The sequence below is a fragment of the Mesorhizobium sp. LNHC229A00 genome (assembly GCF_000502415.1).
Taxonomy (GTDB): Bacteria; Pseudomonadota; Alphaproteobacteria; order Rhizobiales; family Rhizobiaceae; genus Mesorhizobium.
On sequence record NZ_AYWQ01000018.1, the window covers coordinates 1 to 53,688 of the forward strand.

A 53,688-nucleotide genomic window follows, 5' to 3' on the forward strand; every position below is an offset into this window, starting at 1 on the left:
CAGGCGCCGGAAACGGTCGAGGCGATTGGCGGGCTGGGCGACCTGTTGTTCGAGGCCGGCGACACCGAGGGTGCCGAGGCGCTCCTGGCAACGGCGCCGGAGGCCAAGAAGGATGCACCGCCGCTGGCCGCCCTGCGCGCCAAGATCGCGCTGGCCGCGCAGGCGGCGGCGCTGGGCAATCCGGCCGAGTTCGAGCGGCGGCTTGCGGAAAACCCCAAGGACCATCAGGCCCGTTTCGACCTGGCCATGATCCAGAACGCCATGGGCGATCGCACGGCAGCCGCCGACAATCTGCTGGCCATCATCAAGGCCGACCGGAGCTGGAACGAGGATGGCGCCAGGACGCAGTTGCTGCAGCTGTTCGAGGCCTGGGGCATGACCGACGAGGCGACGCTTGCGGCGCGCCGCAAATTGTCGGCATTGCTGTTTTCCTGAGCCGCTCATGGTTGTTTTGTCGCAAGGGCTTGCGGCGCAAGGCCTGAGCCCCAGATAGGACAGGGCAGGATTGACGCTTCGCGAGGGAAGCGATCGGAGGAACGAGGTGCAAGCGGGAAACGCGCATTATCGGCTCGCCAAGGATCTGCCGTCGACGATCCCACTCTTTCCGCTCGAAGGCGCGCTGCTGCTGCCGGGCGGCCGCATGCCGCTCAACATCTTCGAGCCGCGCTACCTGCAGCTGGTGGACGAGGCGGTCGGCGGCTCGCGGCTCGTCGGCGTCATCCAGCCCGGCCTCAATGGCGCATTGCGCGAGGATGGCGAGCCGGAGCTTTGCAGCGTCGGCTGCATCGGTCGCATCATCGCCTTTTCCGAGACCGGCGACGGTCGCTACCTGATCTCGTTGCAAGGCGTGTGCCGGTTCCGCGTCGCCCACGAGCTGACGGTCAAGACGCCCTTCCGCCAGGCGAAGCCGGCGCCCTTCCTCGCTGATCTCGACGAGGAGCAGGCGGCTAATGAAATCGACCGGCCGGCGCTGCTCAGAGCCTTTCGCGCCTATCTGCAGGCCAATGATCTGGAAGCCGACTGGCAAAGCGTCAGCCGCGCGGAAAACGCCATGCTGGTCAACGCGCTGTCGATGATGGCGCCCTACGGACCGGCCGAGAAGCAGGCATTGCTCGAGGCCGCGGACCTGAAAACCAGGGCCGAAACGCTGATCGCCATCACCGAGATGACGCTGGCGCGCGAGAATGAGGATTTTGGCTCGAGCCTGCAGTAGGGATGCGTCGATATCCAGCCGCCCTGCAAATGACGGCCTGATTGATTTCCTGACATGCTGGGCGTGAAACCGGAAGGGGACCCAATGGCGGATGGGCGCGACGGAAAGAAGACCAATGTTGACCCCAAGCTGCTGGAACTCCTGGCCTGCCCGCTGACCAAGGGGCCGCTGGCCTGGGATCCCGAGCGCGGCGAGCTGGTCTCGCGGGTCGCCAAGCTCGCTTATCCGGTGCGCGACGGCATCCCGATCATGCTGCCCTCGGAAGCGAGGGTGCTCTCGGCCGAGGATGTGCTGTCGCCGCCACGATCAGGTGGGCCGAATTGAGGTGGCGCGGAGCGGTCCGCTCCGCTTCAACCATAAACGTATACAAACCAAGGGATATCCTGGGGTTTTCGCGCCATCGCCTCAGTTCGGCATGGCCAGCGCCTTGTCGATCTGCGGCAGGAGAAGCTCCCTGGTGGACTCTGGCGTCAGCGGGCCGACATGCTTGTAGGCTATCTTGCCATCCTTGCCGATGACGAAGGTTTCCGGCACGCCATAGACACCCCAGTCGATCGCCGTGCGGCCGGCTTCGTCGACGCCGATCGCCTGGAACGGATTGCCGAGGTCGCCGAGGAAGCGGCGGGCGTTTTCCGGCCGGTCCTTGTAGTTTAGCGCCGCCATCGCGAACCTTTTGTCCTGCGCCAGCGCGAGAAGCACCGGGTGCTCTTCCCGGCACGGCGCGCACCAGGACGCAAAGACGTTGACCAGCGTGACCTTGCCGGCGAAGGCTTTCGAATCGAGCCCGGGCAAATTGCTGCCCTCCAGGGGCGGCAGGTTGGTCCGCGGCGCCGGCAGGCCGATGAGCGCCGACGGCACTTCCGAGGCATCGCGTCCCGACAAAAGCTGCGACAGGAACAGTCCGGCCAGTCCGAGGAAGACCAGCAGCGGCAAATATACGAAAAGGCGGCGACGGGCCGGCGTCGGCGTTTCCGTCCCTGTGCTCATGGCTTGGCTGCCTTGTCGGAACGGCGGCGCACGCCGGCCGCCTCGAGTTCGGCGAGTTCGCGCTTGCGCGCCCGCTGGTCGATGAGTATCCAGCCGATCAGCCCGGCCAGTGCCACGGCGGTGATCGCGTAGGCCGCCGCGACGTAGAGCGCATGCGCGCTCATGCGCGCCGCTCCATCGCCAGTTCCAGCCGGGTCTTTCCGCCTCGTTCGATCATGTCTTCCCTTAGCCGCGCGCCGGCGGCTCCGCAATCGGCCGCCACGCCGCAGCCTTCAGAGCTCTTGCGCCTCAATCCGTGCCGTGGCGCAGCGCCAGCGCCGCGGCGGTCGGCCCCAGGACGCCAAGAAACAGCGTCAGCGCGGCAAGAATGAGGAAGGGCTGCAGGAACGGATCGGGATTGGCCGTCGCGCCATAGCTCGCCGAAACGCCGAAGATCAGCACCGGTATGGTCAGCGGCAGCACCAGCACCGAGATCAAGAGGCCGCCACGCGGCAGCGCCACCGCCACCGCGGCGCCCACGGCACCGATGAAGGTGATGGCCGGCGTGCCGACCAGCAGCGTCAGCGCCGTGGCGCCTATGGCCAACGGTTCCATGTTCATGAACAGGCCGAGCAGTGGGGCCGCGACCACCAGCGGCAGGACGCTGCCCGCCCAATGCGCGACGCACTTCACCAGCACCGTCAGCGCCAGCATGTGCCGGTCGTTGCCGAGCACCAGGAGATCGAGCGAACCGTCCTCGCGGTCGGCCTGGAACAGCCGGTCGAGGCCGAGCAGGCAGGCAAGCAGCGCGCCGATCCACAGGATCGCCGGACCGATGCGGGCCAAAAGCTTGAGATCCGGCCCAACGCCGAAAGGGATGGTGGCGATGACGGCGAGGAAGAAAATTACGCCGGTCAGCGCGCCGCCGCCGGCACGGATCGAGAGGCGGATGTCGCGTAGGAAGAGCGACCACATTACGATGTGGTCCCTTGTTGAAGAAGGGGGGCGCCGTAGGGGGCAGTCATCAAAAGGCCTCCCCCATCACCAACTCTTTCGCCGCCGCCAATCCCAGCGGCAGATGCGTCGCCGCCACGATCATCCCGCCTTCCTCGCAATGCTCGCGCATCAGCCTTGCAAATCGCGCCTCCGAAGCCTTGTCCAGCCCTGCCGTCGGCTCGTCGAGCAGCCACAGCGGCCGATGGCTGACCAAGAGTTTCGCGATCGTCGCGCGGCGTCTTTGCCCGGTCGAAAGATAGCCGAACGGCAAATGGCCGATGCCGCTGAGCCCGACCGTTGCCAGAGCCTCCTCCACATCGAGCCGGCCTTTGCCATGGAACTCCCGCCAGAAGCGCAAATTCTCGGTCACGCTCAGCGCCGCCTTCATCGCGTTCTGGTGGCCGAGATAGTGGCAGGCCGAGCCGATCGAGGGGAACTCGTCGCCGCCGCCCTCGAGCAGCAGACGGCCTTCGGTTTTCGGCAGCAGGCCGGCGACCACCATGAGCAAGGTCGATTTGCCCGAGCCGTTCGGCCCGGTGACGACCAGGGCCTGGCCCTGATCGAGCACAATGCCGATGCCGGAGAAAACCGGCTCGCCGCCGCGTTCGCCGCCCAGATTTTCGGCGATAAGCCGCATCCCTCGCCTGCCCTGAAATCAATGTTTCGCGAACGCTGCCGCATCGCACAAATTTGCTCTGCAACTGTCTAGAACTATTCCACAAAATTCTCTATATGCGGGGCATCCGTGCCAGCGGTCGGCGCGGGAACAGAATTAGCGCCGAACCAGCGCACGCGCCGCCTTGAACGGCTCGGGTTGCTTGGGAACGGACAGCGGAAATGGCCGTACCCGCACCTTTGCGCGTGATTGCATGCCATCGGCGTCCGTTCCCTTTCAGGCTGAACAGACAGGACGGATCGCACGTGTCAAAATCCCTCGACAGTTTCAATTGCCGCCGCACGCTGAAAGCGGGCGACGCCGAGTATGTCTATTTCGACCTCGTCGAAGCCGAGAAGAACGGCCTCACCGGCATTGCCCAGTTGCCCTATTCGATGAAGGTGCTGCTGGAAAACCTGCTGCGCAACGAGGACGGCCGCTCCGTCACCAAGGAGAGCATCCAGGCGGTGGCCGGCTGGCTGACCGACAAGGGCACCGCCGGCGTCGAGATCGCCTACCGCCCGGCCCGCGTGCTGATGCAGGATTTCACCGGCGTCCCGGCCGTGGTCGATCTCGCCGCAATGCGCGACGCCATGGCTTCGCTTGGCGGCGATCCGCAGAAGATCAACCCGCTGGTGCCGGTCGACCTCGTCATCGACCATTCCGTCATCGTCGACGAGTTCGGCACGCCGATGGCCTTCGCCCGCAATGTCGAGCTCGAATATGAGCGCAACGAAGAGCGCTACAAGTTCCTGAAATGGGGCCAGCAGGCATTCCGCAACTTCCGCGTCGTGCCGCCCGGCACCGGCATCTGCCACCAGGTCAATCTAGAATATCTCGGCCAGGTGGTGTGGACCAACACCGAGGACGGCGAAACCACCGCCTATCCCGACACCTGCGTCGGCACCGATTCGCACACCACCATGATCAACGGCCTTGGCGTGCTCGGCTGGGGCGTCGGCGGCATCGAGGCCGAGGCGGCCATGCTCGGCCAGCCGGTTTCCATGCTGCTGCCGGAAGTCATCGGCTTCCGCCTCACCGGCAAGCTCAAGGAGGGCGTCACCGCCACCGACCTCGTGCTCACCGTCACCCAGATGCTGCGCAAGAAGGGCGTCGTCGGCAAGTTCGTCGAGTTCTTCGGGCCTGGCCTGTCCAACATGACGCTGGCCGACCGCGCCACCATCGGCAACATGGCGCCCGAATATGGCGCCACCTGCGGTTTCTTCCCGGTCGACCAGGAAACCATCCGCTATCTCACAATGTCGGGCCGCAGCGAGGACCGCATCGCCCTGGTCGAGGCCTATTCCAAGGCGCAAGGCATGTGGCGCGAGTCCGGCTCCGCCGATCCGGTCTTCACCGACCTGCTGGAACTGGAACTGGACAGCGTCGTGCCATCGATGGCCGGTCCCAAGCGCCCCGAGGGCCGTGTCGCGCTGGAAGGCATTCCGGCCGGTTTCGCCAAGGCGATGGACACCGAATACAAGAAGGCGGCGGAAATCTCCAAGCGCTACGCCGTCGAAGGCACCGACCATGACCTTGGCCATGGCGACGTCGTCATCGCCGCCATCACCTCGTGCACCAACACCTCGAACCCATCAGTGCTGATCGGTGCGGGCTTGCTTGCCCGCAACGCCAACCGCCTCGGTTTGAAGCAGAAGCCGTGGGTAAAAACCTCGCTGGCCCCTGGCAGCCAGGTGGTGGCGGAATATCTGGAAAAGTCGGGCCTGCAGAAGGAGCTCGACCAGATCGGCTTCAACCTGGTCGGCTTCGGCTGCACCACCTGCATTGGCAATTCCGGCCCGCTGCCGGCGCCGATCTCCAAAACCATCAACGACAAGGGTCTGATCGCTGCCGCGGTGCTCTCCGGCAACCGCAACTTCGAAGGCCGCGTCTCGCCCGACGTGCAGGCGAACTACCTGGCGTCGCCGCCGCTGGTCGTCGCCCACGCCTTGGCTGGAACAGTCACCAGGGACCTGACCACGGAGCCGCTCGGCGACGACAGGAACGGCAATCCGGTCTATCTCAAGGATATCTGGCCGAGCTCGGCGGAGATCCAGGAGTTCATCGAGAAGAACGTCACCCGCGAGCTGTTCGCCCGCAAATATGCCGACGTCTTCAAGGGCGACGAGTACTGGCAGAACGTCAAGGCGCCGGAAGGTCAGACCTATGCCTGGGACAACAATTCGACCTATGTGCAGAACCCGCCCTACTTCGCCGGCATGACCACGGGTTTCGGCAAGATCGGCGACATCAAGGGCGCCCGCGTGCTCGGCCTGTTCGGCGACAAGATCACCACCGACCACATCTCGCCGGCGGGTTCGATCAAGGCCGCCTCGCCGGCCGGCAAATACCTGACCGACCATGGCGTCGGCGTTGCCGATTTCAACCAGTACGGCACGCGGCGCGGCAACCATGAGGTGATGATGCGCGGCACCTTCGCCAACATCCGCATCCGCAACCACATGCTGGGCGAGAACGGCCGCGAGGGCGGCTACACCATCCACTATCCCAGCAAGGAAGAGGAATCGATCTACGACGCGGCGATGGAATACAAGAAGGAAGGGGTGCCGCTGGTCATCTTCGCCGGCGTCGAATACGGCAACGGCTCGTCGCGCGACTGGGCGGCAAAGGGCACCAACCTGCTTGGTGTCCGCGCCGTCATCGCCCAGTCCTTCGAGCGCATCCATCGTTCGAACCTGGTCGGCATGGGCGTCATCCCCTTCGTCTTCGAGGAAGGCACCTCATGGGCTTCCCTCAACCTCAAGGGCGACGAGCTGGTCGAGATCGACGGATTGAGCGCCATCAAGCCGCGCCAGACGATGACCGCCAAGATCACCTATGGCGACGGCACGGTGAAGAACGTGCCGATCATCTGCCGCATCGATACGCTGGATGAGCTCGACTACTTCAAGAACGGCGGCATCCTGCAGTACGTGCTGCGCGATCTGGCGGCCTAGAAAACAGTGAGTGGTGAGTAGGACGCAGGGACGCTCCTACTCACTACTCACTACTCACTACTCACTACTCGCTACTCGCAATACCCCTGCCGCGGCCGCGGACCAGCATGCCGCACAGTCCTGCCGGGATGAAGGCAAGGTCGTCAAAGCATTGACCGGCCAGGACCAAAGTCCAGGGCCGGTGCGTTGGCAATAGAGATAGATGGCGGTGAGGAGAACTTGCCGCATGGCGATGATGCCGCCGCTCAATCGAACCACGCCTTGAAATGCAGCGGCTGCTCCTATTGCGGCCTTACCTCCCGATTGCAGCGGTAAATTTCACCGCAACGTGACTTCCCGTTGACTTCCCGTTCTGCCACATATTTCGGCAAAGCAGAACAAAGCCGGCATCACCGGTGGGAATTGGAATGGTCATGGCCTCGCGACGATCATTGTGGCTGGCAGCCTTTGCGCTGGCCTTCTCGGTTTATGCCGGCGCTGGCCGTGCCAGCGAGCCCGAAACGGCCCAGGCCGAGAAACCCGACAGGCCGCTCGGCGTGGTCGAACTGTTCACCAGCCAGGGCTGCAGTTCCTGCCCCCCGGCGGACGCGTTCTTCGCCGAACTCGCCACGAGGCAAGACCTTGTCGCGCTCGCCTATCACGTCGACTACTGGGACTATCTCGGCTGGAAGGACACGCTGAGCCACAAGGAAAACACCGAGCGGCAATATGACTATATGCGCTATTTCAGCAGCCGTTCGGTCTATACGCCGCAGGCCGTCCTGAACGGCCGCATGCATGTCAACGGCGCCAATCGCGGTGAGGTCGACGGCGCGCTTGCCCGCATGGCCCGTGTCGGCGAAGGCATGCGTGTGCCCATCAAGGTCAGCCGCACCGGCGACCGGGTGATCATCGACGCAGGTGACGCCGGCGCCGGCCCGAACGACGCCCATGTCGTCATCGTCTATTTCGACGCGCCGCAGACTGTCAAGATCGGCCAGGGCGAGAACTCCGGCCGTAAGATGACCTATTGGAACGCGGTCACCGGGATCCAGACCGCCGGCATGTGGCATGGCATGGCGCAGCGATACGAATTGCCGCTGAGCGAGATCACCAAGAAAGGCGGCTGCGCCGTGCTTTTGCAGTCGGTCGGCAAGGATGGCCTGCCAGGCCCCATCCTGGGTGCGGCTTTCATCCACAAACCCGGATCCGAGACCTCCCTCGATCGTAAGCTGTAACGTCACGCGGTTCGGCGCAATGCCGGGGACCTGTGACGCAGTTCGCCCGGATGCTCAGTGTCCGGTCAGGCGATCGGCGAAAGCCGCAAGGCGTGAGGTCCGGTCCAAGCCGTTTGCTTCACGCCGGTCGGCGATGCGATAGAGCTGGTACATTGTATGCACGCCGAGCCAGCGCAGTGGTTCCGGTTCCCATTTCTTGACCGTGCGGTTGACCCAGGGCAGCCGGGTCAGCTCGGTGTCGTGGCCGAGCACGAGGTCGCGCAAGGTGCGGCCTGACAGGTTGGAACTGGAAACCCCGAGCCCGACATAGCCGCCGGCCCAGCCAATGCCGCTTTCCCGGTCGAAGCCTGAAGTGGTGCACCAGTCGCGCGGTACGCCAAGCGTCCCGCACCAGGCATGGTCGAGGCGCACGCCCTTGGTCCGCGGCAGCAACCTGGTCAGCACCTCGTGCAACTGGTCGATGGTCGCTTGCTGGGTCCGGCCGCGCACATCGGTGCGCGAACCGAAGCGGTAGGGCACGCCACGGCCGCCCATGGCTATGCGGCCTTCGCGCGTGCGCTGCGCGTAGCAATAAGTGTGGGCGGCATCGCCCAGCACCTCGTAACCGTTCCAGCCGATCTGATCCCACAGTTCTTGCGGCAGCTTCTCGGTCACCACGATGGCGCTGTTCAGCGGCAGCCAGAGACGCTCGTAGCCGGGGATGCCAGCCGTGAAGCCTTCGGTGGCGCGGACGATCTTCCCTGCCCGCACGATGCCTCTGCTGGTGGTGACCTTGCCCTTCTCGATCGCCAGCACCTGCGTCTGCTCGTAAATCGGCACGCCAAGCCGCGCGACGGCCGCCGCCAGGCCTTGCACCAGCTTGGCCGGCTGGACACGCGCGACGTTGCGTACGACGAAGGCGCCCAGCACCTTGTCTATGGCGATCCGCTGGCGCGCCTCCCGCGCATCGAGGAAGGCCAGCCGCTCCGGCGGCATCTCCCAGCCCAGCAGCTCCTCGTATTCGGCCTTGGCGCGCTGCAATTGTGCTGTGTTGGTGGCGACGGTGATGTTGTCGACACGGCGGATATCTGCGTCGATGCCTTCGGCTTCCGTCACCGCGATCACCTCATCGACCGTTCCGGACATGGCGCGCTGCATGTCGATCACCGCGCCGCGCGAGGAGGTCTTTGCGTATTTCTCACGCGACCAGCTGAAGCCGCCCGACAGCCAGCCACCATTGCGGCCCGACGCGCCGTAGCCGGCGAACTCCTTCTCGACGATGGCGATGCGCAGCGCAGGCCGCGCCTTCTTCAAATAATAGGCTGTCCACAGGCCGGTGTAACCGGCGCCGACGATGCAGACATCGGCCTCGATGTCGCCGGGCAAGGCCGGCCGATAGGCCGGCACCGCGCCGATATCGGCATACCAGAACGACACGTCGCCATTGTGCTTGGCTTGCATTTTCTTGAAATCCGTTCCGAAATCAGGTGAGCGTCAGGTCAGCCTTGTCGTCGTCGGGGAGCAGCTTCACGTCGGCGCCGGCGAACAGCACCTCGACCTCGTCCCCGATGACGAAACTGTCTGCTTCCAGCGTCGAGCGCACGATGGCTTTCGAGCCGTCGGCCAGATCGACTTCGTATTTTGAGCCGGAGCCGAGATAGATGGCTTCGCCGATGCGCCCCGTGAGCCGGTTGCGGCCATCGCCGCCTGCGCCAGGGCGGGCGAGCGCCAGCTTTTCGGGACGCAGCAGCATGACCGGCCTGCCGCCATTGGGGAGACGCTTGGCGGTCGTCACCGTCTGGCCTGATATCTCGATCGCCGTCTCCTGGCCCGAGGTGGCGGCGGCCCCGCGCAAGACGGTGGAATCGCCGATGAACTTGCCGACGAACAGTGTCGCCGGCTCGTCATACAGCTCGCGCCCGGTACCGATCTGTTCGATCCGGCCCCGGTTGAACACGGCGATGCGATCCGACAGCACCAGCGCCTCTTCCTGGTCGTGCGTCACATAGACGAAGGTGGTGCCGAGTTCGCGGTGAATGCGCTTGATCTCGAGCTGCAGCCATTCGCGCAGCTTCTTGTCGAGCGCGCCGAGCGGCTCGTCCATCAACAGCAGCGGCGGGTCGAAGACGATGGCGCGGGCCAGCGCCACGCGCTGCTGCTGGCCGCCCGAAAGCTCGCTGGGGAAGCGATGGCCGAAATCCGCCATCTTGACCATGTCGAGCGCTTGGCGCACCCGTCGTTCGCGCTCGGCTCCCGCCACGCCGCGCAAGGCGAGCGGATAGGCGACGTTGCGGCTCACCGTCATATGGGGAAACAGCGCGTAATGCTGGAAGACCACGCCGATGTTGCGCTTGTGCGCCGGCACGCCGACGACGCTCTTGCCCCCCACTTCCAGCGCGCCGGCACTGGCCTCGGTGAAGCCGGCGACGACGTTGAGTGTCGTCGTCTTGCCGGAGCCGCTTGGTCCCAGCAGCGTCATGAACTCGCCGGCCTCGATGTGCAGCGACACGCCGTCCAGCGCCTTGAAGCTGCCATAGGCCTTGCTGATCGTCCTGAGATCGATCGCCGCGCCCCTGCTCTCTTGCCCCAAGGTCATTGGCGTCCTTTCCGCTCGCGGCCAAGAAGAAGCATGCCGCCGCCGATCAGGATCGTGGTGGCAAACAACAGGATCGTGCCGACGGCCGCGACCGTCGGGTCGGCGTCGCGCGTGATGGAAGCGAAGATCTGCACCGGCAATGTCTTGAGGTAGGGATTGGTGATGAACAGCGACACGACGATCTCATCGAAGGAGGTGGCGAAGGCGAACAGCAGGCCCGACAGCATGCCGGGTGCAATCAGCGGCAGCGTCACCGTGCGGAAGGCGGTGAGCGCGCTGGCGCCGAGGCTCGCCGCGGCTGTCTCGAGCCGCCTGTCGAACACTTCGAGATTGGCCGAGACGGCAATCAGCACAAAGGGCAGCGCAAGGATGGTGTGCGCGAGCACGAAGCCGAGCAGCGTGCCGACAAGCCGTGTATCGAGATAGACCGCGTAGATGCCGATGGCCAGCACCACGCCCGGCACCACCATAGGCGTCAACATCAGCATGCGCAGCAGGTTTGCCGGCCGTGCCTTCATGCGGTCGAGGCCGAAGGCGGCAAGCGTGCCGAGCACCGTTGCCAGCACGGCAACGATCGAGGCGACCTTCAGCGAATTGAGGAAGCTGTTCGACCAGTCCGGGTTCGTGGCGAAATTCTGGTACCATTGCCAGGAAAAGCCCTGCGGCGGAAACGCCAGCGACTTGTTCTCGTTGAACGACATCGGCACCACGACCAGCGTGGGGGCCACCAGCCATATGGCCACCAACAGGCAGACAAGGCCGAGGATGACGCGGGTGAGCGGCTTCATCTCCATCAGCGCCGCTCCGCTTCCCGGTACCGGGATCGCATCACGGGCGCGGCGAGCGCCAGCAACACGAAGGTCGTGACCAGCAGCACCACGCCCATGGCGCCGCCACGGCCCCATTGCAGCAGGCTGAGCACCTGTGTCTGCACCAGGGTGGACAGCATGGTCGAACGCGGACCGCCGAGCAAAGCCGGCGTGATGTAGAAGCCGAGCGCCAGGATGAAGACGATGATCGCCCCGGCATAGACGCCCGGCAGCGACAGCGGCAGGTAGATGGTGAAGAAGGCGCGGGACGGCCGCGCGCCAAGGCTTTGCGCCGCGCGCATCAGCCTGAGATCGATACCTTTCATGACCGAATAGAGCGGCAGGATCATGAACGGCAAAAGCACCTGCGCCATGCCGATGACCACGCCCGTCTGGGTGCGGATCAGCCTGATACCACCGAGCCCGAGCGACCTGAGGATCGAGTTGATGACGCCTGAATCCTGGAGCAGGATCACCCAGGACAAGGTGCGAACCACGCCGCTCACCCAAAACGGGATCAGCACACACAAGAGCAGCACCAGCCGGACGCGAGGACCGACCGCGGTCATCAGATAGGCGTAGGGATAAGCGCAAACCACGCACACCAGCGTGACCCAAGCCGAAATGACGAAGGTCCGCTGGAGCACGACAAGGTTGATCGGCGCACTGAAGAACCAGACATAGTTCTGCGCTCCCCACTCCGGTTCCGACAGGCTGCGCAGCACGATGGTCAGTAGCGGATAGCCGATCACCCCGAAAAGCAGGACCAGGGCCGGCAACGCGAGCGCGAACGGCCGCCATGCCCAGCGCCTTTCGGCGGCCGGAATGGTTGGCTCGGACGCGCTCACGGCCTTGCTTCCCGTCAGCCGGTCAGTTCCCGGCCATCAGCGCCGCCCACTTCTCCTGCGCCACCGCGAAGTTCGGAACCCAGAACTTGAAGTTCTGCTTGTAGCCCTGCTTCTGGCGTTCAGGCGTATTGGTCAGGTAGGCGGCGACGGAAGCGTCGACCTTGGGCTGCGCGTCGTTGTTGATCGGCGTGTAGGAGGTCTTCTCCGCCAATATCTCCTGGGCATGCTTGCCGAGATAGGCATTGAGCAACGCATAGGATGCATCCGTATCCTTGACGCCGACGGGGATTGTCATCTGGTCCATCACCACCAGCCAGTCCTGCCAGGCGGGCGCGTACTTGGCGCCGTTCTTGACCGCCGTCATGGCGCGGCCCGTCCACATCATCAGCATGTCGGCCTCGCCGGATTCGGCGAGTTGCTGCGATTCTGCACCCGTCTTCCAGAAGATCGTGTCGGGGCCGAGCTTGCGGACCACATCTATCGCCTTGTCGATATCGGCCACCGTCATCGCCTTCGGGTCGCCGCCGGCAACCTTGAAAGCCTGTTCCAGCAGGCCACCGGTCGGGCTGCCGGAGCCGTCGATGCCACGCACGCCGGGGAATTTTTGAGTATCGAAGAAGTCGGCCCAGCTCTTGGGCGGATTATCCCCGTACTTTTCCTTGTTATACATCAGCACGACACCGTAGTTCATCGCCGGCACCGAGCATTCGCCGACCTGGCCTTCCGGGATTTTCGAGACGTCGAGCTTCGTCAGATCGAGCTTCTGGAACAGCTTGCCGCAATAGACATAGGGCGGCAGGTCGTCGGTATCGACGACGTCCCAGGTCACATTGCCGGACTCGACCTGCGCCTGCAGTTTGGCGATCTCCGTCGGGCCGTCATTGAGGAGCTTGACGCCGGACTTGTCGACGAACTCCTTGAGCGCGGCCGCCTGGCCGTCCTGGTAGATGCCGCCATAGGAAACCAGGGTCAGCGTCTTGCCCTTCAGCGAGCCTTCAGCGACCTCTCCCGCCACCGGCTTGGATTGCGCGAGCGCGGCGGTGGCCGCCAGAAGCAAGGCGACGGCCGCCGCATGTCCAAATCTCAGTTTCATGATCATCTCTCCCATTTGCAGAACTCGCATTGTTTTCATTCACCCGGATGCGAGCGGTTTCCGGGCCTGTATCGATCGAGTTCGAGCGCGCCGGCGGTCGGCGGCGCGATGATCCAGAGCACCTCGGCCGGCGTGTCGCCGACATTGACGGTCCGGTGCGGCACCGAGGTTGCGTATTCGACGCTGTCGCCTTCGCGCATCAGATGGCGCTCGTCGGCAAGCGTCAGTTCGACGGTGCCCCTGAGCACCATGAACATTTCGTGCTCGCCGCCATGCACATAGGTCTCGTCGCCGGTCGAGCCGCCAACCTCGAAATGGCCGGCATAGACTTCGAATTGATGGATCGGCCGCCGCGACAGGAGCATCTTGCGGCCTTGGAGGCCGACCGGAACGACCGGCCGCTCCTCGCGCCTCAAAACCTTGTGCAGGGGACGGGCATTGTCCTCGAACAGATCGTTGATGCCGAGATCGAGAGCGGCGGCGATCTTGAGCAGCGTGCCCGTGTTGGCGCCGCACAGATTGCGCTCGAGCTGGCTGATGAAGCTCGCCGTGGTGCCCGTCATGTCGGCAAGCTGGCGTAGCGAGACGCGCCGGGCCGTGCGCAATGCCTTGATACGAGGGCCGACGCCGCCGGCCTCCGACACGGCCGCCCGGCCATTCAACTGTTTCACTGGGGAGTCCGATGCGTGTGGCATTGTCGTCTCCGTTCCACTTAACACCCTATTAAGTGATACGGAAAATGGCAAGCATGGTCGGCAGAATTGAATAGCGACGTGGGGCTGGCGACCTCGGCCCTACACCGATGCTCGGCGCGCGCAGTCCCGGGTGCAAGGCTCAAAAACGAAAAAACCGACGTCAGCTTGCTTCTGACGTCGGTCATTTAGGTTTTGGGATCGTCGCACCCGGCTTTTCCGAGGAAAAGGCCGAGGTTGGTTCGATCCGACGCAGACCCGTGGGCGGGGGGCTTGGGGTTTACGAGCCGGTGCCGGACCGAACCGTCTCAGGCAACGCCGGTAAATTCGTCGGACATTGGGGCATGAGCGCGGATAAAAAAAGGCAGAAATGTGGCGAACCATCACCAATTCCAACACGCGTTTCACAAACGTGACTGGACGCGGCGGAAACGGCGCGCCGCTGCTTCGGTTCTCCGGCTCTTGCAATTGCGATGCGAAGGGGCCAACTTTGGTTGGCAAAGATTCATTTTTGAGGATCGAGGCAGGCATGACCGATGACGGCGGCGGGATGGGGGATGGAGACGCATCCGCGATATTGATCCCGCTACACGAGGCGCGCAGCGCACGCCTCGACCAGCCGGTCCGCTTCGACCGGCGCGAACTGGACCAGATCCTCAGACTTTACGGACGCATGGTCGCGGCCAATGAATGGCGCGACTACGCCATCGATCACCTCACCGACCGCGCTGTCTTTTCCGTCTTCCGCCGTGCCAGCGAAGTGCCGCTGTTCCAGATCGTCAAGGACCCGAAACTGGCGCGCAAGCAAGGCGCCTTCGCCGTCATCGCGGCGGGCGGGCGCATCCTCAAACGCGGCCAGGAGCTTGGCCGCGTGCTCGGCGTCTTCGACAGCAAGCTGAAGCTGGTATAGGGGTGAATGGCGAATTGAAGAATTGAGGAGCGAAGGAAAAGAGCCGCTTACGTCAGGCGCCGAGTGTCTTATTCCTCAATTCTTCAGTTCTCCCTTCCGGAACTTCCGCTCCGGCAGCGAATCCGAATCAGGTGGCAGCGATGCCCCGCCGTTGAGCGATAGCTGCATGAATAACGTGTCCAACCAGCGCCCGTGTTTGTAACCGGAGCCCTCGAGGCGGCCGGAATGACGGAAGCCGAGCTTTTCGTGCAGCCTCACCGAGGCGCTGTCGGCGCGGCCATCGCCGATCACCGCGACGATCTGGCGGAAGCCTGCCGCCTCGACCGCCGCGACCAGGCTTTGCATTAGTGTAAGGCCGACACCCTGGCCCTTCGCGTCAGGCGCGACATAGACCGAATCCTCGACGATGAAGCGATAGGCCGGGCGCGGCCGGAACGCGCCGGCATAGGCATAGCCAAGCACGGCGCCTGCCTTTTGAGCCACCAGATAGGGAAAGCCGCCGGCCGCGAGTGCGGCGAATCGCGTCCCCATCTCGGTGCGGCTGGGGGGCTCCAGTTCATAGCTCGCCGTGCCGTTGGCAACCGCGTCGGCGTAGATTTCGGTTATGGCGTCGAGGTCGGCGGGGGTCGCAGGCCTGATCACGATATTGCTCATTCTTTATGCAAGCCTCTCCTGTGCTTTCGATAACAGCAGAGGCCCGCGCAAAAGAAAAGGGCGGCCGTTGGGCCGCCCTTCCAGGAGTCGATGGTCCAATGCCGCTTAGCGGCGGTCGCCCATGAACTGGAGCAGGAACATGAACAGGTTGATGAAATCGAGGTAGAGCGACAGCGCGCCCATGATGGCCTTGCGGCCCGCGACATCGGAAGTGTCGCCCTCGAAATACATCTCCTTGATCTTCTGCGTGTCATAGGCGGTGAGGCCGGCGAAGACCAACACGCCTATCGCCGAGACGGCGAAGGTCAGTGCCGACGACTGCAGGAAGATGTTGATCACCGACGCGATAATGATGCCGAACACGCCCATGATCAGGAACGAGCCCATCGCCGACAGGTCGCGCTTGGTGGTGTAGCCGAACAGCGACAGCGCGCCGAAGGCCGCGGCGGTGGCGAAGAAGGTCTGCGAGATGCTGGCCGTGGTGTAGACCAGGAAGATCGACGACAGCGACAGGCCGACCAGACCGGCATAGACCCAGAAGGTGGTCTGCGCGGCGGCGACGCTCATCGACTGGATCCTGAACGACAGGAAGAACACGGCGGCCAGCGGCGCCAGCATGACAACCCAGCGCAGCGGCGAACCGAAGATCGCGTAGCCGAAGGAGGTCAGCATCTCGCCGCTCGGCAGCGTCGCGACGGCCGAAGCCGGATCGGTGGTGGTGGCCAGCATGATCGTGCCGATGGCGGCAAGGCCTGTGATGAGCAGCCCAAGCCCCATCAGATTGTAGACCTTGATCATGTAGGCGCGCAAACCCTGGTCGATGTCGGCGCGGACGCCGGGCACCGCCGACGTCTGATAGTTGCGAATGGGATCAGCCATTGGAATCCTCGTTGCTTCTGCCCCGTCCGGTGTCGGGCCTCTTGCGGACCCAGGCGCCGCTGGGGGGCTCCAGCATGCCTGCGCGGAATATGATGGTTATTCGCCTCGAGAACAAGACCGTAACCGGGTGTAACGGTTCGTGACGGGTCAAAATGCGGCTTCGCCGGCCGTTTCGGACGGCATTCTTACCAAGATTTAACCCGGGCAGGCGGGCGCCGGCCGGCGAATCAGAGGTTTCGCAGCACGGGTGCGGCCTTGTGGCCGAGCACCCGCCAGGTGCCGGCAAGGCCGATGCCGACCGTGATCACCAGCGAAAAGGCAATCGTCGCCACCGCCACCTCGGGCATGAAATGCGATGGCAGTGTCATGATGCGTGCGACCACGAACCAGGCGGCGGCGCTGCCGGCGGCGAGCGCGAAAATCGCGGTGGCCAGTCCGATCAGCATGTATTCCAAAGAGAATGCCGTGATCAGCGTTCGCCTGGTGGCGCCCAGCGTCTTCAGCACCACCGCGTCATGGATGCGCGCCCGGTTGCCGGCGGCAAGCGCGCCGGCAAGCACGAGAACCGAGGCGATCAGCGCCACGCCGGCCGCCGCCCGGATCGCCGTGCCGAGCTGGCCGACCAGCCGGTTGACGATGTCGAGTGCGTCCTTGACCCGCACCGTCGTCACGGCGGGGAAGGCGCGGGTGACGGCGTTGAGGACGCGCGCGTCGTCGGCCGTCGAGGCGTTCTTTTCGGTGAGCGTGGCTATCCAGCCATGCGGGGCGCCGGCGAATGTGTTGGGCGAGAACACCATGACGAAATTGATGCCCATCGTTTCCCATTCGACCTGGCGGAAATTGGCGATGCGGGCGGTGACATTGCGGCCGAGCACATTGACGGTGATCGTGTCCCCGAGCTTCAGCCCGATTTCCTTGCCTTCCTTGTCTGAAAACGAAACCAGCGGCTCGCCGGTATAGGTGTCGGGCCACCACTTGCCTTCGGTCAGCGTCGCGTTTTCCGGCTGCTTGGTGTCGTAAGTCAGGCCGCGATCTCCCTTCAGCACCCAGGCGCCCTCGGCCGGCACCTTAACCTTGTCGACGGCGACGCCGTTGAGCGCCATGACCCGGCCGCGCAGCATCGGCACCTTGGCCAGCGTTCCCCGCGGCGCCTCGTCCGCGATCAGCGAGGAGAACGCATCGACTTCGCTGCCCTGGATGTCGACGAAGAAGAAGTTCGGCGCCCGCTCCGGCAGGCTGCCGGAGATCTGGCGCCTGAGATTCCCGTCGATCAGCGCCAGTGTCACCAAGAGCGTCAGCCCAAGCCCCAGCGAGAGCACCACCGAGGGCGTCAGCGCCCCGGGCCGGTGGATGTTGCCGATGGCAAGTCTCAGCGCGACAAAGCGCACGCGCGGGCTTTTCCTGGCTGCCCATTGCACCAGACCGCCGACGAGACGCAGCACCAGGAAAGCAAAAACGGTGGCGCCGACGAAGATCGAGGCGATGCGCTGGTCGCCCGAAAACAGGATCGCCAGCGCTGCCAGGAAAAGCGCGATCCCGAGCGCGCTAACGACATAGACGGGGCGCGGGAGACCCCGGCCTTCCAGCCCCATCTCCCGAAACAGCGCGGTTGCCGCGCACGTCACGGGCGCGGCCGAGCGGCAGCAGCGCGAAGGCCAGCGTCACCAGCAGGCCGAACAGCGCCGCCATGGCGAGCGCGCCGGGATAGAAGCCGCCTTGCGCCGGCACGGGAATGACCGACCGAAGCGCGGCACTCGCCGCGAACGGCATCAGCGCCGCGAGCACGAGGCCGAGCACGATGCCAAGCGCGGCGATGATCAGGATCTGCACGAGGTAGACGGCAAAGACGAAGCCGCCGGATGCCCCCAGGCTCTTGAAGGTGGCGATGACGCCGCGCTTGCCGTCGAGATAGGCGCGCACCGCGTTGGCGACGCCGACGCCGCCGACCACCAGCGCGGTGAGCCCGACCAGCGTTAGGAACTGCGAGAAGCGTTCGATGTTGGAGGAAAGCGCCGGTGCGGCGTTGCTGCGCGTGCGGATCGACCAGCCGGCCTCCGGAAAATCCTTGGCCGCCTGGTCCTGGATGGCCTTGAGCCGAGCCTCGTCGGCACCGGCGGGCAGCCGGACCTTGTAGGCGTTCTCGACCAGGCTGCCCGGTTGGATCAGCCCGGTGGCGGCCAGGCCCTCGGTCGAGATCATCAGCCTTGGCGCGAAGCCGAACCCGTCGGAGACCGCGTCAGGCTCGGCCACCAGCCTGGCGCGCAGTTCGAACGTGGCGGTGCCGAGCTTAAGCCGGTCGCCGATCTTGAGATGCAGCCGTTCGAACAAGAGGTCGGGTGCCGCGGCGCCGAAAACGCCGAACTGCCCGCCGAACAGTTCTTGCTTCGTCAGCACCGGTTCGGTTTCCAGCGCGCCATAGAGCGGATAGGCCTCGTCGACAGCCTTGGCCTCGACCAGCGCCTGGTCGGACCCGTCAGCCAGGCGCGCCATCGAGCGCATGCCGGCGGTATGCGAAACCACGCCCAGCCCGTCGAGAAAGCCGAGTTCTGCCTGGCTGGCGTCGCGCTGGTTGATCTGGAAGCGAAGATCGCCGCCGAGCAGCGTCTGGCCCTGATCGGCGACACCGGCGGTGATGGAGCGGGCCACCGAATTGACGCCGCCGATAGCCGCCACGCCGAGCGCGATGCAGGCGAGGAAGATGAGGAAGCCGGACAGGCCGCCGCGCATCTCGCGCAGCGAGAAGCGGATGGCAAGCTTCAAGGTCCGCGCCAGCGGCATCAGGCGCTGACCCTGACCGGCGGCGGCGCCTCGATCCGGCCGGAGCGCATCGAAACCTGGCGCGAGCAGCGCGCCGCGAGCGCCGGATCATGGGTCACCAGCACCAGCGTCATGCCGCGTTCGGCGGCCTTGGCGAACAGCAGATCGGCGACCTGCCGCCCCGTCGCCTGATCGAGGTTGCCGGTCGGCTCGTCGGCGATCAGGATGCGCGGCGATGGTGCCAGCGCCCGGGCGATCGCCACGCGCTGCTGCTCGCCGCCGGAGAGCTCGCCGGGATAATGGGTGACGCGGTCGCTGAGGCCGACGGCCGCCAGTTCCCGCTCCGCCACCGAGAAGGGATCGGCACGGCCGGCCAGTTCCAGCGGCACCGCGACATTTTCGAGCGCCGTCATATTGGGGATGAGGTGGAAGGACTGGAACACGATGCCAATGTTTCGGCCGCGAAACGAAGCGATCTGGTCCTCGCTTTTACCGTTGAGGATTTCGCCGGCAATGCGCACCGTACCGGAATCGACCCGCTCCAGCCCTGCCAGCACCATCAGTAATGTCGACTTGCCGGACCCCGACGGGCCGACGATGCCAGTCGCCTCGCCGCGCGCGACGTCGAGGCTGACACCCTTCAATACATGAACCGACGAAGCGCCTTCGCCGAGTGTCAGGGATACGTCTTTCAGCGCGATGACGGCTTCTGTCAAAATGAAAGCGTCCTATATGAAGGGAGGCTCTGCCTGTCGGAAGCCATCGCCGGAAGAATTCTCTGTCATATGGGACCTGCCGCATGTCTTTCAAACGCCGCTTTGCCGCAGGCCTGATCGTTTTCCTCGCCATCTGCGGCGGCATCTCGTCGGTGCGCGCCGAGCCTTTCAAGATCGTCGGCTTCGGTGACAGCCTGATGGCGGGGTACGGCCTTGGCCCGGGCGAGGGCTTTACCGATAAATTGCAGGCAGCACTTCGTGCGAAGGGCCATGACGTCATCGTCGCCAATGCCGGCGTCTCCGGCGACACCTCCAGCGGCGGCCTGGCGCGGCTCGACTGGTCGGTGCCTGACGGCACGCAGCTGGTGATCCTCGAACTCGGCGCCAACGACATGCTGCGGGGTGTCGCGCCCGACATCACGAAAAGGAATCTGGACGAGATGCTGGGCAAGCTCAAAGAGCGAAAGATTGCCGTGCTGCTGGCCGGCATGCGGGCGGCGCCCAATCTCGGCGCCGACTACCAGAGCGCCTTCGACGCAATTTTTGCTGACCTGGCCGGCAAATACGATGTTCCGCTCTATCCGTTCTTCCTCGACGGCGTCGCCGGCCAGCCCGGCCTGCAACTCGAGGACGGCCTGCATCCGAGTGCTCGCGGCGTCGACCTGATGGTCGAACGCATCCTGCCCACCGTCGAGAAGGCCATGCCAGGCGGATCGTGACGTCGGATGGAACCGGTTCCGTTGCGGAAGCTTTAGATTGCATCCGCGACCAACAAACCACTTGCTCCATTTGATTATCGATGATTCGCTAGGGATGACAGTTTCGATTCGAGGAAGGGAGGCTCTTCATGCCGCGTCTTTTCACCGCCCTCGAAATTCCGCGTGATGCCGCCCTTTCGCTGTCCCTGCTCCGGGGCGGTCTGCCCGGGGCCCGCTGGATCGACGTCGAAAACTACCATCTGACGCTACGCTTCATCGGCGACGTCCAGGGCCATGTCGCCGACGAGATCGCCAACGCGCTCGACCGGGTGCATCGCCCGTCCTTTTCGCTGACGCTGTCGGGTGTCGGCGCGTTCGGCCAGAAGAAGCCGCATGCGGTGTGGGCCGGCGCTTCGCCCTCGCCCGATCTGGCGGCTCTCCAGGCCGAAATCGAGCGCATCTGCCAACGGCTCGGCATCCCCGCCGATCCGCGCAGGTTCATGCCGCACGTGACGCTGGCGCGGCTGCGCAATTCGAGCCCGCNCACCTCCGACGCCTCCCGGATCATGCGATAGACCTCGGCAAACGCTTGCTGGTCCTCATAGTAGGGATCCGGTACATCGCGCGGCCTTCCCTCGGCGAATTCCAGGAACAGGTGGATACGGTCGCGCACCGCCGCCGGCGCCAGCGCCTTCAGGTCGGCGACGTTGGACCGGTCCATGCCGAAGATCAGGTCGAAGCGGTGAAAATCCTCCGCCATGATCTTGCGCGCCCGCTGCCGCGAGATGTCGATGCCGTGGTGAGACGCGATGGCGATCGAGCGTGGGTCGGGAGCGGAGCCGACCTCCCAGCCGCCGGTCGCGGCCGAATCGAGCACGATATCGCCGCCATATCCGCGCTCCGCCAGCACGGCGCGAAGGACGCCTTCGGCCAGCGGCGACCGGCAGATGTTGCCGAGGCAGACGAAAAGAATGGAATTTATGGGCTTCGCGATCATGGATCCGGCGCTATGGTGACGACTTCAGCGCATTAGCACGGGAAGCGGACATGACGAGAGAGAAACTGGGCAGGGAGGCCGCCGAAGCGGCGCTCACAGGGCTTGAGGGCTGGACACTGGCACAGGATGGCGCCTCGATCGGCCGCACCTTCACCTTCGTCAATTTCTCCGAAGCCTTCGCCTTCATGACCAGGGTGGCGCTGGCCGCCGAGAAGATGGACCACCATCCCGATTGGTCGAATGTCTACAAGACAGTCAATGTGACCTTGAACACGCATGACGCCGGCGGCGTGACGGCGCTCGACATAGACCTCGCCAAGAAGATGAACCGCTATTTCGGCGGCTGAACGCGGGCTGTCCAGCGTCCAGGCCGGGCGCGGGCCCGCAAATCGGCGCCGGCATCTTGCAGCCCGGTTCGGCTTTCACCACATTTTGATCGGCGGCATGCGCCGGTATGCGCATGGGATCCGCAAGGAGAGAGATAGATGGCGCGAGAATCCGGTTTTGATTTTTTCGGCTTTGGCGACAAGCTGGCCGGCGAGGGCGAAGTGCGCGAAAAGTTCTGGCGCACGGCCAGGAAGGCCGCTCGGCAGATTCCGTTCATGGAAGATGTCGTCGCCGCCTATTACTGCGCCATGGACAAGAAGACGCCGCTGCGCGCCAAGGGCATATTGGTGGCAGCGCTCGCCTATTTCGTCCTGCCGGTCGACCTCATCCCCGACTTCATCCTCGGTCTCGGCTTCACCGACGACATCGCCGTGCTGACCGCCGCGATCACCGCCGTCAGCGCCCATATCACGCCCGCGCACCGGCAAGCCGCCAAGGACGCCATCGCCGACAAGGGCTGAAGTCCCGCCGGCCGAATTCCGCCGCGACGGCTCGACCTCTGGACAGGGGCGTTCAGCGGCGGGTTAAAAGTCAAACTCTTGCCGTTTTCGTGGCCTCCAAGTCGCCAAAGGGACACCGAGCCGGCCGCTGACAAGGCGGCGGCGCGGAAATGGCGGCGGTTTCCTGGGGTGAAGGTCCTTTTCTCTTGGGGAATTCACCGTTTGGTAACCCAGATTAAATCAAAATGAAGCGACGGCAGGACGCCACGCGGCCCGCCTCCGCACCATTTGGAATACGGGAAAAACGATGCGCGGATTGATTGCACTAGTTTCGAGCCTGGTCCTGGCGGCCTCGGCGGCGCCGGCGCTGGCGCAGCAGGCGACCAAGATCGGCCAGCACAATGCCTGGGGAACCTACAGCTACCAGGCTTCGGGCGGCAAGGTCTGCTACGTGCTGACAGTGCCGACCGACAAGCAGCCGCCGACGCTCGACCATGGCGACATGTTCTTCTTCGTCAGCCAGCGACCCGGCCAGCAGGTGTCCTATGAACCGCAGTTCATCGCCGGCTACAATTTCCAGGAAGGTTCCAAGGCCACCGTCACCATCGACAAGAAGAGCTTCTCGATGTTCACGCGCGGCAAATCGGCCTGGGTCGAGAACGCGGCGGAAGAGCCAGTGCTGATCGCGGCGATGAAGACCGGAACCGACATGAAGGTGTCGGCGAAGTCGGGCCGCGGCAATCCCACGAACTATGTCTTCTCGCTTAAGGGCATTTCGGCGGCGTTGTCCTCGATCGCCAAGTGCAAATAGCTATCTTCGTTTTTGAACCGAAGGCCGGGCCGTAACGCCCGGCCTTTGCTTTTTCAGCCCAGCCCTGATTCCGGTGCTGCCTCCGCCCGCCGCCGCCGGATCGCCTCGGCGATGAACACCCGCGACAGGGCGTGATAAAGCGGCTCGTGCGAGATCAGCCGCGCCGTGCCGTAGCCCAGCATCGAAGCAAGCATCAGGCCGATGACATTGTCGTGATTGCCGGTCATTTCCAGGATGATGACGAAAGCCGTCATCGGCGCCTGCACGACGCCGGCGAAATAGCCTGCCATGCCGAGCAGGGCCGCGACGCCGGCGCTGCTCCCGAACATCAGGCCGAGCGAGCTGCCGATGCCGGCGCCGACCGCCAGCGAGGGCGCGAAGATGCCGCCGGGAATGCCTGAGATCATCGACAGCAGGCCAGCCCCGAATTTCTCGGCAAAGAAGAACCAGGGCAGCGGCGTGCCTTCGACCGCGCTGCGCGCCTGCGCGTAGCCGGTGCCGAAGGTCAGCCCGCCCGAGGCGATGCCGATCACCGCGACCCCCAGTCCGCAGATCGCGGCCACCAGCAGCGCGCGCCACAGCGGCTGCAGCGCGTTCCAGCGTCGGATACGCCGCGTCGCCTTGAGGGCCAGCAACGAGAACAAGGCGCCCAAGCCGCCACCGATGACGCCGCAGGCGATTACAAGCGGCCAGTCGACGGCAAACGAGATCGTCTCCTTGGACACGCCGAAATAGGTGTAGTTGCCGAGCACGCCGAGGGAGGCGAGGCCGGCCAGGATGACCGCCGTCAGCACCAGCCCGTTGGTGCGCGCCTCATAGGTGCGGCCCATCTCCTCGATGGCGAAGACGATGCCGGCGAGCGGCGTGTTGAAGGCAGCGGCGATGCCGGCGGCCGACCCCGCCAGGATCAGGCCGCGCGCCTGCGCCATGCCGCCCCAGCGCGCCGCCCGCAGCATCAGCGATGCGCCGACCTGCACGGTCGGTCCCTCGCGGCCGATCGAAGCGCCGCAGAACAGGCCGACAAGGGTGAGCGCGATCTTGCCCACCACCAGCCTGAGCGACAGGATATGGCTGCGGTCGTCGTCGTCGCGAAGGTGGCGGGCGGCGATCGCCTGCGGAATGCCGCTGCCTTGCGAGCCCGGGAAGACGGCGTGCGCCAGCCAGGCGCACAGCACAAAGCCGAGCGGCGTGATCGCCAGCGGCAGATAGAAGCGCCAGCCGCCGTCATTGCCGATCACGACATGAAACAGAGCCTGCGCCTTGTCGGCCAGCACGGCGAACAGCACACTGATCAGGCCGATGGAGATGGCTCCCGCCCAGAACACCAGACGCGGCTGCCAGACGCGGCGCGAGGCCCACATGGCGCGCGAACGCCGCAGCATGGGGTGTTTTCGCGATTGGCCGGCCATGTCTGTCCTCGGGGGAAAACCCAGCCCTAACACAGGCATGACGCCGATCAAGCGCGAGTCTGCCGGTCGGACGGGATCAAAAGGCCACAGTCGCGGTGCCTTTGAGCAAGGAGCCCGCGGTCATGCGCTATGTTAGATTCGCCGCGATGATCCTGGTTTCCACGGTCCTCATGTAGGGGCTCATGTACCTGAACACCTATGCGCTGGATCATGTTTTCTTCAGCCAGACCCGGGTGTGGATGGCCATCGTGATGGGCGCCGCCATGGCCATCGTCATGATCGGCTTCATGTGGGGGATGTACGAGAGCGTGGCCGCGAATGTCGGCATCGTCATCGGTGGCATGCTCGTATTCGCTGGTGCCTTGTGGCTGGTCAGAAGCCAGGAAACCGTGAGCGACGTCTCTTACATGAAGGCCATGATCCCGCACCACTCGATCGCGATCATGACCAGCGAACGCGCCCATATCCACGATCCGGAGGTGCGAAAGCTCGCGGACGGCATCATCGACGCACAGGTGCCCGAGATCACGCAAATGAAGCGTCTGATCGCGCGGCTCGAAGCCAATCCCGTAGCGGCCGGCGCTCCCGACCTGCCGTCCTACCGAGCCCGCGAGGCCGCGCCGCCACCGCCGGAAACCGACCAGAGCACCGGGATCGATACGCTGTCCATCGACCGGTAGGCGCGGGGATGGACGCGCGGACAATATGAAAGCTGCCCGTCCCGCCGGCCTCAAAGCCGGCGGGCAAGTCCTTGCGAGATGGTCACATGGCCATTTTTTCACATTCGGCCTGGGCCTTCTTGGTCGAGGTGTCGATCATGTAGGCTTTGCCCTTGGCGTCGGTCATCATCATCATGCAGTGCTTGATCGGCTTGGCCATCTTCATCATGTCGGCGCCCATCTTCGCGTCCGGCGTCATGGTGCCCATATGCCCGTCGGGCATGATCGCCGTCACTTGTCCGCCTTTCATCATGCTCATGGTGCCCATCGTGTCCTCGGCAAACGCCTGCGAGGCGCAAAGCGCGGCGAGGCCGGCAATGACGGCGAGCTTGATCGATTTCATCCTGCATTCTCCCATTCTGTAGGGGCACAGTTGCCCCGTTCAGGGTTCGAAGCCGCGAGGGGGATCGTTACGCCAACACGACTAAGTGATCGCCGCCAACGACATTCCCTCGGCCGGCCTCGATCGTCCTTCACGGGGACGGTCGCGATCGGGACACCGACGGCAGACCCGGTTTGGCGTGCACCGCATGACTTCGCGCTCAACCTGTGCTATGCGCCGCCCTTCATATCGGGCCGATGGATGAAATCGGCCGCAAACCGCTTATATCTGTGCAACCATGACCCTTTCACTCGATCTTACCGCCGACGGCGCCCGTGACGCCTTGCGCGGCCGTGCCGCGCGGACCGAAAAGCCATCGCTGATCGGCCTCACGCGGACGGAACTCGCCGCCGCTCTTGTCGAATCCGGCACCGTGCCGGAGCGTCAGGCAAAGATGCGCGCCCAGCAACTCTGGCACTGGATGTATGTGCGCGGCGTTTCCGACTTCGCCGGCATGTTCAACATCTCCAAGGATCTGCGCGCCGAACTCGACAAGCATTTCACCGTTGCCCGGCCCGAGATCGTCGAGGAGCAGATTTCCGCCGACGGCACGCGAAAGTGGCTATTCCGCTTTCCGCCGCGCGGCGCCGGCCGGCCGGTGGAGATCGAGACGGTCTATATCCCCGAGGAAGGCCGCGGCACGCTCTGCATCTCCTCGCAGGTCGGTTGCACGCTGACCTGTTCGTTCTGCCACACCGGCACGCAGAAGCTGGTGCGCAACCTGACCGCCGAAGAAATCCTGGCGCAGTTGCTCACCGCGCGCGACCGGCTCGGCGACTTCCCCGATCGCGACACGCCGGATGGCGCCATCGTGCCGGCCGAGGGCCGGAAAGTGTCCAACGTCGTCATGATGGGCATGGGCGAGCCGCTCTATAATTTCGAGGCGGTGAAGAAGGCGCTGCTGATCGCCTCCGACGGCGACGGCCTGTCCCTGTCCAAGCGTCGCATCACGCTGTCGACCTCGGGCGTCGTGCCCGAGATTTTCCGCACCGGCGAGGAGATCGGCGTCATGCTGGCGATCTCGCTGCACGCGACCAACGACGATCTGCGCGACCTTCTGGTGCCGATCAACAAGAAATATCCGCTGAAGGAACTGATCGCCGCCTGCCGCGCCTATCCCGGCCTCTCCAACGCCAAGCGCATCACCTTCGAATATGTGATGCTGAAGGACGTCAACGATTCCATCGAGGACGCCAAGGGGCTGATCAAGCTGCTCAAGGGGATTCCGGCCAAGATAAACCTGATCCCGTTCAACCCGTGGCCGGGTACCAACTACCAATGCTCGGACTGGGAGACGATCGAGAAGTTCGCCGACTACATCAACAATGCCGGCTATGCCTCGCCGATCCGCACGCCCCGCGGCCGCGACATCCTGGCCGCCTGCGGCCAGCTGAAGTCGGAATCGGAACGCATGCGCAAGGTCGACCGGCTGGCGCTGGAAGCCATGATGATCGCGGGGCACGGCGAGGTGTGAGCCGTCTCGTCGCCGGCCTCACACGTTTCGCGGTGATAGCAGTCGGCTACCTCGCCGCCGTGCTGACCTCGATCCTGGTGCCTGTGCTGCTGATCGTTCTGCTGGCCGGGATCGAGGACGGCAACTGGTCAATCATTTTCACGTTCGACTGGCTGGCCTCCTTCCCGCTCGCCGTGCTGACCGTGGCCATCTGCGCGCTGCTGATCGTCGGCCCAGCGATCTTCGTCGCCGAACGGCTGGCGCTGCGAGGATGGTTCTACTTCGCGGTCACGGGCGCGGTCACGTCGATCGCCTTCGGTGTTTTTGTGCCGGGCTCGGCCGGAGGCTTCGTTTTCAATCCGGGCTTCCTGGGTTTTCTGGCCGCCGCCGGCATTGCCGCAGGCTGGGTCTACTGGCTTCTGGCTGGACGCGGCTCCGGTCGTCTCAGGGGCCGTGATCCCCAATGAACCGTCTCGTCGCGTACATCGTGCGCTTCGCCATCATCCTGTTCGGCTATGCCGTAGCCTCGCTGGCGGCGAGCGCCTTCCTCAACATCCTGTTCCTGGCCTCGCTCGGCTACGCGCCGGCGCAAGCGCATCCGGCGGCGACGGCGTCGCTCTATTTTTCAATTCCCTTCGTCGCCCTGTTCGTCGCCTATTTCGGCTTCATGCCGGCGGCGGTCGTCATCCTGATTGCCGAAATCCTCGGTCGGCGCGACTGGTTGTTCTACGCCCTCGCCGGCGCGGTGGTGGCGGGGGTTTTCCTCGGCCTCGTCGACAATGTCCGCGATTCCGCTTTCGCGGTCACCGAAGCCAGCGCCATCATGGCGGTGCTCGGTGGCGGCATGGTCGGCGGCATCTTCTATTGGTTTGCCGCCGGGCGCTGGGCAGGAAGCTGGTGGAAGGTCTCTACTTCGCCTGGGCCGTCAGAATCTTGAGCGCGAACGCCGAGAACACGCCGGCGAAAAGATAGTCGACCACCCGCGTCACACGGGGGCTGGCTTTCATTGCCGCCGCGAATTTTTCAGCCGCCAGCACCATCGGTACCGTCACCGGGATCGACAGCACGATGAACATGGAGCCGAGGAAGAACAGCTTGCCCGGCGCGTTCGGATCGTGCGCGGAGACGAATTGCGGCAGGAAGGTCATGAAGAACAGGATGATTTTCGGGTTGAGCAAATTGACGCCGAGCCCCGCCGCCCAGCTGCGCAACAGCGAGATTTGCGGGCCGGTCTTCTTTTCCGGCGAGAAAGCCGAACCCTTGGTGATCGCCTGCCAAGCGAGGAAGACGAGATAGCCGGCGCCGAAGATCTTCAGCACGAAGAAAGCCATCGGCGAGGCGACGATCAGCGCCGAGACGCCGACCACCACCAGCGTGGTGTGGATCAGCGTGCCGCACAGCGCGCCGGCCATCGAGGCGAAGCCGGTGGCGCGGCCCTGGCTCAGTGTGCGCGACACGAACAGCGTCATGTCGGGGCCTGGCGTGATCGCCAGGATAACGGTGGCGATGGCGAACTGGATCAGCGTGGTGGTGTCGGGAATGAAGGACATGGCAAGGCCCCGGGAAGATTCGGGGCGTATACAGGATGCATCGCGCCGACGCCAGATGGGGCCGGCGCATCCTCCGGTGGAGCTGGAGCGGTTCGGCCAGTTTTCGCCGCGCTTCAAGGCGGCGCTCTTGAGCGCCTGGTGGCCGGCGGCATGGCCCCGAGATCGTTGCTCCCGATCAAGCCGGGCGTCGCACTGCCGCGCTGGATCAGAAGGCTGGCGCCGCGTGCGCTTGCTCGCTTTGCCGTTCCTGCTAAAAGGCGCTCCGACAATCCCTGACGCCTTGCCTCAAGCGTCCGCTTTTCGACGGAGCAGAAATGTCCAAGACCAAAGACGTGCAGAAGGTCGTGCTCGCCTATTCCGGCGGCCTCGACACATCCATCATTCTGAAATGGCTGCAAACCGAACTCGGCGCCGAAGTCGTCACCTTCACCGCCGATCTCGGCCAGGGCGGCGAGCTGGAGCCGGCGCGCCGCAAGGCCGAGATGATGGGTATCAAGGACATTCGTGTCGTCGACGTACGCGAGGAATTCGTCGCCGACTTCGTGTTCCCGATGTTCCGCGCCAATACCGTCTACGAAGGCACCTATCTCCTGGGAACCTCGATCGCGCGGCCGCTGATCTCCAAGCACCTGGTCGAGATCGCCAGGGAAACCGGCGCCGACGCCATCGCGCATGGCGCCACCGGCAAGGGCAACGACCAGGTCCGTTTCGAGCTTTCGGCCTACGCGCTGAACCCCGACATCAAGGTCATCGCGCCGTGGCGCGACTGGTCGTTCAAATCGCGCACAGACCTGATGAACTTCGCCGAACAGCACCAGATCCCGGTGCCCAAGGACAAGAGGGGCGACGCACCGTTCTCCGTCGACGCAAATCTGCTGCACTCGTCCTCCGAGGGCAAGGTGCTGGAAGACCCGTGGAGCGAGCCGCCGGAATTCGTGCATCAGCGCACCGTGTCGCCGATGGACGCGCCGGATGCCGTCACCGAGATCGAGATCGAATTCCTGAAGGGCGACCCGGTCGCGCTCAACGGCAAGAAGCTGTCGCCGGCCACCATGCTGGCCGCGCTCAACGATCTCGGCCGCGACAATGGCATCGGCCGGCTCGACCTGGTCGAGAACCGTTTCGTCGGCATGAAATCGCGAGGCGTGTATGAAACGCCGGGAGGCGCCATCCTGATCGTGGCCCATCGCGCCATTGAATCGATCACGCTCGACCGCGGCGCCGCGCACCTCAAGGACGAGTTCATGCCGCGCTACGCGGAGCTCATCTACAACGGCTTCTGGTTCTCGCCCGAGCGCCTGATGCTGCAGGCGATGATCGACAAGAGCCAGGAAGACGTCGAAGGCACGGTGCGGCTGAAGCTCTACAAGGGCAATGTCATGGTCACCGGCCGCAAGTCTGGGAAGACGCTCTATTCCGACGCGCTGGTCACCTTCGAGGACGACCGTGGCGCCTATGACCAGAAGGACGCCGCCGGCTTCATCCGCCTCAATGCGCTGAGGCTGCGGACATTGGCCGCACGCAACCGCCGAGGCTGAACCGGGCAGCGGCCTGGCTTTCGCCAACTCACGCTTACGAAACCCGACGGAGACGTCGGGTTTTATTTTATCTGTCTAATATACTGGAAGTCAAAAACGCTCCAGACAAGTTGGTCCTTGATCTCTGAGCGGCTTCATTTAGGTTCTTGCACGGGATCAAGGGGCTTTGACATGAAAAACAATGTTCTTCTGCTTGCGGCAGCCGTCGCTCTCATCGGGTGCCAGTCATCACAAGCGGCCGCGAAACGCGCCCCTGACGCGGGGTTGGAAGGGTGCCTTGGCGCCGTCCGCGTATGGAACATTTCATTCAAGCACGATATGGCTTCTTTCATGGGCACATCGCAGGCGCGCATGCCGACTTTGTTCTGCCAGCGCCTCGCCGATGGCGTACGCAGCGGCCGGGTCAGCTATTCCGACATCAACAGGCTGCAACTCGACCAACCGACAGAAATCTGGATGGTCATCAAGGGCAAGCCGAAGCCTGCTAAGGTCACGCAAGCCCCGGCGCCGCTGTCGCTCAAATTTCGCAACTGCAGCGGTGTTGACGGCGCCTTCCAGGTTCCCATTTCCCAGAAATGCCCGTTGAGCGGCTGGGCAAATCATTGAGAGCGACGTGACGGGATCGAAGCCGGCCATTTCACGGGAATGGCTGGTGCCGCTGGTGCTTTTCGCGACGCCGGTCGCCGCTGGGGATTTCGACCTCGCCTCCCTGGACCTCGCCGCCCTCATCGAATGCAGGGCCAATGTGCCAGCGTATAATGGTCTTGCCCTCTGGCTGGCCGGCGAGCCGGATGTGGGGCAGACCCTCGGCTGGAAGGAGGCCGCTTCCGGCAATCCCTTCCTGCGGCAGTATGAGCTGCCCGCTCCGATCCATGTCTTCGGACGCGATACGGGGACAATCGTCTTACCGCGACCGGGCCGATGGCGGTGCTCGACGGGATCGCCGCGCCGGACCTCGCTCGCCAGCTCGACGTTCCGGCGACGGTTTCGACGCCGGACAAGTTCCTCGGCGAGAAGGTCGTGGCCGAAAGCAGCGAGGACGCCAGCGGTGTGAGCCTTGCCACGCGCATCACGCTCAACGTCTCGACCGTCGAGTCCCACGGGGGCAGGACGCTGGCCGGCTGCTCCTATGCGCTCGACGTGAAATGAAAAACCCGGCGCGGAGGCCGGGTTTTTCGTTCAATGCCGTGCGGTTCGATCAATCGGCGTCGATCGCGGTGGCGATGCGGGCGATGGCCTGCTGATAGACGCTTGCGGAATTCCAGCCGGCGATCGCGCCCATGTTCGACTGGGCGCTGGCGCCAGCCCGCCAGCCGTGACCCTTGAGGAAGTTGGCGGTGGAGGCCAAAGCGGTGGCCTTGTCGCGCAGGTTTCCGCTACCGACCGCATACTTCAAGACATTTCCGGGCAGGAACTGCGTGTGGCCGATCTCGCCATGCATGGCGCCGACCGACGAGGCGGTCAACGCTCCGCGATCAACCAGCTTCAGAGCCGCGATGGCGTGCGGGTGAAAATAGTCGGGACGGCGGCAATCATAGGCAAGCGTCACAATGGCGGAGACTGTGTTCTGGTTGCCCATGGAAGCACCGAAGCCGGTTTCCATGCCCCAGATGGCGAGCAGCACGCCCGGCGACACGCCGTAGTTGGCTTCGATCTGGTTGAACAGCGCCGCGTTCGACTTCTTCAGCGAACGGCCCTTGGAGATGATCGCCGACCCGCCGCGGCGTTTCATGAAATCGTCCACCGATCCGCTGAAAGCCTTGTGGATGGCGCGGTCGGCGGAGATCGTCCTTGTTGCGTAGGTGGCGCCGGCCAGAGCGGCCAGACCCCTCGACTCGACACCTTCGGACTTGGCCTCAGCGGCGAAGTCCTGCTTCCAGGCGTCGAAGCCGGCGCCGGTCTTGCCGCAGCTGGCCGCCGCTTGCGCACCGGTTGCCAGCCCCAGCGCCGCCACCACCGCCGCCGCTAAAATCCTACCCTTGGCAAGAAATGCCATGTTGTTCTCCTCGTTGCCTGATTCACGTCCCGTTTGCGAATTTGCCAGCGAAACGCGCATTTGTCACCGTCTGTGGCGCGATGCTGGCGAATGGCGGGGAATTTGCCTACGATCAAGTGATTATTATGGCGAGTGTCAGGCATGAAGACTCTGATGCCGCCCATGGACCGGGCAGGCGCGCCTGGACCGGGGAAGCAAAATAGTCGCGATGGAGCGCGGAACACCGGCCGGTGGTTCGCGTTTGGGCACGGGCCGCCATGCATCCCTTCTGATGAATTGAGATCGAAATGAAACTTTTCGACTGCCCGCATTGCGGCCACCGTCTCTATTTCGAGAATGCCCAGTGCCTGAACTGCAGCAGTCTCGTGCTCTATGATCCCGAGGACGCGCGCTTTGTCTTGTCAGGCGTCGACGGCGCGATCCAGTGCACCAATGCCGACGAATGCGCCTGCAACTGGATGGCCGAGCCGGAACAGGTCTTCTGCCGTGCCTGCGTGCTGAACCAGCTGATCCCCGATCTCTCGGTCGACGGCAATCGCCGCCGCTGGATTCGCGTCGAGGCGGCGAAGAAGCGCGCCATCTATTCGCTGCTCGCCTTCGGCCTGCCGGTGGCGCCCAAGCAGAGCCCGACGGACGAGATCGGGCTGGCCTTCGACTTCCTCGCCGATCCGATCGGCGGCGGCCCGGGCGGCGAACGGATTCTCACTGGTCACGACAACGGCCTGATCACGCTGAATGTCGCCGAAGCCGATTCAGCCGAGCGCGAAAAACGTCGCGTCCAGATGGGTGAGAATTATCGCACGCTGCTCGGCCATTTCCGCCACGAGCTAGGCCACTATTACTGGGACCGCCTGATCCGCGACGATCCGCGAAGGCTGGAAGCGTTCCGCGCCTTGTTCGGCGACGAGCGTGCCGACTACGAACAGGCGCTGAAAGCTTATTACGCCAATGGCGCGGCGCCCGATTGGCAGCAAGACCACATCTCGGCCTACGCCACCTCGCATCCGTGGGAGGACTGGGCCGAGACCTGGGCCCACCACCTGCACATCACCGACACGCTGGAAATGGTGCATGCGCTGAACTTTCCGCTCGGCCGGCTGGAGACGGTGGAGGCGAACGAACTGCCGCGGGGCGATACCGGGGGCGAGCCGCGGGCAGCACCCTCGGAGCCCGCCAACACGCCCGAGCCCTTCGACAAGATCCTTGCCCGCTGGCTGGTGCTGTCGGAAGCCTCCAATTCGATCAACCGCTGCATGGGCCTCCCCGACCTCTACCCCTTCGTCATTTCGGACGCGACGGCGCGGAAACTGGCGTTCGTACACGATCTTCTGACCGGCTTGCCGGTGGACGGCGGAACAAATCGTGAGTTGGCTCGCGCATTTTAGCCGGAACGCATGCGCTGCTGCCCCGTTGTCACCGCCGAGGGACTGTGAAACGGAGAGAACCCATGAAATCCTTATTGTTTCCCGCAATAGCGGGGATGCTGACCGCAATGTCCGGCGCGGCGCTGGCCGATACCGCGGTCTCGGCAGTCACCGATCTCAACGTGCGCGCCGGCCCTGGTCCGCAGTATCCAGTGATCGGCGTGCTCGCCGCAGGCCAATCGGCGACGCTCAACGGCTGCATCGAAAATAGCAAATGGTGCACCATCGCCGAAGCGGGTGGCCAGGGCTGGGTCTATTCCGACTACGTCACGGCCGATTTCGGCGGCAGCCGCGTCGTGCTGACGCAGCGCCGCTCCGCCGTTGCCGTGGTCACGCCGCCGGCGGACATCGGCAACTATTCGACCGACTATACCGGTGCGATCATTTCCAGCGATCCGGTGGTTGGCGACTTTCCAGCGCCGCCGGCCGCGGTACGGACCTATGTCGACACCCACCGCCTCGACCCCGTCTATCTCGACGGCGAGGTGGTCACCGGCGCGACCCTGCCCGATACGGTCGAGCTGCGCGAAATTCCTGATTACAACTACCGCTATGTCTATGTGAACGGCCAGCGGGCGCTGATCGATCCGCAGACACGGCGCATCATGTACGTCGTGCGTTGATGCGATGCCGGCGGTCGCCGAAGCGGCCGCCGGCGAAACCTGATAGGCGACCGCGTAGGCTGGCCCACGCCTGTGTTCCGTGCCAATCCGGGTTTGCGTATTCTGCTGCATCGCGCCCGGTTCCCGAAACCATCAGCCAGATCAAGCAGCGGTGGATTGGGATCGAGGACAAGCGTGACGATCGACGACACTGCCTTCGAGCGCTATCGCAACACGCCGAACGCCAGGACGACTTTGCCGCGCCTGTTGCTGGGAAAGCTGATCGTCGTCCTGTTCTGGGGCGCCACCACCGCGGCCGTGCTGTTCGGTGGCACCCGTGTTTACTTCGCCTGGCGTGGGGCGGCGGCTTCGCCACACGGCATGGAAGGCTTTCTCGCCTCGCCCGTCGGCATCCTCTGCGCGCTCGCCTCTTTCGCCGGGATCTGGATCGGCCTGTGGATCGTCATGCGCTGGGTGCATGGCGAGCCGCTGTCGGCGCTGCTTGGCGCCGGCCGCCGCGTAGCGCGATTGGACTTCCTCAAGGGGCTGATCGCGGTGCTGATCACCTCGTCCTTGTCCGAAATCCTGCTCTATCTGCTGCAGCCCGGCATTGCGCGCGGCACGATCAGCCTGCCATCCTGGCTGTTGTTCGCGATCCCGATCGCCGCGCTCACCCTGCTGCAGACCTCGTCGGAGGAGGTGCTGTTCCGCGGCTACTTGCCGCGCGGCTTGGCCAATCGGTTCAGAAGCCCGTTCGTCTGGGCGCTGCTGCCCGGCCTGCTGTTCACCTCGCTGCACTGGAGCGGCGGTTCGACGGCCGCCATCAACGCCAGCGTGCTGGTCTCGATCGCTGCCTTCGCGCTGCTTCTGACCCTCGTGGTCTACGCCACCGGCAATCTCGGCGCCGCACTTGGCGCCCATCTCGGCAACAATTTTACCGGCTTTCTGCTGATCTCGCATCAGCAGAGCTACAATTCCTTCGCCTTGTTCACTGCAAAGCCGCTCGAAGGACCGGGCTGGATGATATCGGATGCCATCCTCATTGCCCTCATCGGCATTGCCTGCAGCCTGCTGACGATTGTCTTGCTGCTGCATCCGCGGTCGCCACTGAAGGTCACGGCTGAGGTTCCAAACGCCGTGGATGCGGCCTGATCGCGGCCCTGGAAACAGCGCGACACCGGCTTTGCCTTGACTCTCTCGCCGCTTTCCTGTCTACAGCCCACGAATTCCGCGACGAGTATTCCTCCGAGCAAGCCGACCAGGACGCCGAAACCTCTTTGAGGCCGAGTGCTGTAAACAGATCCTGGAGGCCAACACCCGGCAGCGCTGTGCGCCCCCGGGTGCTTTTTGGTTTTGGGCTTTTGCTTGGAGTGGCTTTTGCTAGGAGACTGGCTTTTGCTAGGAGACTGGGCGCGAACGCATTACCTCTCGGGCACCATCCGGGTGCCTGGGAAAAGGAAAACGAATGTTTGAATCGCTGCAGGAGCGTCTTGGCTCCATCCTGAACGGCCTGACCGGTCGCGGCGCGTTGTCGGAGGCGGATGTCTCGGCAGCGCTGCGCGAGGTGCGCCGTGCGCTGCTCGAGGCCGACGTGGCGTTGGAAGTGGTGCGGTCCTTCACCGACAAGGTGCGCGAGAAGGCCGTCGGCGCCGCGGTGCTGAAGTCGATCAAGCCGGGACAGATGGTCGTCAAGATCGTCCATGACGAGCTGGTCGACATGCTCGGCGCCGAGGGTGTCGCCATCGACCTCAACGCGCCTGCCCCGGTCGTCATCATGATGGTCGGCCTGCAGGGCTCCGGCAAGACCACCACTTCGGCCAAGATCGCCAAGCGGCTGACCGAGCGTCAGAACAAAAAGGTCCTGATGGCCTCGCTCGACACGCGGCGTCCGGCAGCGCAGGAGCAGCTGCGCCAGCTCGGCGAGCAGGTCAAGGTGGCGACGCTGCCTGTTATCGCAGGCCAGAACCCGGTCGATATCGCCAAGCGCGCCGTGCAGGCGGCCAAGCTCGGCGGACATGACGTCGTCATCCTCGATACCGCCGGCCGCACCCACATCGACGAGCCGCTGATGGTCGAGATGGCCGACATCAAGAAGGTGTCGGGCCCGCACGAAATCCTGCTGGTCGCCGATTCGCTGACCGGTCAGGACGCCGTCAACCTGGCGAAAAGCTTCGACGAGCGAGTCGGCATCACCGGCCTTGTGCTGACCCGCATGGACGGCGACGGCCGTGGCGGTGCCGCGCTGTCGATGCGCGCCGTCACCGGCAAGCCGATCAAGCTGATCGGCACCGGCGAAAAGATGGACGGCCTGGAGGAATTCCACCCCAAGCGCATCGCCGACCGCATCCTGGGTATGGGCGACATCGTCAGCCTGGTCGAAAAAGCCGCCGAAAACATCGACGCCGAGCAGGCGGCGGCGATGGCCAAGAAGATGCAGTCGGGCAAGTTCGACCTGAACGATCTCGCCCAGCAGCTTCAGCAGATGTCGAAGATGGGCGGCATGGGCGGCATCATGGGCATGATGCCCGGCATGGGCAAGATGAAGGACCAGATGGCCGCCGCCGGCCTGGACGACAAGATGTTCGGCCGCCAGCTCGCCATTATCTCCTCGATGACCAAGGCCGAGCGCGCCAATCCGGATATCCTCAAGCACTCGCGCAAGAAGCGCATCGCCGCCGGCTCCGGCACCGATGCCGCCGAAATCAACAAGCTCTTGAAGATGCATCGCGGCATGGCCGACATGATGAAGGCGATGGGCGGCAAGGGCAAAGGCGGCGGCCTGATGCGCGGCATGATGGGAGGCCTTGCCTCCAAGATGGGCCTCGGCGGCATGATGCCCGGTGGTGGCATGGGCGGCATGATGGGCGGCGGCATGCCCGATCTGTCGAAGATGGACCCCAAGCAGCTCGAAGCCTTGCAGAAGCAGGCGCAGGCCGCCGGCCTCGGCGGCATGAAGGGCTTGCCCGGCGGTCTTTCCGGCGGCGGCTTGCCCGGTCTACCCGGCGGCGGCTTGCCCGGCGGCATGAAGCTTCCCGGCCTTGGCGGCGGTGGCGGCCTGCCCGGTCTCGGCAAGAAGAAGTGAGGACGCTATGAACGAAGAAAAGGACATGGCCGACGCCCGCACCATCCTGGCCGGCTACCGCGCCTCGATCGACAACATCGACGCGGCCCTCATCCACATGCTGGCCGAGCGCTTCCGCTGCACCAAGGCGGTTGGCGTGCTCAAGGCCGAGCATGGCCTGCCGCCGGCCGACCCGGCGCGCGAGCAGCAGCAGATCGCCCGCCTGCGCCAGCTGGCGCATGACGCGCATCTCGACCCGGATTTCGCGGAGAAATTCCTCAACTTCGTCGTCCGCGAAGTGATCCGGCACCACGAACAGATCGCCGCTGCCAACGGCGTGACGAAAACGGGTTGAAGAAACCCTGACTTATCAAACGAAATCGGAGCTTTTAGGAGAAAAGAAATGGCACTGAAGATCAGACTGGCCCGTGCGGGCTCGAAGAAGCGTCCTTACTACCACGTCGTCGTCGCCGATGCCCGTTCGCCTCGCGACGGCCGGTTCATCGAGTCGCTCGGCTCGTGGAACCCGCTGCTGCCGAAGGACGGCGAGCGCATCAAGGTCGATGCCGACCGCGTCAAGCATTGGCTGTCGCACGGCGCCCAGCCGACCGACCGCGTGCTGCGCTTCCTCGATGAGGCCGGCCTTGCCAAGCGCGAGGCCCGCTCCAACCCGAAGAAGGCCGAGCCCGGCAAGAAGGCGCAGGAACGCGCCGCCCTGCTGAAGAAGGCCCAGGAAGACGCCGCTGCCGCCGTCGCCTCGGCCGCTGCCGCACCGGCCGAAGCGGAAGCCGCTACCGCCGAGTAATCGCTTCCTATTCCTTGCGGGAACAGAACGGCGGGCCTGTGCCCGCCGTTCTGCTGTTTGCATTTGCCGCTCACCTGCCCTTTGCTGTTTCATTGGAAAGGCTTATGATTTCCGGCTGAGGATCGGATGGACCAACGGGCAGTCGCGGAGGAGAGCCTGTCCGGCGTCGTCGCCGGAACCCTGTTGCGATCCCCCGAGGCCACGGCAGGTGTCGTGGTGCTGAGCGGATCGAGCGGCCGCGTCGACGTCGGGCGCGCCAGGCTGTTTGCCGATGTGGGCGTCTCTGCCCTTGCCCTCCGGTGGTTTGGCGGCCAAGGCCAGATCCCAGGCATTTGCGAAATCCCCTTGGAGATTTTTTTCGCCGCGACCGACCGTCTTGTCGGTTTGGGATGCCGGCGTATCGTCTATGTCGGCACGTCCAAAGGCGCCGAGGCGGCCTTGCTCGTTGCGGCGCATGACCCGCGCATCGACGCCGTTGTCGCGATCAGCCCGACATCGGTGGTCTGGGGAAATATCGGGCCGGGCGCCGACGGCGTCAGCTGGCCCGAGCGGTCGTCGTGGACGCTCAAGGGACTGCCGTTCCCGTTTGTTCCAACCGACCCAAATTGGAAAGCAAGCTGCGTCGACGGCCTTGTGTCCTACCGCGGGCTTTTAGAACACTGCCTGACCGCTTTCAAGGAGGAGGCCGGCAAGGCCGCCATTCCGGTCGAGGACATTTCGGCGACGGTCATGCTGGTCGCGGGCGGCGACGATGCGCTGTGGCCATCCCTGGGATTTGCCCGCTCGATTGTCCGACGTCGGCAAGATGCCGGAAAGGCCACGCGCCTGGTTTCGGGCCCAGGCGCCGGCCATCGCATTCTCCTGCCTGGCGAAACCACACCGCGCTCAAGCTCGCATGCGCATGGCGGCAATGACCGCGCTGATGCGGATCTGGGGCGGGTCGCCTGGCGATACATCCGGGAGCTGCTGTAGCGCTGCCCGCGGCTGTCTCAAGCGAGCGCAGCCAATTCATCGATCGAAAACGGCGGGTCAAGCCCGCCGTTTTGCTGTTCATGTCTGAAATGCGGCCGATCAATAACCGCTTGGGCAGCGATCGACATAGACCCGACCATGGCGATCGCGGTACCGGCATTGGCCGCTTTCGCTGGCATGGCCGATCAGCGCGCCAGCCACGGCGCCCACCGCACCGCCGACAACAGCGCCCTGCACCGGATCTCCGGCCACGGCCGCGCCAACCGCAGCACCACCTAGGCCGCCCACGGCAGCCCCTTTTTCCGTTTGCGAACATGCACCCAGTGCCGTCGTCAGCACCAGAATGGCCAGGATTTTCTTCATTTGTCGTTCCTCTCACGCGGATCGCCGTCTCGCCGCCAAGTGCTTAACTCTCAGACGGCTAATTTGATCCCGAGGAAAACGAAGATCGCGACGCCGCTCGCTCAGACAAATCGCATCATCGGTGTTGCCACCCGCTGGCGTGAAGATGAAGCGACGTTGTTCTTGGCTATCGGCTGGGATCACCGTGCGCACCCTGGGGTCGCGCAGATAGAGGCCGCCCGACAGGATGATGCCGAGATAGACGCCGAACAGCGTGTGCGAGAACAGCGGATTGCCGATGCGCGCATTGGTGGCGANCCACAGGATGATGCCGAGATAGACGCCGAACAGCGTGTGCGAGAACAGCGGATTGCCGATGCGCGCATTGGTGGCGATGGCGCCGCCCATATAGGCGGTGAGCAGGATGGCGCCGAGCACGGAGGTGCTCGGCAGCGCGTAGAGCGCGGTCGAGACCAGGCCGATGACGCCGAGCATGCGCGCGACATTCGGATCTGCCGGCCAGCCCAGCGGCACCATCGCCTGGGTGACGATATCGAGCGGCGGCAGCTTGATGGCGCCGTCGAACATCATGAACAGGATGATGACGCCGCTCAACACGCGGCCGGTCCACAGGGCGCCGGACGAAACGGGCGAGGTCTCGGAAATGCTCATTGGTGTTCCCTCCGGTTGGTTTGAGCCCTTTGCAGGGGTCAAGCCAAGGACGCGGCATGGGCCGGCAATCCTACACGGGCCGGATTCATTTTGGCGCCGGTGCGCCCCGCGACGCGGGCCCGGCTATCGGCATTCGCCCATGGCGGCTATTGAGGAGCGGGCGATCCGTTGCAACAAGAGAGACGAAGAATGACCGGCGAGACCGACCTGAAGACATTGCTGGCATCGATGACGCCGGACTTGCTCGACGGCATTCATGTCTTCGCCACGCTGGCGCCTGGGGCTCCCCATCCGGAAGGCCTGGAGCCGGTCATGGTGTTTGGCGAGCGCGAGGGCACGACACTGATCGTGACCGAGGCGGCGGCAAGGAAAGCCGGACTCACCGTTTCGTTCCGCTGCCGGATGATCACGCTGGACATCCACTCATCGCTGGAAGCCGTCGGCTTTCTCGCCGCCATCACCGCGCGACTGGCCGCCGCCGGCATGGGCGTCAATCCGGTCTCGGGTTTTTACCACGACCATCTGTTTGTGCCGGCTGGGCGGGCGGAGGAGGCGATGGGGTTGCTGCGCCAGCTGGCTGCGGACAGCGGTGGCTGAAATCAACGCCGGCGGACATACAAAATATCAGGCAGGCCTTCCTCGTTAGCCGTGCCGTCGCCGGATGCTTCCGCACGGAACCCATGGCGCTCGTAAAAACGCCGGGCGCCGGTGTTGGATTGGAAGCAATGGAGGTTCACGACCGGCAGGGCGGCAGTGGCGTCCGTCAGCAGCCGGCTGCCGACGCCTTGTCCTGTCCAGGTCGGATCGAGATAGAGCTGTTCCACCCAATCGCCGTTCACGGCGATGAAGCCGATAATCTCTTCGCCAGCCTCGGCGACTGTCACCTGCTGCCGTGGCAGCATGACGTCGCGGATGAAGAAAAGGTCTTCCTCCGGCGTGTGCAGCACTGGCATCCAGTCGAAAGCGTTGAGCGACGCACGCATCATGGTCGCGATGGCGGCGGCATCCGAATCGATGGCCGGGCGCAGAGTGATTTTGGTGCGATCGCTCATAGGTCGGCGCTGCCCCTCATCCGCCTGCCGGCACCTTCTCCCCGTATAGTGACGGGGAGAAGATAGATGACGGCCGAAGGCCGAGCCCGGCGACCGCGGGCCGCCGGTCGTCCGGCGCCCTCGCGGAGGGCCCGCCGCGGCAGCGGCGATACGGCCCGTGAGCTAAAACAAACCTACGTCAGGCCGCCTTCTTCTTCGGCTGGATAAGGCCGCGCTCGACCAGGAGCTCGGCGATCTGCACGGCGTTCAGCGCCGCGCCCTTGCGCAGATTGTCGGAGACGATCCACATCGACAGGCCGTTGTCGATGGTCGAATCCTCGCGGATACGCGAGATGAAGGTGGCGTCCTCGCCGGCCGATTCCAGCGGCGTGATGTAGCCGCCATCCTCGCGCTTATCCAAGACCTGGCAGCCGGGAGCATCGCGCAGGATGTCGCGCGCCTCATCGGCGGTGATCGGCTTCTCGAACTCGATGTTGACCGCTTCCGAATGGCCGATGAACACCGGCACGCGCACGCAGGTCGCCGTCAGCTTGATCTTGGGATCGAGCATCTTCTTGGTCTCGGCGACCATCTTCCATTCTTCCTTGGTAAAACCGTCATCGAGGAAGACGTCGATATGCGGGATGACGTTGAAGGCGATGCGCTTGGTGAATTTCTTGACGTCGACGCTGTCGGCGACGAACACCGCACGGGTCTGTGTGAACAGCTCGTCCATGCCTTCCTTGCCGGCGCCCGACACCGATTGGTAGGTGGCGACGACGACGCGCTTGATGGTGGCGAAATCATGCAGCGGCTTCAGCGCCACGACGAGCTGCGCCGTCGAGCAATTCGGGTTGGCGATGATGTTCTTGCGTGTGAACAGCGAGATCGCGTCCGGGTTAACCTCGGGCACGATCAGCGGCACGTCCTGGTCGTAGCGGAAGGCCGACGAATTATCGATGACGACGCAGCCCTGTTTGCCGATCTTCGGCGACCATTCCTTGGAGACATTGCCGCCGGCCGACATGATGCAGATGTCCGTGTCGGAAAAATCATACTGATCGAGCGGCCTGACCTTCAGCGTGCGGTCCCCGAACGACACTTCCGTGCCCATGCTGCGCCGCGAGGCGAGCGCCACGACTTCGCTCACTGGAAAGCCGCGCTCTTCCAAAATGTTGAGCATTTCCCGGCCCACATTTCCCGTGGCGCCGACTATCGCAACCTTGAAACTCATCTGAGATCTCCTGTCCCTCTCCGCTTGGTTTTTGGAGAAAACCCGCCGGCCAAGTGCGGGTTCCGTCCCCCAGGCCGGACCCGGGAGAGGGTGGTTAGGCCAAGGGAATCACACCGTTTTGGTGGTGGTTTTGGTGGTTTTCTTGGCCAAGAATGGGGTTTTGCCGGAACGAGACGACGCGGCGACGCGCCCGGCCCAATGGTTCGCATTGAGGCTGGGGGCATCGAATGCAAGAAGAGCCATCAAAAGGCCGCGCATCGAAAAACGATCCCGTTCGAAGCGGGCTTTTACGCGGTTTGCGGCAGGAGTCAATTGGCGACACCACGCATAGCCTTCATGGCACCCTGTACAAGAAGGGCGGCAGGAAGTACGAACGGCCAAGATTGTCTGGCTGGCGCCGCCAGCCCCCCGGCATGTGCTCCATGATGAGCGCAGAACCCCTGAATTCCGAAAGAACGAGATGTCCAACTTCGATGGTATTGTTCCCGCGCTGGCACAAGCGCTGGAAAAACGCGGTTATTCCGACCTGACACCGGTGCAGAAGGCGGTGCTGGAGCTCGGCCAGGCCGATGCGCTGGTGTCTGCGCAGACCGGCTCGGGGAAGACCGTCGCCTTCGGCCTTGCCATGGCGCCGACGCTGCTCGACGGCGCGGAACGTTTCGGCCCGGCAGCGGCGCCGCTGGCATTGGCGGTGGCGCCGACACGCGAACTGGCGCTGCAGGTGACGCGTGAGCTCGAATGGCTGTATGAGCCGACCGGCGCCACGGTGGCGTCCTGCGTCGGCGGCATGGACATGCGCACCGAACGGCGCGCGCTGGAACGCGGCGCCCACATCGTCGTTGGCACGCCCGGCCGGCTGCGCGACCACATCACGCGCCATTCGCTCGACATGTCGACGCTGAAGGCCGTGGTTCTCGACGAGGCCGACGAGATGCTCGATCTCGGCTTTCGCGAGGACCTCGAATTCATCCTCGATGCCGCACCGGCCGAGCGCCGGACGCTGATGTTCTCGGCAACCGTGCCGCGCTCCATCGCCACGCTCGCCCAGGGCTATCAGCGCGATGCCGTACGCATCTCGGCCGCCGGCGAGGAAAAGCAGCATCTCGACATCGAATATCGGGCGCTGAATGTCGCCCACGCCGACCGCGAGAACGCCATCATCAACGTGCTTCGCTTCTATGAGGCCAAGAACGCGCTGGTGTTCTGCAACACGCGCGCCGCCGTCAATCATCTGACGGCACGCTTCAACAACCGCAATTTTTCCGTCGTCGCGCTTTCGGGCGAACTCAGCCAGAACGAACGCAGCCATGCGCTGCAGGCGATGCGCGACGGCCGTGCGAAAGTCTGCATCGCCACCGACGTCGCGGCGCGGGGCATCGACTTGCCCAATCTCGAGCTGGTGATCCACGCCGACCTGCCGACCAATCCCGAAACGCTGCTGCACCGCAGCGGCCGCACGGGACGTGCCGGGCGCAAGGGCGTCAGTGCGCTGATCGTGCCCAACAGCGCCCGCAGGCGTACCGAGCGACTGCTGCAAAGCGCCAAGCTGACGGCGACATGGGCGAGCCCGCCCTCGGCCGACGACGTGATACGGCGCGACGACGAGCGCATTCTTGCCGACCCGGCTTTCGACGAACCGCTGAAGGATGACGAGCGCGAGTTCATCGATGCGCTTCTTAGCCGTCATGGCGCCGAACAGGTGGCGGCCGCTTTCGTGCGCCAGTGCCGCGCCAGCCGCTCGGCGCCCGAGGATCTCATGGACGTCGCGCCTTTCACACCATCGCGTGAAAGAGCGGCGGGCGAAAAATTCGCCCATCGCGACGAGGCGCCCAGCCGCCGCGACGATTTCGGCGCCAGCGTCTGGTTCTCGCTGTCGGTTGGTCGCCGGCAGAACGCCGAGCCGCGCTGGCTGATCCCGATGCTGTGCCGTGCCGGCAGCATCAGCAAGCGCGAGATCGGCGCCATTAAGATGCAGCCGGAAGAGACGTTCGTGCAGATCGCCGCCGACTGGGCGGAGCGCTTTCTCGCCGCGATCGGGCCCGACCGCAAATTGCAGGGCAACATCGTGGTCAAGCGGCTGGACGGCACGCCGGACCTGTCGCGGGCCGGCTATCAGCCGCCGAGCACGGACAAGAAACCGCATCGCGGCAAGGCGCCGTTCGACCCGAACGCGCCGAAGCGCAAATTCGAGAAGCGTGCACCGGCTTCAGCCGACCAGCGTCCGGCCACCACGCATGAGGCAAAGCCGTGGGCGAAGAAGCCGGGCAAGCCGAAATTCGACAACGCCGGTCCGCCAAAGAACAAGAAGACGAAGAAGCGGCCTTCGTAAAATCTAGAGACGGCCGGCCGCGCTCTCCTTCAGGCCGGCCTTGATCGCGGCCCAGCTTACCGATGCCGGCGTCGGGCGATGGTTCTGGGCGATGCGATCCGCCAGCGAGGGTCTCCAGGCGTGGTCTTCCGCCATTTTGCGGATCGCAGCGTACCAGCCGGCCTGGTCATTGGGGTCGATCGCCGGCATCATGCCGCCGCTCCTCGATCAGCGACGGCGCGGTCGAGACGATCACCGGAATGCCGAAATCGAGACATTCCGAGGCGCCGTAGCCCCAGCCCTCAATATGCGAGGGAAAGACGCCGAAAGAGGCGCTTCGATAATACTGGATTAGCTCCTCGTCGCTGACCAGGCCGGTGAACGTGACCGATTCGGATAGCTTCGGATAAGCCTTGAGATAGGCGCGCAGCGGCTCGATCATCCAGCCCCAGCGCCCAGCGCAGACAAGCTTCGACCGCTTGACGCCTTCGTCCAGCGCCTGCCGCCAGTGCGCGCCAAGAGGATGTGGTTCTTTCGTACTTGGATGGTGGAACAATAGATTACAAACGGTTCGCCGGTCTCTATGCGGGAGGTCGCGCCCATGCGCGAAGCGGTCTCGTGGAGGATGGAGGGCATCGGAAACCGGTACACCACAGGCGCGGCGACGCCGGCCTTGCGCATGTGATCGCTCAACGTCGCGCCAACCTCGGCGGAAGCGCAGAACGCCGGCGCGCCGATGCGCACGAAGTGTTCGAGATAAGAGCCGTATCGGGTCTCGCCGATGCCCGCACCGACCAGGTCCGGACGCAGTGTCGGGATGAGATCGTGGCAAAGAAAGGCAAGCTTGCTGGTGGTAGCCGATACCGCGGATCGGTGTTGGTGGGTCAGGATGTGATGGCTGATCAGCACGAGGCCTGGCTCCGCCCCGGTGCTCTGGCCCGGCGCCTCGGGTTTCGCGTCCAACCGGATCCGCCAGAGCCGCGTTCACGAGAAAGCTCCCTACCCGTGGAATGCCAGCCAGGCCCTTGCCGGGCGGCCAGAGCATCAGCCCGGTGGCAGATGGCCAAGGTGACCCGCCCGGGCGGCACCGTCACCTCGCCATCCTCGGTCAACACGCTGGCATTGGAATATTCCACTGTCATGGTCTGCTTTGGCCAAAACGGTTGCACTCGGTGTCTTATGCTTCATTCGCCGCGAAGACGGTAGCTATGGGCGGCTTGCCCATGGGCTTGGGCCTGTGCCACATCTTGGCCGGGAACGGGCTATAAGGGGCGGGCGGATGCGCGGCGAAGTGCTTCACTATGACGAAGACCAGGGCTTCGGCTTCATCACCGGAGCCGACGGCAACAGCTACACTTTCACCCGCGAGAACCTGCGCCGGCAAACCGCCATGCCTAACGGGACGACGGTCGAGTTCCAGCCGGGCGGCGGCCAGGCGCGCGACGTCTTTTCGATCGCTGGCCAACCCAACCCGAGCCCGGCCGTGAACTCGACGGTTGGCGCCGGCATAAGTGCGGCACCGGCCCAAGCCGGCACCGCATCCACGGCGCGCGGGCAGGCGCGGCATTTCGGCCGATCCAGCGAGAGCGCAACCGCCGAACCCAGTGATCTCTGGGGCTATTTCTGGCGTGGACTGACGCAGAACTACTTCAACTTCGCCGGCCGCGCCCGCCGCAAGGAATATTGGGGCTATTGCCTTTTCTGGGTGGTCTGCCTGCTGATCGTCGGCGGCATCGGCATCTTCACCGATATCGAAATGGGCAATTTCGACACAGATGTCTCGGCGGCGGTGACGGTCGGCCTCTGCGGCACTTTCCTCCTGGCGACGCTCCTGCCCAGCCTCGGCATGACCGTGCGCCGGCTGCACGATATCGGCTTGTCGGGCTGGCTCTATCTGGTGATCCTGGTCCCCAGCATAGGCAGCCTGATCATCCTGGTCTTCGCGCTGATCCCGACCCAGGCGCGTGAAAACCAGTGGGGACCGGTGCCGGCGGGAGTCAGAGTTTAGGAGCCAGGTCCCGAGAAAAGTCACTCCAAAAAACGACGGTTCAGCCGATCTTCGTGGCAGATGAAGATTCCGCTTGCAATTTAATCCGCGCGCGGATAATCTATGCGCAGATTAAATCGTTGAATGGAGCAAAACGATGTGGACCAATGAATACACCGCGACTTCCCCCCTTCCTGCGCAAGCCATCTGGAACGCGCTCAAGGCCTTGCATGAAGGCCGCCTGACTTATGAAGGCTCCGATACCTTCGTGCTGCATGGGCCATTCGCCAAGGGCACCCGCGTCTCGGTGACGCCGGTCGGTCAGGACACGTTCGAATCGACCATCGTCGATCTCGTCGAAAACGTGACCTATGCCGATGAAACTTCGTTCGGCGATACCAAGCTGCTGTTCCGGCACACTCTGGTGCCTGTCGAAGGCGGCACGCAGGTGACGCACCGGCTCGATATCTCAGGCCCTTCGGCCGAAGAGGTCGGCCCGGAACTCGGGCCCCAGATCAGTGGCGATTTCGACGTGTCGATGGCCAAGTTGTTCGAGCAGGCGGAGGCGTTGGCGAATCATGGCTGAACCCCACACGCGCTTCAAGGGCGGGGCATCGGAGAGCCCCGGCTTGCTGCTCTGGCGAACCACCATGCGCTGGCAGCGCGTCATGACGGCGGCGCTGGCGCCGCTCGACCTGACGCATGTCCAGTTCGTGCTGCTCGCCTCGGCGATGTGGCTTGGCCGCAATGGCGAACCGCCCAACCAGGTGCAACTCGCCGCCCAGGCCGGCACCGAGGTGAAGATGACCTCCGACGTCGTCGCCCGGCTGGAGGCCAAGGGCTTGATCGTACGCGAAGCGGATCCCCGGGACTCCCGGGCCAAGGTGATCCGCGTCACAGCCGCCGGGGCGGCCGCCGCCCAGCAAGCGATCGTCGCCGTCGAGGCCGCCGACTCAGTGTTTTTCGAGCCGGTGGACGAGACGCAGCTCGTCGGTCTGCTGCAGCAGCTTGCCGGCGAGATCCGCTGATTATCCCAGGAACTTGGCGATGATCGCGTCGCCCATTTCGACCGTACCAACCTCGGTCATGCCGGGGGAGAAAATATCCTTGGTGCGCAGGCCCTGGTCGAGCACGGCGGCGATTGAGGCTTCGAGCTTGTCGGCTTCATCGACCATGCCGAAGGAATAGCGCAGGCACATGGCGAAGGAGGCGGTCATGGCGATCGGGTTGGCGATGCCCTTGCCGGCAATGTCGGGTGCCGAGCCGTGCACCGGCTCGTACAGCGCCTTGCGCTTCTTGGTCTTGGCATCAGGCGCGCCGAGCGAGGCCGACGGCAGCATGCCGATCGAGCCGGTCAGCATGGCGGCGATGTCGGACAGCATGTCGCCGAACAGATTGTCGGTGACGATGACGTCGAATTGTTTTGGCCAGCGCACCAGCTGCATGCCGCCGGCGTCGGCCAGCATATGGTCGAGCTTGACGTCGGAATAGCGTGCCTTGTGGGTCTGGGTGACGACCTCGTTCCACAGCACGCCCGACTTCATGACGTTGCGCTTTTCCATAGACGTCACATGGTTCTTGCGCGTCCGCGCGAGCTCGAAAGCGACACCTGAAATGCGCTCGATCTCGAACGTGTCGTAGACCTGCGTGTCGATGCCGCGCTTCTGGCCGTTGCCGAGATCGATGATCTGCTTGGGCTCGCCGAAATAGACGCCGCCGGTCAGCTCACGCACGATGAGGATGTCGAGGCCTTCGACGACTTCCTGCTTCAGCGAGGACGATGCGGCCAGCGCCGGATAGCAGATGGCGGGCCTGAGATTGGCGAACAGCTCCATGTCCTTGCGCAGGCGCAGCAGGCCGGCCTCGGGGCGCACCTCGTAAGGCACGGCATCCCATTTCGGCCCGCCGACGGCGCCGAACAGCACGGCGTCCGCCGTCATAGCCTTTTCCATGTCCGCATCGGAAATCGCCGCACCGTGCGCATCGTAGGCGCAGCCGCCGACCAGGCCCTCGTCGGTGACGAAGCCACTGCCGAGCTTTGCGTTCATGGCCGCGATCAGCTTCTTGACCTCGGCCATCGCCTCGGGGCCGATGCCGTCGCCGGGGAGCAGGAAAAGATGCTTCGTTGCCATGGTGAGTTGTCCCAGAAAGAATGCGTTCGGTTTGCACAGCGTCCTTTGCGCGCCAAAGAGGCGCGCGGCGCTGTGCGACGCGGCCTTGCTAAACGCCAAGCGGTTGCAGCGCAAGGGGAGGACGAAGAACCTATCGCCGCGATTCCTTCACGCCTCCCTCTGCTCGGCGGGGCAGAGGGGGGGGGCTGTGCCGCCGGCATGTCCAAGTTACCTGGCCCGCGGAAGATGCGCTCACCGGTGCGAGAGAATGTTGACCAGCCGTCCCAGCGGATCGCGCACATAGAAGCGCCGCACGCCCCACGGTTCGTCGGCGGGCCCGTATTCGACGGCGAAGCCGGCGTCCTTCATGGCTTTGAATGCCGCATCGACATCGTCGACCTCGATCGACAGATCCGGCACCGGCGTACCGGATCCGCCCTGCGCCATGAAGCTGACCTGGAGCTGCATCGAGTCCTCGGAACCGTAGGTTACGATCCAGCCCTGATCCATCAGGATGTCGAGGCCAAGCACATCATGGTAGAAACGGCTGGCCGCCGCGGCGTCCGGTGTTTCGATATTGGCCACGATACGCCGGACCTTCATGGCGGAAGTCTCCTCACACCGTACGCCGCAGCGCCGTCACCTCGATCTCGATCTTCATTTCCGGCTTGTTGAGTTGGCAGACGATCATCGTCGCCGCGGGCCTGATGTCGCCGAATGTCTCGCCAAGAATCGGGAAGACGACATCCACGAAGGCCTGGTCGGTGATGTAGTAGTGCGCGCGCACCACGTCGGACATCTCGAAGCCGCCGTCCTGCAACGCCTTGCCGATCGTCGCCAGGCAATTGCGCGTCTGCGCCTCGACACTGTCCGGCATCGTCATGGTGGCGTAATCGTAGCCGGTCGTCCCGGACACGAAGCACCAGTCGCCCTGCACCACGGCACGTGAATAGCCGGCGGTCTTTTCGAACGGCGAGCCGGTTGAGATGAGCTTGCGCATGGGGGAGCCTCGCATTGTCGCAGCTACTTTGCGGGGAAAAACCGATCCTGCCATGGGCCAATACGGATGGATCGGCGGTGCAGAATCCGTGGCCTCGACGGGCCGGCTCTCTTTCACGCGATGCGTCAGCCGGGTTGGCCCGCGGCCGATTCAGCCGTTTCTCCGATGAAGACAACCTTTGTGCCTTTGTGCACCTCAAGGGCGAGGTCTTCGGCATCCCAATTGGTCAGTCTGATGCAACCATGCGAAAAGGTCTTCCCGATCTTGCCTGGTTCGGGCGTGCCGTGAATTCCGTAACTTTCAATGGACAGATCGATCCAGATCGATCCGACAGGATTGTTGGGTCCGGCAGCGATGGTGAAGGGCCGTTTGGTTTTCACCCCCTTGAAGGCGAAGCGGGGATCGTAGTGATAGGTGGGATTGTGGACCACGCGTGTGACTTGTGCCTCGCCGCTCGGCGCCGGCTTCTCTTCGCTTCCAATCGAGGCGGGGTAGACCGAAACCACTTTGCCGGAATCGTCGAGAACGCGAACCTGGCGCGCGGCCTTGTCGACCTCGACGCTGACAGCGGCTGAGGGCGGATCGCCTCGGTCGATAGCCGGCACCAGCACCTTTGCGCCCGCCTTCCTGAAGCTGATGCCCGGATTGAGCCTTCGCAGCAATTGTTCGCTGATGTGGAAGTGCTCCGCGATCCGTTCCAGCGAACCGCGGTAGCCGAGCCTGCGCAGGCGAGCCATTCTTTCCATACTGGCCGGAATGCGCTTGGTAAACGGTCCACGCACGTCCTTGCGCGTCAACTCGTAATTCACAAGAACCGCGTCTGGCGAGGTTGCGACCAGCTTGTCCCAGGTCTCCCGGTTGAGCCTGCCATCGGCGGGCAGAGCGTTGGCCGCCTGGAATGCCCGGACCGCCTTGGTGAAGTTCGCCGCCTGGCGGCCGTCAATCAGGCCAGGCGAGAAGCGCGCCCGATCCAAAAGGACCTGTGCCTTCAACACGGTCGCGTCGACGCCCTTCGTTGCGGCGTCGGTGAATTGGGCGTTGTTGACGGCGGCTGCGTCCAGCTTTGCCGCCTCTGTGGCGCCAGTTGAGAGGGCGAACAGAACAAGCGCCAGAAGAACGAGCCTGACCATCGATGTTACTCCAGGCACTGCCGAGCGAAACTGCTTCTATGACGCCGCGCGGCCCATCTGGTTCCATTGTCCCGGCGAATATCGCCGTTGACGCGGTCCTGCGTGAAAAAGGGGCAGAGCCCTGGAGGCGCCGCCCTTTCGCCGGAAATGCCCTGGCTAGTTCGCCGACCCCAGCGCCTTGTCCAGCGCTTCCTTCACATCGGCCGGCCATGTCGCCAGCGCCGGCCAGGCGTTCGGTTGGCCATTGTCGCCGCGGCGGGCGAAATAGATCTGGTGCTTGGCCGGGTCGACGGCCATGAAGCCGTCATTGCCGCCACAATCGTGCGGCACGCAGCCGCTGGCGAAGAAGGCGCCGGACGCGGTCTTTTCCGTGCCGCCGCCAACCAGCAGGCTGGTCGCCATGTCGGGCATGTCCTTGCCCAGCAGCTTTTCGGCTTCCTTGTAGACAGCCTCATTGTGGAAGGCGTCGATGATGTTCTGGTACTTTTCCGGATCGATGTCTTTCCAGTCGGTGCCGGGTTCCGGCATGTAGGTGAGATTGCCCGAAATCGTCAGCCCATCCGTCGGCGACCACTGCAGGGCCGGCTTCTGGTCCCCCGGCAGGAGATAGGGCACGAAATAGATGGCGCTGTCGGACACTCCCGCGGGCGGCGCTCCGCAATCGTCCTGCTCGACCTTGGTGCTCTGGATGGCGCCGCCTTCCGGCTTCCAGACGATCACCGTCGCCGGGCCGCATTGATTGCCGCCATCGCCAACATCGAACAGGGCCACCTTGACGCCGCCAACTTCCACAATTTTGTCGAAGAAGACATCGTAATTGCTGGCCAGCTGTTTACCGTCATAAGCAAGCACCTTCTCGCCGTCCTGCTCCGGCTGCGTGATGGTGAGGTGGCCGCCTTCGAACGGCACCGGCGCCTGTTTGTCGTCGTCAGCGGCGTCGGCGGCGTCGGTTCCCGCATCCTGATCGGTGGCCGGCTTTTCCACCGCCGGCGGCTGTTGCGCGGCGGGCGTCTGAGTCTGCGCGAGCACGCTCGCGGCGGGCCCCAGCAACAAGGCCAGCCCGCAAACGCCGGCAAGAAGCTGATGTCTCATGACTGTCCCTCCCTCGACCCAGCCCGGAAAGGGGCCGGTCCTGGCGGCCGCTCAGGCCCAGGGGCGCAGTTCGGCGTTCTTCTTCTCGAACGAGGCGATGGCGCCTGCCTTTTCCATGGTCAGGCCGATGTCGTCGAGCCCATTGAGCAGGCAGTGCCGCTTGAAGTCGTCGAGGTCGAAGGTGACCACGCCGCCGTCCGGACCACGGATTTCCTTGGCTTCGAGATCGACCGACAGGGTGGCGTTGGAGCCGCGCGATGCGTCATCCATCAGCTTCTCCAGGTCCTCGGGGCTGACGGTGATCGGCAGCACGCCGTTCTTGAAGCAGTTGTTGTAGAAGATGTCGGCGAACGANAGGTCCTCGGGGCTGACGGTGATCGGCAGCACGCCGTTCTTGAAGCAGTTGTTGTAGAAGATGTCGGCGAACGAAGTCGAGATGACGCAGCGTATGCCGAAATCGAGCAGCGCCCATGGCGCGTGTTCCCTGCTCGAGCCGCAGCCGAAATTGTCGCCGGCGACGAGGATCTGCGCCTTGCGGTAGGCGGGCTTGTTGAGCACGAAATCCGGATTTTCGGAGCCGTCGTCCTTGTAGCGCATCTCGGCGAACAGGCCGGTGCCAAGCCCGGTGCGCTTGATCGTCTTGAGATAATCCTTCGGGATGATCATGTCGGTGTCGACATTGACGATCGGCATGGGAGCGGCGACGCCGGTGAGCTTGGTGAATTTTTCCATGGCTTTGGCCCGTGTTTTCGTTGGGGGGGATTTGCTGGGGCCCGGTTTACACAAAGCCGGGGGCAAATAAAAGGCACTGTTCGTGCGCGCACGCATAAGGGCGCTGCGCAAAACAGCTTCGAATTCACCGCCCGATGGTGCAGTCTGGTCCCATGGCGGAAAACTCCCACGTCCTCTATACGCGTGAACCGGCGCTCGGCATTTCCGAATTCCGCCGCGTGCTGGTGGAGTCCGGTCTCGGCGAAGTCCGGCCTGTCGATGACGAGGCAAGGCTGAAGGCGATGTTGGAGGGCGCCAACCTGATCGTGACCGCCCGTCTCGACATGGCCCGCCTCGACATGGCCCATCTCGACATGGAAGCCACGCCGCTGATTGGCGTTGCCCGCTGCCTGACCGACTTTTCCTGGGTCTGCTACATCAGCGATCTTGCCGTCTCGGCCAAGGCGCAAGGCCTGGGTATCGGCAAGGGGCTGATGGACGAGGTGGCCCGGCAGCTCGGACCGTCGGTCGCCATCAGCCTGGTTTCCATGCCCGACGCTGTCGGATTCTATGAACGCATCGGCATGAAGCGCATACCCGACGCCTTCTGGATCTCCCGCAAGCGCTGACTTTCTTCTGTGATCTATCCATCGTCAATGGTGCGCGATCTTGCCGCTTGACATGCAACTAAATGGTTGCATATTAAGCCATGAGCATGGATGCCGTTTTTCGCGCCCTGGCCGACCCGACACGCCGGCAATTGCTGGACAGCCTCCATGCCAGGAACGGACAGACGCTGAATGCGCTTTGCGCAGAGATGGCCATGACCCGCCAGGCGGTGACCAAGCACCTGGCGATCCTGGAAGAAGCGAACCTCGTTACCACCATC

Annotated in this window: 62 protein-coding genes and 3 pseudogenes (1 of these 65 only partly in view); 32 read left to right on the forward strand and 33 right to left on the reverse strand. The window is 64.2% G+C overall.

Going from position 1 to position 53,688, the window contains the following annotated elements; translation table 11 throughout:
• From X742_RS144925 to X742_RS144915, 3 genes are all read left to right on the forward strand, one after another.
• A partial coding sequence (locus X742_RS144925) for a tetratricopeptide repeat protein (RefSeq protein ID WP_023774430.1) occupies positions 1–435 on the forward strand: 435 nt, incomplete at its 5' end.
• Between the two features lie 106 nt (positions 436–541).
• On the forward strand, positions 542–1,213 hold the full coding sequence (locus tag X742_RS144920; protein ID WP_023774431.1) for an LON peptidase substrate-binding domain-containing protein: 672 nt from the start codon (positions 542–544) through the stop codon (positions 1,211–1,213).
• Positions 1,214–1,297: 84 nt separating this feature from the next.
• A complete protein-coding gene (locus X742_RS144915) occupies positions 1,298–1,537 on the forward strand; it encodes a Trm112 family protein (RefSeq protein ID WP_023793525.1) in 240 nt (79 codons plus the stop codon).
• Between the two features lie 81 nt (positions 1,538–1,618).
• On the opposite strand, the gene X742_RS144910 is transcribed toward X742_RS144915, so the two are convergent.
• From X742_RS144910 to ccmA, 4 genes are all read right to left on the reverse strand, one after another.
• Positions 1,619–2,200: a DsbE family thiol:disulfide interchange protein gene (locus X742_RS144910; RefSeq protein WP_023774433.1), complete on the reverse strand. Its 582-nt coding sequence runs from the start codon at positions 2,198–2,200 to the stop codon at positions 1,619–1,621.
• Entirely contained in the window at positions 2,197–2,364 is a 168-nt protein-coding gene (ccmD, locus tag X742_RS144905) for a heme exporter protein CcmD (RefSeq protein WP_023774434.1), read from the reverse strand. Before ccmD ends, X742_RS144910 begins: the two co-directional genes overlap by 4 nt.
• 124 nt (positions 2,365–2,488) lie before the next feature.
• Complete coding sequence (gene ccmB, locus X742_RS144900; RefSeq protein ID WP_023774435.1) at positions 2,489–3,154, reverse strand: heme exporter protein CcmB; 666 nt, start codon at positions 3,152–3,154, stop codon at positions 2,489–2,491.
• A gap of 49 nt (positions 3,155–3,203) precedes the next feature.
• Positions 3,204–3,812 (reverse strand): heme ABC exporter ATP-binding protein CcmA, encoded by a 609-nt coding sequence (gene ccmA, locus X742_RS144895; protein ID WP_023774436.1) that lies wholly within the window; start codon positions 3,810–3,812, stop codon positions 3,204–3,206.
• 284 nt (positions 3,813–4,096) lie between these two features.
• On the opposite strand from ccmA, the gene acnA reads away from it, so the two are divergent.
• Entirely contained in the window at positions 4,097–6,787 is a 2,691-nt protein-coding gene (gene acnA, locus X742_RS144890) for an aconitate hydratase AcnA (RefSeq protein ID WP_023774437.1), read from the forward strand.
• Between the two features lie 407 nt (positions 6,788–7,194).
• Positions 7,195–8,004 (forward strand): thioredoxin family protein, encoded by an 810-nt coding sequence (locus X742_RS144885; protein ID WP_023774438.1) that lies wholly within the window; start codon positions 7,195–7,197, stop codon positions 8,002–8,004.
• Between the two features lie 54 nt (positions 8,005–8,058).
• Here the strand turns inward: X742_RS144885 and X742_RS144880 are convergent, their stop codons facing one another.
• The 6 genes from X742_RS144880 to X742_RS144855 are packed head-to-tail and all read right to left on the reverse strand — an operon-like array spanning position 8,059 to position 14,000.
• Positions 8,059–9,444 (reverse strand): FAD-binding oxidoreductase, encoded by a 1,386-nt coding sequence (locus X742_RS144880; RefSeq protein WP_023774439.1) that lies wholly within the window; start codon positions 9,442–9,444, stop codon positions 8,059–8,061.
• Positions 9,445–9,466: 22 nt separating this feature from the next.
• Positions 9,467–10,579: an ABC transporter ATP-binding protein gene (locus tag X742_RS144875; protein WP_023774440.1), complete on the reverse strand. Its 1,113-nt coding sequence runs from the start codon at positions 10,577–10,579 to the stop codon at positions 9,467–9,469.
• Entirely contained in the window at positions 10,576–11,373 is a 798-nt protein-coding gene (locus X742_RS144870) for an ABC transporter permease (RefSeq protein ID WP_023774441.1), read from the reverse strand. Before X742_RS144870 ends, X742_RS144875 begins: the two co-directional genes overlap by 4 nt.
• Positions 11,373–12,236 (reverse strand): ABC transporter permease, encoded by an 864-nt coding sequence (locus X742_RS144865; protein ID WP_023774442.1) that lies wholly within the window; start codon positions 12,234–12,236, stop codon positions 11,373–11,375. The genes X742_RS144870 and X742_RS144865 overlap by 1 nt, the downstream gene beginning before the upstream one ends.
• Positions 12,237–12,258: 22 nt before the next feature.
• Entirely contained in the window at positions 12,259–13,329 is a 1,071-nt protein-coding gene (locus X742_RS144860; protein WP_031248376.1) for an extracellular solute-binding protein, read from the reverse strand.
• Between the two features lie 35 nt (positions 13,330–13,364).
• Positions 13,365–14,000 (reverse strand): XRE family transcriptional regulator, encoded by a 636-nt coding sequence (locus X742_RS144855; protein ID WP_032922074.1) that lies wholly within the window; start codon positions 13,998–14,000, stop codon positions 13,365–13,367.
• Between the two features lie 550 nt (positions 14,001–14,550).
• On the opposite strand from X742_RS144855, the gene X742_RS0138150 reads away from it, so the two are divergent.
• Positions 14,551–14,931: a DUF2794 domain-containing protein gene (locus X742_RS0138150; protein WP_023782086.1), complete on the forward strand. Its 381-nt coding sequence runs from the start codon at positions 14,551–14,553 to the stop codon at positions 14,929–14,931.
• A gap of 75 nt (positions 14,932–15,006) precedes the next feature.
• On the opposite strand, the gene X742_RS144850 is transcribed toward X742_RS0138150, so the two are convergent.
• The 4 genes and pseudogenes from X742_RS144850 to X742_RS144840 all read right to left on the reverse strand — a co-directional run bounded on the left by X742_RS144850 (position 15,007) and on the right by X742_RS144840 (position 19,937).
• On the reverse strand, positions 15,007–15,585 hold the full coding sequence (locus X742_RS144850) for a GNAT family N-acetyltransferase (protein ID WP_023774446.1): 579 nt from the start codon (positions 15,583–15,585) through the stop codon (positions 15,007–15,009).
• Positions 15,586–15,690: 105 nt separating this feature from the next.
• Positions 15,691–16,464 (reverse strand): Bax inhibitor-1/YccA family protein, encoded by a 774-nt coding sequence (locus X742_RS144845; protein ID WP_023774447.1) that lies wholly within the window; start codon positions 16,462–16,464, stop codon positions 15,691–15,693.
• A 227-nt stretch (positions 16,465–16,691) separates the two neighbouring features.
• Positions 16,692–19,242, reverse strand: a pseudogene (locus X742_RS01000000170585) (ABC transporter permease).
• Positions 19,242–19,937 carry an ABC transporter ATP-binding protein gene (locus tag X742_RS144840; RefSeq protein WP_023774450.1) on the reverse strand — a complete coding sequence of 232 codons (696 nt, stop codon included), beginning with the start codon at positions 19,935–19,937 and terminating at the stop codon, positions 19,242–19,244. The pseudogene X742_RS01000000170585 and the gene X742_RS144840 overlap by 1 nt, the downstream one beginning before the upstream one ends.
• An 83-nt stretch (positions 19,938–20,020) precedes the next feature.
• On the opposite strand from X742_RS144840, the gene X742_RS144835 reads away from it, so the two are divergent.
• Both X742_RS144835 and thpR read left to right on the forward strand, forming a co-directional pair.
• Entirely contained in the window at positions 20,021–20,656 is a 636-nt protein-coding gene (locus tag X742_RS144835) for an arylesterase (RefSeq protein ID WP_023774451.1), read from the forward strand.
• A 128-nt stretch (positions 20,657–20,784) separates the two neighbouring features.
• Positions 20,785–21,171 (forward strand): annotated as a pseudogene (gene thpR / locus X742_RS1000000173010) (RNA 2',3'-cyclic phosphodiesterase); the annotation flags it as partial.
• An 11-nt stretch (positions 21,172–21,182) separates the two neighbouring features.
• Here the strand turns inward: thpR and X742_RS0138160 are convergent.
• Positions 21,183–21,632: pseudogene (locus tag X742_RS0138160) on the reverse strand (low molecular weight protein-tyrosine-phosphatase); the annotation flags it as partial.
• A gap of 50 nt (positions 21,633–21,682) precedes the next feature.
• Between X742_RS0138160 and X742_RS144830 the strand changes: the two are divergent.
• The 3 genes from X742_RS144830 to X742_RS144820 all read left to right on the forward strand — a co-directional run bounded on the left by X742_RS144830 (position 21,683) and on the right by X742_RS144820 (position 23,270).
• Positions 21,683–21,979, forward strand: a complete 297-nt coding sequence (locus tag X742_RS144830; RefSeq protein WP_023774453.1) for a 4a-hydroxytetrahydrobiopterin dehydratase — start codon at positions 21,683–21,685, stop codon at positions 21,977–21,979.
• 138 nt (positions 21,980–22,117) lie between these two features.
• Positions 22,118–22,480 (forward strand): YkvA family protein, encoded by a 363-nt coding sequence (locus X742_RS144825; RefSeq protein WP_023774454.1) that lies wholly within the window; start codon positions 22,118–22,120, stop codon positions 22,478–22,480.
• Between the two features lie 286 nt (positions 22,481–22,766).
• A complete protein-coding gene (locus X742_RS144820; RefSeq protein ID WP_015314944.1) occupies positions 22,767–23,270 on the forward strand; it encodes an invasion associated locus B family protein in 504 nt (167 codons plus the stop codon).
• A gap of 53 nt (positions 23,271–23,323) precedes the next feature.
• On the opposite strand, the gene X742_RS144815 is transcribed toward X742_RS144820, so the two are convergent.
• On the reverse strand, positions 23,324–24,679 hold the full coding sequence (locus X742_RS144815; RefSeq protein ID WP_023774455.1) for a chloride channel protein: 1,356 nt from the start codon (positions 24,677–24,679) through the stop codon (positions 23,324–23,326).
• 182 nt (positions 24,680–24,861) lie between these two features.
• Between X742_RS144815 and X742_RS04920 the strand changes: the two genes are divergently transcribed.
• Positions 24,862–25,359 carry a DUF305 domain-containing protein gene (locus X742_RS04920; protein WP_023774456.1) on the forward strand — a complete coding sequence of 166 codons (498 nt, stop codon included), beginning with the start codon at positions 24,862–24,864 and terminating at the stop codon, positions 25,357–25,359.
• A gap of 82 nt (positions 25,360–25,441) precedes the next feature.
• Here X742_RS04920 and X742_RS144810 read toward each other — a convergent pair whose 3' ends face one another.
• Positions 25,442–25,741 (reverse strand): hypothetical protein, encoded by a 300-nt coding sequence (locus X742_RS144810; RefSeq protein ID WP_023774457.1) that lies wholly within the window; start codon positions 25,739–25,741, stop codon positions 25,442–25,444.
• 277 nt (positions 25,742–26,018) lie between these two features.
• On the opposite strand from X742_RS144810, the gene rlmN reads away from it, so the two are divergent.
• Genes rlmN through X742_RS144795 form a run of 3 tightly spaced genes read left to right on the forward strand, consistent with a single transcriptional unit; the run spans position 26,019 to position 28,170 of the window.
• Entirely contained in the window at positions 26,019–27,254 is a 1,236-nt protein-coding gene (gene rlmN, locus X742_RS144805; protein WP_023774458.1) for a 23S rRNA (adenine(2503)-C(2))-methyltransferase RlmN, read from the forward strand.
• On the forward strand, positions 27,251–27,700 hold the full coding sequence (locus X742_RS144800) for a hypothetical protein (RefSeq protein WP_023774459.1): 450 nt from the start codon (positions 27,251–27,253) through the stop codon (positions 27,698–27,700). The genes rlmN and X742_RS144800 overlap by 4 nt, the downstream gene beginning before the upstream one ends.
• Positions 27,697–28,170, forward strand: a complete 474-nt coding sequence (locus tag X742_RS144795) for a hypothetical protein (protein ID WP_023774460.1) — start codon at positions 27,697–27,699, stop codon at positions 28,168–28,170. Before X742_RS144800 ends, X742_RS144795 begins: the two co-directional genes overlap by 4 nt.
• On the opposite strand, the gene X742_RS144790 is transcribed toward X742_RS144795, so the two are convergent.
• Complete coding sequence (locus tag X742_RS144790) at positions 28,142–28,783, reverse strand: LysE family translocator (RefSeq protein WP_023774461.1); 642 nt, start codon at positions 28,781–28,783, stop codon at positions 28,142–28,144. The genes X742_RS144795 and X742_RS144790 overlap by 29 nt on opposite strands.
• Positions 28,784–29,097: 314 nt before the next feature.
• Here X742_RS144790 and X742_RS144785 point away from each other — a divergent pair, with 314 nt between their 5' ends.
• The 3 genes from X742_RS144785 to X742_RS1000000175960 all read left to right on the forward strand — a co-directional run bounded on the left by X742_RS144785 (position 29,098) and on the right by X742_RS1000000175960 (position 31,470).
• Positions 29,098–30,321: an argininosuccinate synthase gene (locus X742_RS144785; RefSeq protein WP_023774462.1), complete on the forward strand. Its 1,224-nt coding sequence runs from the start codon at positions 29,098–29,100 to the stop codon at positions 30,319–30,321.
• Positions 30,322–30,492: 171 nt separating this feature from the next.
• The gene (locus tag X742_RS0138165; RefSeq protein WP_031248378.1) at positions 30,493–30,927 is read left to right on the forward strand and encodes a hypothetical protein; all 435 of its coding nucleotides are present in this window, start codon (positions 30,493–30,495) and stop codon (positions 30,925–30,927) included.
• A 315-nt stretch (positions 30,928–31,242) separates the two neighbouring features.
• On the forward strand, positions 31,243–31,470 hold the full coding sequence (locus X742_RS1000000175960; RefSeq protein ID WP_023774465.1) for a hypothetical protein: 228 nt from the start codon (positions 31,243–31,245) through the stop codon (positions 31,468–31,470).
• Positions 31,471–31,519: 49 nt separating this feature from the next.
• Here X742_RS1000000175960 and X742_RS144780 read toward each other — a convergent pair whose 3' ends face one another.
• The gene (locus X742_RS144780) at positions 31,520–32,317 is read right to left on the reverse strand and encodes a lytic transglycosylase domain-containing protein (protein WP_023793574.1); all 798 of its coding nucleotides are present in this window, start codon (positions 32,315–32,317) and stop codon (positions 31,520–31,522) included.
• Between the two features lie 287 nt (positions 32,318–32,604).
• On the opposite strand from X742_RS144780, the gene X742_RS144775 reads away from it, so the two are divergent.
• The 7 genes from X742_RS144775 to X742_RS144745 all read left to right on the forward strand — a co-directional run bounded on the left by X742_RS144775 (position 32,605) and on the right by X742_RS144745 (position 39,181).
• Entirely contained in the window at positions 32,605–33,702 is a 1,098-nt protein-coding gene (locus X742_RS144775; protein WP_023774467.1) for a putative zinc-binding metallopeptidase, read from the forward strand.
• A gap of 62 nt (positions 33,703–33,764) precedes the next feature.
• Complete coding sequence (locus X742_RS144770; RefSeq protein WP_023782104.1) at positions 33,765–34,364, forward strand: DUF1236 domain-containing protein; 600 nt, start codon at positions 33,765–33,767, stop codon at positions 34,362–34,364.
• A 174-nt stretch (positions 34,365–34,538) separates the two neighbouring features.
• Entirely contained in the window at positions 34,539–35,495 is a 957-nt protein-coding gene (locus tag X742_RS144765) for a type II CAAX endopeptidase family protein (protein ID WP_023774469.1), read from the forward strand.
• Positions 35,496–35,808: 313 nt separating this feature from the next.
• Positions 35,809–37,425 (forward strand): signal recognition particle protein, encoded by a 1,617-nt coding sequence (ffh, locus tag X742_RS144760; RefSeq protein ID WP_023774470.1) that lies wholly within the window; start codon positions 35,809–35,811, stop codon positions 37,423–37,425.
• Positions 37,426–37,432: 7 nt separating this feature from the next.
• Positions 37,433–37,759 (forward strand): chorismate mutase, encoded by a 327-nt coding sequence (locus X742_RS144755; RefSeq protein WP_015314959.1) that lies wholly within the window; start codon positions 37,433–37,435, stop codon positions 37,757–37,759.
• Between the two features lie 48 nt (positions 37,760–37,807).
• Complete coding sequence (rpsP, locus tag X742_RS144750; protein WP_023774471.1) at positions 37,808–38,209, forward strand: 30S ribosomal protein S16; 402 nt, start codon at positions 37,808–37,810, stop codon at positions 38,207–38,209.
• A 126-nt stretch (positions 38,210–38,335) separates the two neighbouring features.
• The gene (locus X742_RS144745) at positions 38,336–39,181 is read left to right on the forward strand and encodes an acyl-CoA thioester hydrolase/BAAT C-terminal domain-containing protein (protein ID WP_023774472.1); all 846 of its coding nucleotides are present in this window, start codon (positions 38,336–38,338) and stop codon (positions 39,179–39,181) included.
• Between the two features lie 99 nt (positions 39,182–39,280).
• Here X742_RS144745 and X742_RS144740 read toward each other — a convergent pair whose 3' ends face one another.
• Positions 39,281–39,544: a YMGG-like glycine zipper-containing protein gene (locus X742_RS144740; protein ID WP_023774473.1), complete on the reverse strand. Its 264-nt coding sequence runs from the start codon at positions 39,542–39,544 to the stop codon at positions 39,281–39,283.
• A 12-nt stretch (positions 39,545–39,556) separates the two neighbouring features.
• Positions 39,557–40,195, reverse strand: coding sequence for a DoxX family protein (locus tag X742_RS0138175; protein ID WP_023774474.1), 639 nt, complete (start codon positions 40,193–40,195; stop codon positions 39,557–39,559).
• Between the two features lie 189 nt (positions 40,196–40,384).
• Between X742_RS0138175 and X742_RS144735 the strand changes: the two genes are divergently transcribed.
• Complete coding sequence (locus X742_RS144735) at positions 40,385–40,792, forward strand: ACT domain-containing protein (protein WP_023774475.1); 408 nt, start codon at positions 40,385–40,387, stop codon at positions 40,790–40,792.
• A gap of 2 nt (positions 40,793–40,794) precedes the next feature.
• On the opposite strand, the gene X742_RS144730 is transcribed toward X742_RS144735, so the two are convergent.
• The 3 genes from X742_RS144730 to X742_RS1000000174250 all read right to left on the reverse strand — a co-directional run bounded on the left by X742_RS144730 (position 40,795) and on the right by X742_RS1000000174250 (position 42,772).
• Complete coding sequence (locus X742_RS144730; protein ID WP_023774476.1) at positions 40,795–41,247, reverse strand: GNAT family N-acetyltransferase; 453 nt, start codon at positions 41,245–41,247, stop codon at positions 40,795–40,797.
• 178 nt (positions 41,248–41,425) lie between these two features.
• Complete coding sequence (locus tag X742_RS144725; protein ID WP_023774477.1) at positions 41,426–42,460, reverse strand: aspartate-semialdehyde dehydrogenase; 1,035 nt, start codon at positions 42,458–42,460, stop codon at positions 41,426–41,428.
• A 108-nt stretch (positions 42,461–42,568) separates the two neighbouring features.
• Positions 42,569–42,772 carry a hypothetical protein gene (locus X742_RS1000000174250; RefSeq protein ID WP_031240383.1) on the reverse strand — a complete coding sequence of 68 codons (204 nt, stop codon included), beginning with the start codon at positions 42,770–42,772 and terminating at the stop codon, positions 42,569–42,571.
• 148 nt (positions 42,773–42,920) lie between these two features.
• Here X742_RS1000000174250 and X742_RS144720 point away from each other — a divergent pair, with 148 nt between their 5' ends.
• A complete protein-coding gene (locus X742_RS144720) occupies positions 42,921–44,789 on the forward strand; it encodes a DEAD/DEAH box helicase (RefSeq protein ID WP_023774479.1) in 1,869 nt (622 codons plus the stop codon).
• A 3-nt stretch (positions 44,790–44,792) separates the two neighbouring features.
• Here X742_RS144720 and X742_RS1000000175965 read toward each other — a convergent pair whose 3' ends face one another.
• The 3 genes from X742_RS1000000175965 to X742_RS1000000175975 are packed head-to-tail and all read right to left on the reverse strand — an operon-like array spanning position 44,793 to position 45,731.
• Complete coding sequence (locus X742_RS1000000175965) at positions 44,793–44,981, reverse strand: hypothetical protein (protein WP_023782112.1); 189 nt, start codon at positions 44,979–44,981, stop codon at positions 44,793–44,795.
• Positions 44,956–45,210 carry a glycosyltransferase gene (locus tag X742_RS1000000175970; RefSeq protein WP_023774481.1) on the reverse strand — a complete coding sequence of 85 codons (255 nt, stop codon included), beginning with the start codon at positions 45,208–45,210 and terminating at the stop codon, positions 44,956–44,958. Before X742_RS1000000175970 ends, X742_RS1000000175965 begins: the two co-directional genes overlap by 26 nt.
• The gene (locus tag X742_RS1000000175975; protein WP_023774482.1) at positions 45,207–45,731 is read right to left on the reverse strand and encodes a hypothetical protein; all 525 of its coding nucleotides are present in this window, start codon (positions 45,729–45,731) and stop codon (positions 45,207–45,209) included. Before X742_RS1000000175975 ends, X742_RS1000000175970 begins: the two co-directional genes overlap by 4 nt.
• A 316-nt stretch (positions 45,732–46,047) precedes the next feature.
• Between X742_RS1000000175975 and X742_RS144715 the strand changes: the two genes are divergently transcribed.
• The 3 genes from X742_RS144715 (at position 46,048) to X742_RS144705 (ending at position 47,783) form a co-directional block, all read left to right on the forward strand.
• The gene (locus X742_RS144715) at positions 46,048–46,776 is read left to right on the forward strand and encodes a DUF805 domain-containing protein (protein ID WP_023774483.1); all 729 of its coding nucleotides are present in this window, start codon (positions 46,048–46,050) and stop codon (positions 46,774–46,776) included.
• 136 nt (positions 46,777–46,912) lie between these two features.
• Positions 46,913–47,341 carry a polyketide cyclase gene (locus X742_RS144710; protein WP_023774484.1) on the forward strand — a complete coding sequence of 143 codons (429 nt, stop codon included), beginning with the start codon at positions 46,913–46,915 and terminating at the stop codon, positions 47,339–47,341.
• Positions 47,334–47,783, forward strand: a complete 450-nt coding sequence (locus X742_RS144705; RefSeq protein WP_023774485.1) for a MarR family winged helix-turn-helix transcriptional regulator — start codon at positions 47,334–47,336, stop codon at positions 47,781–47,783. The genes X742_RS144710 and X742_RS144705 overlap by 8 nt, the downstream gene beginning before the upstream one ends.
• Here X742_RS144705 and leuB read toward each other — a convergent pair whose 3' ends face one another.
• From leuB to leuD, 6 genes are all read right to left on the reverse strand, one after another.
• A complete protein-coding gene (gene leuB / locus X742_RS144700) occupies positions 47,784–48,887 on the reverse strand; it encodes a 3-isopropylmalate dehydrogenase (protein ID WP_031248382.1) in 1,104 nt (367 codons plus the stop codon).
• A 231-nt stretch (positions 48,888–49,118) separates the two neighbouring features.
• Positions 49,119–49,469, reverse strand: coding sequence for a VOC family protein (locus X742_RS144695; protein ID WP_023774487.1), 351 nt, complete (start codon positions 49,467–49,469; stop codon positions 49,119–49,121).
• A 13-nt stretch (positions 49,470–49,482) separates the two neighbouring features.
• Positions 49,483–49,866 (reverse strand): RidA family protein, encoded by a 384-nt coding sequence (locus X742_RS144690; RefSeq protein WP_023774488.1) that lies wholly within the window; start codon positions 49,864–49,866, stop codon positions 49,483–49,485.
• Between the two features lie 125 nt (positions 49,867–49,991).
• On the reverse strand, positions 49,992–50,996 hold the full coding sequence (locus X742_RS144685; RefSeq protein WP_023774489.1) for a L,D-transpeptidase: 1,005 nt from the start codon (positions 50,994–50,996) through the stop codon (positions 49,992–49,994).
• Between the two features lie 156 nt (positions 50,997–51,152).
• A complete protein-coding gene (locus X742_RS144680; protein WP_023774490.1) occupies positions 51,153–52,088 on the reverse strand; it encodes a hypothetical protein in 936 nt (311 codons plus the stop codon).
• A 51-nt stretch (positions 52,089–52,139) separates the two neighbouring features.
• The gene (gene leuD / locus X742_RS144675; protein ID WP_023774491.1) at positions 52,140–52,820 is read right to left on the reverse strand and encodes a 3-isopropylmalate dehydratase small subunit; all 681 of its coding nucleotides are present in this window, start codon (positions 52,818–52,820) and stop codon (positions 52,140–52,142) included.
• Between the two features lie 152 nt (positions 52,821–52,972).
• Here leuD and X742_RS144670 point away from each other — a divergent pair, with 152 nt between their 5' ends.
• On the forward strand, positions 52,973–53,428 hold the full coding sequence (locus X742_RS144670; RefSeq protein ID WP_023774492.1) for a GNAT family N-acetyltransferase: 456 nt from the start codon (positions 52,973–52,975) through the stop codon (positions 53,426–53,428).
• A gap of 80 nt (positions 53,429–53,508) precedes the next feature.
• A protein-coding gene (locus X742_RS144665) for a metalloregulator ArsR/SmtB family transcription factor (RefSeq protein WP_015314978.1) crosses the window boundary here: on the forward strand, positions 53,509–53,688 show its 5' portion. The gene runs 138 nt beyond the window's last position; only the first 180 of its 318 coding nucleotides appear in the window; it begins with the start codon at positions 53,509–53,511; the stop codon falls past the right edge of the window.

Excerpts from the sequence above, each read along its gene's own strand:
- X742_RS144915 (WP_023793525.1), top strand. The coding sequence starts at position 1,298 with ATGGCGGATGGGCGCGACGGAAAGAAGACCAATGTTGACCCCAAGCTG.
- X742_RS144910 (WP_023774433.1), bottom strand. The coding sequence starts at position 2,200 with ATGAGCACAGGGACGGAAACGCCGACGCCGGCCCGTCGCCGCCTTTTC.
- ccmD (WP_023774434.1), bottom strand. The coding sequence starts at position 2,364 with ATGAGCGCGCATGCGCTCTACGTCGCGGCGGCCTACGCGATCACCGCC.
- ccmB (WP_023774435.1), bottom strand. The coding sequence starts at position 3,154 with ATGTGGTCGCTCTTCCTACGCGACATCCGCCTCTCGATCCGTGCCGGC.
- ccmA (WP_023774436.1), bottom strand. The coding sequence starts at position 3,812 with ATGCGGCTTATCGCCGAAAATCTGGGCGGCGAACGCGGCGGCGAGCCG.
- X742_RS144885 (WP_023774438.1), top strand. The coding sequence starts at position 7,195 with ATGGTCATGGCCTCGCGACGATCATTGTGGCTGGCAGCCTTTGCGCTG.
- X742_RS144880 (WP_023774439.1), bottom strand. The coding sequence starts at position 9,444 with ATGCAAGCCAAGCACAATGGCGACGTGTCGTTCTGGTATGCCGATATC.
- X742_RS144875 (WP_023774440.1), bottom strand. The coding sequence starts at position 10,579 with ATGACCTTGGGGCAAGAGAGCAGGGGCGCGGCGATCGATCTCAGGACG.
- X742_RS144870 (WP_023774441.1), bottom strand. The coding sequence starts at position 11,373 with ATGGAGATGAAGCCGCTCACCCGCGTCATCCTCGGCCTTGTCTGCCTG.
- X742_RS144860 (WP_031248376.1), bottom strand. The coding sequence starts at position 13,329 with ATGAAACTGAGATTTGGACATGCGGCGGCCGTCGCCTTGCTTCTGGCG.
- X742_RS0138150 (WP_023782086.1), top strand. The coding sequence starts at position 14,551 with ATGACCGATGACGGCGGCGGGATGGGGGATGGAGACGCATCCGCGATA.
- X742_RS144850 (WP_023774446.1), bottom strand. The coding sequence starts at position 15,585 with ATGAGCAATATCGTGATCAGGCCTGCGACCCCCGCCGACCTCGACGCC.
- X742_RS144845 (WP_023774447.1), bottom strand. The coding sequence starts at position 16,464 with ATGGCTGATCCCATTCGCAACTATCAGACGTCGGCGGTGCCCGGCGTC.
- X742_RS144835 (WP_023774451.1), top strand. The coding sequence starts at position 20,021 with ATGTCTTTCAAACGCCGCTTTGCCGCAGGCCTGATCGTTTTCCTCGCC.
- X742_RS144830 (WP_023774453.1), top strand. The coding sequence starts at position 21,683 with ATGACGAGAGAGAAACTGGGCAGGGAGGCCGCCGAAGCGGCGCTCACA.
- X742_RS144825 (WP_023774454.1), top strand. The coding sequence starts at position 22,118 with ATGGCGCGAGAATCCGGTTTTGATTTTTTCGGCTTTGGCGACAAGCTG.
- X742_RS144820 (WP_015314944.1), top strand. The coding sequence starts at position 22,767 with ATGCGCGGATTGATTGCACTAGTTTCGAGCCTGGTCCTGGCGGCCTCG.
- X742_RS144815 (WP_023774455.1), bottom strand. The coding sequence starts at position 24,679 with ATGGCCGGCCAATCGCGAAAACACCCCATGCTGCGGCGTTCGCGCGCC.
- X742_RS04920 (WP_023774456.1), top strand. The coding sequence starts at position 24,862 with ATGTACCTGAACACCTATGCGCTGGATCATGTTTTCTTCAGCCAGACC.
- X742_RS144810 (WP_023774457.1), bottom strand. The coding sequence starts at position 25,741 with ATGAAATCGATCAAGCTCGCCGTCATTGCCGGCCTCGCCGCGCTTTGC.
- rlmN (WP_023774458.1), top strand. The coding sequence starts at position 26,019 with ATGACCCTTTCACTCGATCTTACCGCCGACGGCGCCCGTGACGCCTTG.
- X742_RS144795 (WP_023774460.1), top strand. The coding sequence starts at position 27,697 with ATGAACCGTCTCGTCGCGTACATCGTGCGCTTCGCCATCATCCTGTTC.
- X742_RS144790 (WP_023774461.1), bottom strand. The coding sequence starts at position 28,783 with ATGTCCTTCATTCCCGACACCACCACGCTGATCCAGTTCGCCATCGCC.
- X742_RS144785 (WP_023774462.1), top strand. The coding sequence starts at position 29,098 with ATGTCCAAGACCAAAGACGTGCAGAAGGTCGTGCTCGCCTATTCCGGC.
- X742_RS0138165 (WP_031248378.1), top strand. The coding sequence starts at position 30,493 with ATGAAAAACAATGTTCTTCTGCTTGCGGCAGCCGTCGCTCTCATCGGG.
- X742_RS1000000175960 (WP_023774465.1), top strand. The coding sequence starts at position 31,243 with ATGGCGGTGCTCGACGGGATCGCCGCGCCGGACCTCGCTCGCCAGCTC.
- X742_RS144780 (WP_023793574.1), bottom strand. The coding sequence starts at position 32,317 with ATGGCATTTCTTGCCAAGGGTAGGATTTTAGCGGCGGCGGTGGTGGCG.
- X742_RS144775 (WP_023774467.1), top strand. The coding sequence starts at position 32,605 with ATGAAACTTTTCGACTGCCCGCATTGCGGCCACCGTCTCTATTTCGAG.
- X742_RS144770 (WP_023782104.1), top strand. The coding sequence starts at position 33,765 with ATGAAATCCTTATTGTTTCCCGCAATAGCGGGGATGCTGACCGCAATG.
- ffh (WP_023774470.1), top strand. The coding sequence starts at position 35,809 with ATGTTTGAATCGCTGCAGGAGCGTCTTGGCTCCATCCTGAACGGCCTG.
- X742_RS144755 (WP_015314959.1), top strand. The coding sequence starts at position 37,433 with ATGAACGAAGAAAAGGACATGGCCGACGCCCGCACCATCCTGGCCGGC.
- rpsP (WP_023774471.1), top strand. The coding sequence starts at position 37,808 with ATGGCACTGAAGATCAGACTGGCCCGTGCGGGCTCGAAGAAGCGTCCT.
- X742_RS144745 (WP_023774472.1), top strand. The coding sequence starts at position 38,336 with ATGGACCAACGGGCAGTCGCGGAGGAGAGCCTGTCCGGCGTCGTCGCC.
- X742_RS144740 (WP_023774473.1), bottom strand. The coding sequence starts at position 39,544 with ATGAAGAAAATCCTGGCCATTCTGGTGCTGACGACGGCACTGGGTGCA.
- X742_RS144735 (WP_023774475.1), top strand. The coding sequence starts at position 40,385 with ATGACCGGCGAGACCGACCTGAAGACATTGCTGGCATCGATGACGCCG.
- X742_RS144730 (WP_023774476.1), bottom strand. The coding sequence starts at position 41,247 with ATGAGCGATCGCACCAAAATCACTCTGCGCCCGGCCATCGATTCGGAT.
- X742_RS144725 (WP_023774477.1), bottom strand. The coding sequence starts at position 42,460 with ATGAGTTTCAAGGTTGCGATAGTCGGCGCCACGGGAAATGTGGGCCGG.
- X742_RS144720 (WP_023774479.1), top strand. The coding sequence starts at position 42,921 with ATGTCCAACTTCGATGGTATTGTTCCCGCGCTGGCACAAGCGCTGGAA.
- X742_RS1000000175965 (WP_023782112.1), bottom strand. The coding sequence starts at position 44,981 with ATGATGCCGGCGATCGACCCCAATGACCAGGCCGGCTGGTACGCTGCG.
- X742_RS1000000175970 (WP_023774481.1), bottom strand. The coding sequence starts at position 45,210 with ATGATCGAGCCGCTGCGCGCCTATCTCAAGGCTTATCCGAAGCTATCC.
- X742_RS144715 (WP_023774483.1), top strand. The coding sequence starts at position 46,048 with ATGCGCGGCGAAGTGCTTCACTATGACGAAGACCAGGGCTTCGGCTTC.
- X742_RS144710 (WP_023774484.1), top strand. The coding sequence starts at position 46,913 with ATGTGGACCAATGAATACACCGCGACTTCCCCCCTTCCTGCGCAAGCC.
- X742_RS144705 (WP_023774485.1), top strand. The coding sequence starts at position 47,334 with ATGGCTGAACCCCACACGCGCTTCAAGGGCGGGGCATCGGAGAGCCCC.
- leuB (WP_031248382.1), bottom strand. The coding sequence starts at position 48,887 with ATGGCAACGAAGCATCTTTTCCTGCTCCCCGGCGACGGCATCGGCCCC.
- X742_RS144695 (WP_023774487.1), bottom strand. The coding sequence starts at position 49,469 with ATGAAGGTCCGGCGTATCGTGGCCAATATCGAAACACCGGACGCCGCG.
- X742_RS144690 (WP_023774488.1), bottom strand. The coding sequence starts at position 49,866 with ATGCGCAAGCTCATCTCAACCGGCTCGCCGTTCGAAAAGACCGCCGGC.
- X742_RS144685 (WP_023774489.1), bottom strand. The coding sequence starts at position 50,996 with ATGGTCAGGCTCGTTCTTCTGGCGCTTGTTCTGTTCGCCCTCTCAACT.
- X742_RS144680 (WP_023774490.1), bottom strand. The coding sequence starts at position 52,088 with ATGAGACATCAGCTTCTTGCCGGCGTTTGCGGGCTGGCCTTGTTGCTG.
- X742_RS144670 (WP_023774492.1), top strand. The coding sequence starts at position 52,973 with ATGGCGGAAAACTCCCACGTCCTCTATACGCGTGAACCGGCGCTCGGC.